This window comes from Pseudomonas syringae KCTC 12500 (assembly GCF_000507185.2).
Lineage (GTDB): Bacteria > Pseudomonadota > Gammaproteobacteria > Pseudomonadales > Pseudomonadaceae > Aquipseudomonas > Aquipseudomonas syringae.
Genome location: NZ_AYTM02000002.1, coordinates 2,707,672 through 2,765,342, shown reverse-complemented (window position 1 = coordinate 2,765,342; position 57,671 = coordinate 2,707,672). Strand labels below are relative to the sequence as shown.

Sequence of the window (57,671 nt, the reverse complement as noted above, 5' to 3'; positions counted from 1 at the left end):
CAGGCAGAAATCGGTTTCCTGGACCGCATCGCTCAGAAGCCAGGTCTGAGCAACCTTTCACGCCTTTCGCTGCAAGCCAGGAAGAATCAGGTAGGCGCGAGTCTTCGAGAGCCTGGTCGCGGCGCATTTTCACCCGCTAAAGCGGTGGTTACTTACCGTGGAACTCCAGTCAGAGGAGTACACGGGATGGGTGCTGAGTTCGGGGCCGCAGTAACCGCAAAATTTTCCGATGCCATATCGGCTATCGCAGCCTCTATAAGCGGCGTTCTGAATGACTTTGGGCCAATCCCAAACAAAGCTCAAAACCAGATACTGATCACAGGGACAGCACTGGGCTCATTTGGCTTTGAATTTGAGGAAGCGCCAAGTGTCGACGCGCAACTCACGCTGGAAGGAACTACGCCCGTCTCGCAAGCTTTCGAGCTGGTTGCAGAACTTCTTGAGGCATCCACCAAGGGTGATGAGGAGTTGTCGGAGCCAGCGTCGCGGCTTGGTACAAGGGCTATTGCCACGGTCTCAGAGTATCTGGACAAGCTGATAGCGTACGAAGCCTACTGCTCCGTAACAACCAGAAACCACGTATTTTCCTTCACCAGCGTTGATCAGGTTCGCATTAGCAGATCGCGCCTGAGCGTGGAAAACATCACTGAAACCGATATCGAGTTCAGTGGCGAATTTCTTGGCGCCTTTCCTGCCGAACGTCGTTTCGAGTTCAAAACCCAGGAAGGCACAATTATCCATGGACGGATTGCTGCCGCAATCGAGAACCCGGCAATAATTAACACCCGGCTAAATCAGACATTCACTATTGGCGTAAGCGCGAGAACAGTGGGAAATGGCAGGCCGAGATACACAATTTCCAAACTTCCTTGGTAAATACTGGCCCAGCCTGCAGCTGGGCTTTTCATTTCTCCCTCCCTGATCCGATCCTTGGATATCGACCTGCCGAGGTCATATACAGTCAATCTGCGAAGAAAGGTATCAATCCGAATCGCTTCCAGATAGCGCTCGGCCACAGGTGCGAAACGATGCTCCGAGCCTCTCAAGACCAGCCATCCAGAGCCCTGCCACCCCCATCCCATTGAACTAATTTTCCCTGCCCACCCTCGAAGCCTTACATTTGCTTCCACAAGGAAAATTCCGTGCTCAAGTTAACCGCCTCCGCCCTCATCCTCGCCGCCACTCTGGGTCTGGCTGCCTGCGACAGCAAATCCGAACAGAAGGCACAGGACGCTCAGGCGCATCAGGAGAAATCCCAGGAGAAGATGGAGTCTGCTCAGGACAAAGTGAACGAAGCGGCCAAAGAGAACACCGAAGCGGCCAAGGATAAAGCCGAGTCCAAGGAAGCGGCTGCTGAAGAGTCGAAGACCTTCGTGCCGACGTCCGAAGTGACCAACACCATTCAGCCTGAAAAAAAGTAAAACAGTGAAAACTCTTCACAAAGTTTTCACAGCGGCCGCGTCATTGTAGAGCTGCTCCCAAGTGTGAATCCTTAAGCCCGCTCCCCCATCGCGGGCTTTTCTTTGTCCGGAATTTGGCGGGCAAACCACCTCCGCATTAGCCCCGAACTCATTGCCGAATGCTTTTCCTGGCAAATCAGACCTGCGCGTCTTCTGGCGTCAAAAAAAATACTTGATTTATTTTTTCGATTGTAGCAACGCACATTCATGCTGCAGCCTTTCGAGTCGATAGCCTCATCACAGTAAGTCCGCAAATACACCAAGGGGCACGTTATGTTCGGAAATAAGAACAAAGCTGAGCTGACGGCCATGAAGGCCCAGGTAGATGGACTCAACGGACTGACAAGCGCGCTGGAAAAATCGATGGCGGTGGTCGAACTGAGCCTCGATGGCAAGATCCTGCGGGCCAACGATAACTTCCTCGCGGCGATGGGCTATCGGGCCGAAGAACTGACAACCAAGACGCATCGCGACTTCTGCGAACCGGAAATGCTCCGCAGCCGCGAGTACGCTGATCTCTGGGCGTCCTTGAAGGCCGGGAAATTCATCTCGGGCACCTTCAAGCGCGTCGGCAAGAATGGCCACAGCGTCTGGCTCGAAGCCAGCTACAACCCGGTAATCGATGCGCAGGGCAACGTAGTCAAGGTGGTCAAGTACGCCCTTGACGTCACCGCACGCGTGATGCTGGAGAACGAGACCAACAGCAAGCTCGCCGCTGTCGACCGGGCGATGGCTATCTGCGAATTCGAACCCAACGGCAATGTGATCACCGCCAACAACAACTTCCTGAACGTCATGGGTTATGCGCTGACCGAGATCAAGGGTAAGCACCATCGATCGTTCTGTGAGCCGACACTGGTCAACAGCCCGGAATACGCCGAGTTCTGGCGCAAACTGAACCACGGCGAGTTCATCGGTGACCAGTTCAAACGTATCGGCAAACATGGCCGGGTCGTCTGGCTGGAAGCAACCTATAACCCGGTTTTTGATGTCGACGGCAAACTCTACAAAATCGTCAAGTTCGCCAGCGACATTACCCAGCGCGTCGAAAAACAGGAAGCGGACGCGCACGGTGCGTCGCGCGCTTACCATATCTCGGCAGAAACCGAGAAAGTGGCCGAACAGGGAACCCTGGTCATTCAGGACACGGCGCGGGAGATGCGTCAGATCTCCGAAAACATCGGTGCATCGGCGAAGCTGGTGAGTCAGCTGGGCGATCGCTCCGAGCAGATCACCGCCATCGTCAACACCATTCGTGGCATTGCCGATCAGACCAACCTGCTGGCGCTCAACGCAGCCATCGAAGCGGCACGGGCGGGCGATCAGGGCCGCGGATTTGCCGTGGTGGCCGACGAAGTCAGGCAACTGGCGGGACGTACCAGTGGCTCGACCACCGAAATTGCCGAAATGATTGGCAAGATCCTCGCCGAAACACGCGAAGCCGTGGCGAGCATGGACGCCACGCAGGAAGGAGCCATTCGCGGTGTGACACTGGCAGATCAGGCTGGGCAGGTCATTGTGCAGATCCGCGATGGCGCAAGCGATGCGGTCGAAGCCGTTAGCATGTTCGCCAACCGCATGGATGAAGCCGAAGCGTTCGCAAAGCCGGGTAAGCGGTGACGCGCCGGTAATACCCCGCAAATCAAAAACCCGCACGTTGCGGGTTTTTTATCGACCGCTGATTACTGCACAAACCTTGGTTATCAGGCCCGTCTGCGCTTCAATAGCGGCCATTGCACCCCACGCCAGCCAAAGGACCGCTCATGGCCTCGCCAGACAAGCAGCAAAAACGTGCCAAGCGCGCAAAGATCAAGGCCAAGCAGAATCGCTCGGGCAAGGCTGCAACCAGCCTGGTTCATCCGGTGTTTGCCTCGGCGCTGGTCAACCAGCCGTTCGACGACGTCGAACTCGATCTCAATACCTTCGACTTCAGCGACATTGTCGAGAACGGTTTTGACCCGGCCGACTACGACGACCTTTTCACTACCATGAAGCAAGCGGAGGCCATCAGCCAGCTCGCGCTGTGCGTCGTCTTCCTGCAGTACCCGGTGCTGGCACTGGTGATTTCCGAAGAGGACGAAGACCCGGCCACGGACTTCATGATGGGCCTGCTCATCGTGTACCGCGCCATGTACCACGATGAAGACGAAGACAGCGCAATCGAGTGGATCGAAAGCCCTGCCTTCCAGAAGGATTACACCCTGGCGTCCGACCTGCTGACGAAGAGAGACACCAGAGCCGCACGCTGATGGAAGCTCGTGCCAATGCGTGGCATTGGCACGAACGTCACCCGATCAAGGGCGCGATCAACCCAGCGCAGCAGCGCCTACGCGACCGGCCTTGCGGCGACGCGATACGATCAGGCCAGCGCTGATCACCAACAGGCTGAGCACGCCGGTGGCGATGATTTCGAGGCGATGCTCTTCCTGCAGCAGCATGATGGTCAGCACCGCGACGATGAACGCGATCACGGCCCAGGTCAGCCATGGGAACAACCACATCTTGAAGTCGATGGCCTCGCGCGCAGCAATGCGCTTCTGGCGCATACGCAGTTGCGACACTGCGATTACCAAGTACACCAGCAGTGCGATGGCACCGGAGCTGGCGAGCAGGAAGTCAAACACGGCCGCAGGCGCAATGTAGTTGGCGAACACGGTCAGGAACGCCGCCGCAGTCGACATGATCACCGCCCAGTGAGGCGTACCGCCCTTGCTGGTGCGTTTGGACAGCGCCGGAGCATCGCCGCGCTTGCCCAGCGAGAACAACATGCGCGAAGCGGTGTACAGGGCCGAGTTCAGGCAACTGGTCACAGCGACCAGGACCACCAGGTCGACAATCAGCTTGGCGTTCGGAATGCCCATTGCATCGAGCACAGTCTGATACGAGCCCACTTCGGCCAGGCGCGGGTCGTTCCACGGCACCAGCGACACAACGATGAAGATCGAAACCAGATAGAACAGGAAGATCCGCCAGATCACCGAGTTGGTGGCCTTGGTGATCTGCTTGCCAGGGTTCTTGGACTCGGCCGCTGCGATGGTTACGATCTCGGTGCCCATGAACGAGAACATGGTGGTCAGCATTGCTGCCAGCACCGCACCCATACCGTTTGGCAGGAAGCCGCCGGAGTCGAACAGATGGCTGACACCGCTGACGTTGCTGGTGGGCAGCAGACCGAAGATCGCCGCAACACCCAGCACCACGAAGGCGATAATCGCCACGACCTTGATCAGCGCGAACCAGAACTCGAATTCACCGTAGTTCTTTACGCTGAACAGGTTGGTCGCCGTCAGCAGCAAAGTGATGACCAGCGTGAACATCCAGATCGCGATGTTGGGGAACCAGGCGTGAAGGATAGTTGCAGCAGCGTTGGCCTCCAGCGGGATGACCAGCACCCAGAACCACCAGTACAGCCAGCCGATGGTGAACCCGGCCCAGTGACCGATAGCGCGGTCGGCATAGGTTGAAAACGAACCGGTGTCCGGCGAGGCAACGGCCATTTCGGCCAGCATACGCATCACCAGCACCACCAGCGTACCCGCAGCGGCATACGCCAGCAGCACGGCAGGCCCGGCTTCGGCAATCGCGTGGCCGGAGCCGACGAACAACCCGGCGCCAATCACGCCAGCAATCGACAGCATCGTAATGTGTCGAGGTTTCAGCCCTTGTTCGAGCTCGGAAGAGTTAGCGGTACTGCTCATAAAACCACCTGTGCAAGACGAGCGAGGCACACCGGAGCGTTACGTAAAAAGAAACCTACGGTGCCGTTCTTTATATTTGACGCAAGAATTGCGCCAAAATATTTCGAAAACGACGTCGCTTAGAGAATACGAGGCCTGTGGCTTGACCCGTGAAGCATGCAAGACGATGGCTTTTATACGCAGTCTGTAGGATTTGTTACCAAACGCCTCAGATTCGTCTCTATGCACGCACCAAAAATGCCCCAAACCTTCTTCTAAGCGCGAACATGGTGCAGAAATCAGACCGCCGCTCAGCAAATGCTACTTCCAACACCCGGCCAAAGCTGGCAACATCGCGCCTTTTTCGCGCACGTCCCCGTTTTACAGGGCACCGTGCTTGCCTTCTTGCGACCGTCCGCTGCCCGGATGAGACAACCCGTCGAGCGCCTCCACGCTGGACACAATACGTCGATGGTTGTCCTTTAAACGCTGTGCTAGCTTGGCGTTCGCTGGCAGCCAGCGCGCACACTTCAATGAGGACCCCACATGGCCGAGGCCACGCCCGCCCTGGAAATCCGCAACCTGCACAAGCGCTACGATCAGCTGGAGGTGCTCAAAGGCATCTCGCTGACGGCTCGTGACGGCGACGTCATATCGATCCTCGGCTCCTCCGGTTCCGGCAAGTCCACTCTGCTGCGCTGCATCAACCTGCTGGAGAACCCGCATCAGGGCCAGATCCTGGTGGCCGGCGAAGAGTTGAAGCTCAAGGCTGCGCGCAACGGCGACCTGATTGCCGCCGATAACCGGCAGATCAATCGCCTGCGCAGCCAGATCGGCTTCGTGTTCCAGAATTTCAACCTGTGGCCGCACATGAGCGTGCTCGATAACATCATAGAAGCCCCGCGTCGCGTCCTCGGTCAGAGCAAGGCCGAAGCCATCGCGGTGGCTGAAGAGCTGCTGGCCAAGGTAGGTATCGCCGACAAGCGCCATGCCTACCCCGCACAACTTTCCGGCGGACAGCAGCAACGCGCCGCCATTGCGCGTACGCTGGCCATGCAGCCAAAGGTTATCCTGTTCGACGAGCCGACCTCGGCCCTCGACCCGGAGATGGTTCAGGAAGTACTCGGCGTCATCCGCGCACTGGCTGAAGAAGGTCGGACCATGCTGCTGGTGACCCACGAAATGAATTTTGCACGTCAGGTATCAAGTGAAGTGGTGTTTTTGCATCAGGGAATGGTCGAAGAACAGGGCACACCGCAGCAAGTATTCGAAAACCCGCTGTCGGCAAGGTGCAAACAATTCATGTCGAGTCACCGCTAACGGAGCAACACCCATGCAGTCGTACAAAAAGATCTTGCTGATCGCAGCGGCCACCCTTGCCTTCAGCGGCAGTGCCTTTGCTGAAAAAATGAAAATGGGCATCGAAGGTGCTTACCCGCCGTTCAACAACAAGGACGCGAGTGGCCAGGTGGTGGGCTTCGACTATGAAATCGGCCAGGCCCTGTGCGCCAAGATGAAGGTCGAGTGCGAAGCGGTGACGTCCGACTGGGACGGCATCATCCCGGCGTTGATGGCCAGCAAGTTCGACTTCCTGATCTCGTCGCTGTCGATCACCGAAGAGCGCCAGCAGGTGGTCGATTTCACCAACCCGTATTACTCGAACAAGCTGCAATTCATCGCGCCGAAAACCTCCTCGATTGACGTATCGAGCATTGAAAAGGCCAAAGAGAGCCTTGCCGGCAAGTCGGTGGGTGCACAACGCTCGACACTGGCCGCCACCTGGCTGGAAGACAAGCTCGAGATCATGGACCCCAAACTCTATGACACTCAGGAAAACGCCTTCCTCGACCTGTCCTCCGGTCGCGTCGACGCCATGCTGGCCGACAAATACGTCAGCTTCGAGTGGCTGAAAAGCGAAGCGGGTCAGAACTTCGAGTTCAAGGGCGAGCCTGTCGTGGAAAACGACAAGATCGGCATCGCCGTGCGCAAGGGTGACGATGCCTTGCGCGAACGCCTGAACGTTGCCCTGAAAGAAATCATCGCTGACGGCACCTACAAGAAGATCAACGACAAGTATTTCCCTTTCAGCATCCTCTGATTCACCGACCGCGTCGCCGCCGCTTCCTGTCGAAGCGCGGCGACCGGCCCTGACAAAGCCTGCCCATGAACATTGATCTCCACGGATTCGGCCCGGCCCTTGCGGCTGGCGCGCTGATGACGGTCCAGCTTGCACTCTCGGCCCTGTGCCTGGGGCTGATACTCGGACTGCTCGGCGCCTTGGCCAAGACCTCGCCCTACAAGCCGCTGCAATGGCTGGGCAGTACCTACTCGACCCTGGTGCGCGGCATTCCAGAACTGCTTTGGGTGCTGCTGATTTACTTCGGCACCGTCAACGGCATGCGCGCCTTGGGCAAACTGTTCGACATTCCCGACCTGGCCCTGAGCGCCTTCGCTGCCGGGGTCATCGCCCTGGGCATTTGCTTTGGCGCCTACGCGACCGAAGTGTTTCGCGGCGCGATTCTGGCCATCCCCAAAGGCCACCGCGAAGCCGGGCTGGCGCTGGGCATGTCACGCTCGCGCATCCTCTTCAAACTGGTCCTGCCGCAGATGTGGCGCATCGCCCTGCCCGGCCTGGGCAACCTGTTCATGATTCTGATGAAAGACACCGCGCTGGTCTCGGTGATCGGCCTGGAAGAAATCATGCGCCACGCGCAGATCGCCGTGGGCTTCACCAAGCAAGCGTTCACCTTCTACATGGTCGCGGCCTTCATGTACCTGGGCCTGACCGTGCTGGCCATGGCCGGCATGTACTTCCTTGAAAAACGCGCCAGTCGCGGCTTTCTGAGGAGTGCGTCATGAACTGGGAAGTCATCATCAAGTGGCTGCCACGCTTGGCACAGGGCGCGACCCTGACCCTGGAGCTGGTGGCGATTGCTGTCATCGCCGGGCTGATCCTTGCCATCCCGATGGGCATCGCCCGCGCATCGCGTCATTGGCCGGTGCGCGCCCTGCCCTACGCCTACATCTTTTTCTTCCGTGGCACACCGCTGCTGGTGCAACTGTTTCTGGTCTATTACGGGCTGGCGCAGTTCGAGTCGGTGCGCCAGAGTGCGTTGTGGCCGTACCTGCGTGACCCGTTCTGGTGTGCCGTGGTGACCATGACCCTGCACACCGCCGCCTACATCGCCGAGATCCTGCGTGGCGCCATGCAGGCGGTGCCGCCAGGCGAGGTCGAAGCGGCACGGGCGCTGGGCATGTCGAAATGGAAGGCGCTGTTCTACATCGTCCTGCCACGCGCGGCACGCATCGGTCTGCCGGCCTACAGCAACGAAGTCATTCTGATGCTCAAGGCCAGTGCGCTGGCCAGCACCGTCACCCTGCTGGAACTGACCGGCATGGCGCGCACGATCATCGCCCGCACCTACCTGCCGGTGGAAATCTTCTTCGCCGCCGGCATGTTCTACCTGGTCATGACCTTCGTGCTGGTGCAGGGCTTCCGGCTGCTGGAAAAACTATTGCGTGTAGACGCCAGCCAGGGTCGCTGATATGAAAGGTGCTGGCGTCGATCCAGCCAGCACCTTGCCCCACGAGGCCGCCACCATGCCCTCTGAACCTCCCTTGCAGGATGAACACCTCGACAGCCACTTCGGTGCGCTGGACAGCTTCCTGTTCGCGCATCAGGCCTTGTGGCGGCCCAAGCCGTTCACGCACCTGGCCCTGCCGTGGGAAGACAAATACCCGGACCTCGCGCACTGGCTGCGGCAACGCACGCTGGAACAGGGCGAGGCCGCGCACAACCACCCGGAACACCTCGACGCGCCCTTCCCGTTCAAGCAACTGGCCGCCGAAGCCGTCGCGCTGAGCCACGTCGCCGAACTGCCCGTGCATGCCCTGCAGCCGGTTGAAGCGCGCATGAGTGTCGATGTGCCAGGGCGCAAGTGGCAGCAGATCGAAGCCTTCGCCAGCCATCTGGACATGCGTGACAGCACAACTCACTGGCTGGACTGGTGCGCAGGCAAAGGCCATCTGGGGCGCCGCCTGACCGGGCCCGGCCAGCGTCTGACCTGTCTGGAGCACGACCCGGCGCTGATCGAAGCAGGCCTGGCCCTGAGCACGCGGCAAGGCATCGACGCCAGACATGTGCAGCATGATGTCATGGCCGACGACACGTGGCGCTACCTGCAACCCGAACACACGCCTGTGGCGCTGCATGCCTGCGGCGACCTGCACATTCAGTTGATGGAGCTGGCCAGCCAGACGGGCTGTCGGCGTATGGCGATTGCGCCGTGCTGCTATAACCGCACCCGGCACGACCTTTATCAGGCGCTATCCAGCGATGGCAAGGCGTCCGGCCTGAAGCTGTCGCGAGACGAGCTGGGTCTGCCGCTCAGTGAAACCGTGACGGCTGGCGCACGCGTACGCCGTCAACGCGACATCTCGATGGCCCGCCGCCTGGGCTTCGACCTGCTGCAGCGCCGCCTGCGCGGCATCAATGACTACTTGCCCACACCCTCACTGCCGACATCCTGGCTGGATGCGTCCTACGCGGACTACTGCAATCACCTGGCAAAACTCAAGCATCTGCCTGCACCGGGTCAACAGGACTGGGCCGCCCTGGAAACCGCTGGCTGGAAGAGACTCGCCGAAGTGCGCAATCTGGAACTGGTCCGCGATCTGTTTCGGCGTCCGCTGGAGATGTGGCTGGTGCTGGACAGGGCGATGTATGTGCGTGAGCAAGGTTACAGCGTGAGCGTTGGCACTTTCTGTGACAGCCGGATTACACCGCGCAACCTGCTGATTCTGGCTCGAAAATCGTGACCTAAATCGATTGAGCAACCTGTGGATAAGTCTGTTGATGAAAATGTGGATGAGTGCGTTAAAGCTTGGCGCGCCAGTTACTGAAGCCCCTTATTTTTTTCCGCAATCCTTCCCGTAACCCGCAAAAACAATGCCTTGCGGCTCAAGGCACCCGACTGCACATAATTACCCGGCTGCGCAAATCTTTATCAGCAAATTGTGCATAAAGATTTGGTAAAGGCTCTGGCGCAAGCGTTTTGCGTGGCTCAATCGTGCACATGCAGGCGCTTGTGCACGAGCTGTCCGACGGAAAGATTTCAGACCTCTTCGACACACTCCAGCGAGCGCTCGACCATGACTTTGGCCATTTCCAGCATGTGCATGGAGGCGAACGCCAGATCGCGCTGCGAACCGGTCAGTTCATCACCGAGTTCGTGAGCGGTGGCCGATGCGCAGCGCAGGAAATCCAGCGCGTGCACCAGGGTGGCTTCCAGGCTGATGAAGTCGAACTTGCTGTCGTGGGGTTCCTTGGCCGGTCGGGAGATTGGCAGGTAACACTCCATGGCGCGCTTGACCACAGCCTTGTCAAAGACCGGTGCGCTGCTGGACTGTTTGTTGGGCGGATCGGGGGTTACTTTGACCATGCTTAGCTCTCTCCTCAATGGAACTGCCACTGGGTCGCGACTAAACGAGTGAGGTGGCAGCTGTGCGAAGGTTAGTCGACCGGGAGCTAAGACCGGCGCACCCGAAGGTGCCCTCACGCACAGCCGCCATAGAGTGCAGGAAGAAGACCTGAACAAAACAGCGACGCGATACGCCTTAACTCAAATCCGGGCGACTAAACCCGATCGCTGATAGGCAGCGACGGGCGCAGAGTAGAAGCCCAGACAGAGGGGCGCAAGCGGCCGGGGATTCTCTCGGAAATGTCCTTCAAAAGAAAGAGACGGTGCCTGCAAAAACGCGCCTGAAAGCGTTGCAAAAGGTGAGTTCACAGTACAACGCTTTGGTTCTGGCCGAAGGCCGTAGGAGCGAACTTGTTCGCGAAGACTGAATACGCAGCGCCGCATTCCTGTCATGACTCACTACTAAAACTGATCATCCTTCAACCGCGCAAACGGCACACTGCGGTTCTGCAGCTTGCGCAACGTCAGCTTGTAGGCACTGGACTTGATCTGACTGCCCATCGGCGTCTCCTCCAGCAAAATCCGCCCCGAGGCAAAGGCGCAGCCGGTACTCATCATCTTGTACTTGAGCAGGTACAGCCCCGGGTCCATCTTGGCGAACGTAAACACCGCCCCGGCCGGCACAAACGCATGCCGAAACGCCCTGCGCCCCACCGCATCCGTGACCTTGGCATACACCGCCGACTCGCCCGCCGAGTTATCCACAGTGATCTGCGACCAACCGTTGTCCTTGAGCACCGGCATGTCCTTCACATAGCCCGCCTTGTCCGGCCACGGCGCGCCCATCGGATCAAGCGCCGGCACACCACACTCGGACGCCGCCGCATCCACCGATTTGGCCGGGCTAGCTACAGGCTCCTCGACCGGCGCGGCAGGCGTCGCAGGTGCGGGCTTGACCCACGTCTGCGCAACCGGTGCAGGCTCGGACGGCACAAACGACTTGCCTGCACCCGGGTCGTAGCCCATCCACGCGCCACCCGCGCAGAACACCACAAACAACAGCGCCCAACGCCACGCACTGCGACGACGCTTGTCACGGGAAGGAGATGCCGAAGCATAGGAAGAAGACTTGGGCGCCGGCCCGGAACGAGCCGCCTGAGACGGCGCAGCAGCGGTGGCTGCAGAAGTGGCTGCATACACATGCACCGCCTGCCCACGCGCTGCATGCGCCTGCTTGCGCCGCGCAGCGTCCATACGCGCCTTGTGCTCATTGGCAGCGAGCTGCGCATCATAAGCCGCACGCCGCGAAGGGTCAGCCAACACATCGTGAGACGCGTTGACGACGCCCATCATCTCCGAGGCGTAAGGATCTGGATTCCTGTCCGGGTGCAGCTTCTGCGCCAGCTTGCGATAAGCCTTCTTGATCTGCTCAGGAGAGGCATCGCGAGCGACACTCAGCAGCTCGTAATGCGTAGGCGTTCTCTGCATTGCACTTGCTGTCCATGGCTGACTGCCATTTTCGATACAGATGTATCGGCCAAAAAGCCGGTAGCTCCAGTGCAAATCCGACGCAACAGCAACCAGCCCACAAGAAAATGCCCGAATCCAGAGGATCCGGGCATTTCTTGAAACATCGATGAAGCCTTCGTTGGCATCCAGACGCACATTCATGCGATTCAGACAGCCATCCTCAGCCCCACCCTGCGCAAAGCCAACAGGCCAGGCGCACCTGCAAATATCCTTCAACAACTCTTCAGCGAATGACCAGCCTGCGGCAAACAAAACCCCAAACCCGGTTACGATCCATCGCATCACTCATCAGATAGTCCTTTATCTGCATGGCTGAAAAGCTAACGACCCGTGCTGCTGACTCAGTAGCCTGGGCCGTTGAGAACAAGCCTATGCAAAGCCCTCCTGCCCCGCAACTGCCCAAAAATGGCGGGGTCGGTTCAGCGTCTTCTTAAGCGCCAGATAGCCATCAAGGCTAGACGTATCGGTTTGCAAGGCCAGGTGAAAAATCCAGCGTTCTGTCAGGCACAAGCTCTGCGTGCCAAAGGCAAAATCAACGCCCAAATTCAATGCCATCCGCCCTACCACGCAGACCAATCCGTCCAAACCAACAGAAACGTCCTGCACCACCACCCGCCCACATCCGACCTGGAGCGCCAATGGTCGATTTTTTTCAACTGAATCAGACAGCTAGGCTTTACAAGCGCATCAGACTCTATATACTCGCAGCCCATTACGCCGGTATAGCTCAGTTGGTAGAGCAACTGACTTGTAATCAGTAGGTCCCGGGTTCGACTCCTGGTGCCGGCACCATACAGAACAAAGGCTTGCAGCGATGCAGGCCTTTTGTTTTTATCCAATGCGTAACAACGGACGTAACAAGCGCCTGAGCAGCCTCAAAGTGAGCGTGTCTGGCTAGGTGGAATTATGAAATGGACCTTCGATTGGAAATACTTGCTCGGTACTTTCATAGCAATCGTCCCGCTTGTATTCTCGTTCTACCAGTGGCGAAGTGATCAGCAAGGGCATGACATATCTCTGCGCCTCATCTCTTCATCATCGTTGCAGCCTCTTGCTAAATCCGAAATATATGACGTCAGAATGACCGTTAACGGATCTGAGCTCGTCAATCCGCACTTTTCAATTATTGAATTAACCAACATTGGGTCGAAGCCGATTCTCAGCGCCGACTTTGACACCCCTATCGAATTCACAGGCAAGGACGGGTTGGCATTCATTACAGCCCGAGTCGACCTTACCGATCCAAAAGACATGCCTGTCAAAATGACAGTGGACGCTCAACGCATCTCTATAGCCCCGTTCCTTTTCAATCCAGGCGATAGAGTCCTGGTCTCCACCATCACATCCGGCCCCGACCCCTTCATCAGTGTAAAGGCAAGGATCGCGGGGATACGAAACCTTGCAATCGACTCATCTATCGACTCAGGGAACAAATTCAAGGCTGCATTCGACCTAGGTACAGGCAGCCTATCCCTCGTTATCTACTTTACGTATCCGTGGATCCTTTCAAGACGGCGCGCTCTAGACCGTCGCTTCTTGATCGCATCGGCCCTGTGCTGTGGGGTCGCCGGCTCTCTGTCCATTAAGGTTGGACTGGATGAATTGGAGGTTATCTTCGCAGGAATTAAGGAGTACCGGATGTGGATAAATGGCGCCTTGATGATCGGCGGAATACTGGCTGGCTATCGAGTTGGCCAAATTCTTCGGCGGCGACCTTCTCATCCAGCTAATCAGCCCTAGTGACACACCTACCGAGCGCTAGTGGTCTTCTACGACACGGGCGAAGTAACAAGCGCATTCACGGCGCTCTGCATCAATGCTTATGCGTGGTCTTATAAAGGTGGTCGACCTTCGCAATCATCCGGCGGTAGCACTCCACCTCCAGCACCAAGCGACGGCATTCGGGATGCTGCACCCAAATTCCGCGCAGTTCGGCTTGGGTCTGTAGTCGTCACCCTCACAGACTCCAATGAGCTGGAAGGAGGGATTTTGACCAACAGACGCAAGGGCAGCAGGGACAACATCGTTCGTTGGACGCCGCGCCTGCGGCGCCATGTGGGACAGTGCAAAGGCTTACCAATCACGCACCTGGGAAAAACGCAGGACAACTATTCCGATAGCACCAGATCGACGACCTATCATCGTCGCGAGCCAAGGCGGTACTCTGCGCAAGTCGAGTCTTGATACCGCCTGTCAGCGTTTCATCACACTGGCACTCAAGGACGACGTAATCACGCCCGAGCAGTGTTTCGCGTTGCACGACTTGAAGCGAAGGGGCATCACAGACACCGCCGGCAACCTAGCGGACGAGCAGGAGGCGAGTGGCCACCGTTGCCCGAAGATGATGGACGTCTACGACCACAGCCTGCCCGTGGTTTCCCCTTCTGCGGACTGATTAATAATAGGAAGCAAGGCATGAACCTTGTGGAGCGTTATTTAGAAGGCGTTGTCGAGCCGAACGACATCGGCTGGTATGTCGAAGCATGGCATGCGGGGCTTGGCGGCACCGGCGCAGCTGCACGAGTATCTGGGCTTTTCCTGAGAAGAGTAAGTGGTGTGGTCCACAACTCCATCAGCGCTTCTATCAATCCTCAACGCCCGTGCCGGGACAGTTGACGCGTAACCCTCCCCCCAAGGATCAGGGGCCCCACTTCTCGCGGCCCCGCACACTAAGCAATCCTCGCGTAACAAGCGCACCTGGGTCCGCGTATTTAGCGGGTCCCGGCGCATAAGCACGTAACCCATTGATTCTATTGCTTTAACTACCTTACTTGTAATCAGTAGGTCCATGGGCGACTCTTGGTGCCGACGCCATAAGCAGTAGCAAGAAGGCTAACCAAAAGGTGGGCCTTTTTGTTTGCGCTGTCTCCCTCTGCGATTACCCCACTTAGACTAATTTTAAATCCCTCCTGCGGAGCGAACATCAGCCTCGATCAAGTCAGAGGACTCAGCACAGAATTATCAAACCTTCAAATTCCTCAGGCCGCGGATCTCAAAAATGCGATCCGCTAATTTGCGAAGGCTGCGCTTTTTCCAAACTGCGGGTTCCACCGAAGGACATCGAACCGCAAGACCCATACGAAATTATCGCTCAGACCAATCTGATAATTTTGTCTGGAATCGATCCATCATGCACCTATAGATCATTCATAATATTGATCATGTACAGATGTCTTTAGGCACGCCGCTATGCCACTATACCAACTACGAATAGACACAAAGGGGTCGGATGCATGGAAGGTTACGGAAACAAAGGTAAGGATTCTGAGGTAGTCGGATACGAAATCAGGCTAGGATCAATCGTCGCAGCCTTCAAAGATAGCCGAAATTATATCTATAATGAAATACGGCTTAGCATCGCAATTATTTTCCATTTTCAGCAGTTAGTCCGATGTGACCATGGGCTGAATAGCTATTTAAGTAAATAGAAAGTCTAAAAACTGAAATCAATTTAAAATTTGCAGTGCAACTTAATGACACTCACATCGATGCACACGGAGCTATAATGGTAAATCACAACCGGGAAGTGGTATCTTCACTATTCAAAGAACGTAGCAAATTTGTTGTGATCGGCCTGACAGGTCGCACTGGATCAGGTTGTACTACTGCAGCAAATATTTTAGAAAGCTCTAGCGTAAACTTTCCAGACTCCAATGCAGTCCAATATAAAGGAAAGCCTTTTTTTGAGCGCCTTAACGGAAAACGTTACGAAATCCTCAAAAACTATACAGAACGAAATATTGTTCAATTCTACTCAATAAAAGTTAGCGATTTGATATCAGCCTATTTATTATCAATGGAGTTTCAAGAGCTTTTTCTTTTTATATTGGATACATTAAAGCCTCCTATTGACAGTGCAAAAATTATCGAGACCCTTAATAATGGCATTTATGGAAAAAACAAAATAACAGCAAAGTTCGCACCCATCATGAGCAAGCTATTAGACCATGAAGAGAAATTTGTACTTTTGGATAAAGAAAAAGAAAAGTTTATCTCCTTTTTGAAACTCATGAGAAAATTTACAAACGACTTTAAGAATGATCTGAGAAAAATTGACAACGCACTTTATGTATCATTATATCAATCAGCAGGAAATTCAATAAGAAAAATCGGATGCATTGACAAAGATTACAAATCTGTCGATTTCATGCCCGCTAGCATTTTCCATCTTCCTGAAACTATAAACCGTGTAGTCAAAGGTATCAGAAGCATAAAAGACAAAGCGTTAATAGTTATAGATGCCATCAGAAACCCATATGAAGCTAGGTACTTCAAAGATAGATATTCTGCATTTTACCTAGTATCTATCAATGCGCCTGACTAGGATCGCGCAACTTATCTCCATAGTATTCATAAATTTTCCTCTGACAAGCTTCGTGAAATTGATGATCATGAGTCAGGAAAAACTAAAATAACACACGCAGATTTTATTAGTCAGAATGTTAAGCAATGCATAGAAATATCAGATATACATTTATTTAACCCCAGGGGTGAACTCGACAACAATAATGTATTAAAGGCCCAGTTAGCTTGGTATGTGGCACTAATGCTCCACCCTGGCCTCGTATCTCCGACCTCTATGGAGAGAGTTATGCAAATTGCTTACTCAGCAAAAAGCAATTCGGGATGCGTTTCTCGACAGGTTGGCGCAGTAGTCACCGATGCAAACTTTTCGGTTAAAGCGGTGGGATGGAACGACGTAGCAAAGGGACAAGTTCCATGCTCTTTAAGATCATTAAAAGGGTTGATGAACGATTTCGATGCTACTGCTTACAGTAAATACGAGCGAACCAACTCTGAATTCAGGCTAAGCGCTGGGAAAAAGCTTATCAAGCTAGCTGATGTTCTAGAATCAAGCGGCCAAAATTTATCTTATTGCTTCAAGGATATTAGAAACGGACTAGAGAGCAGCGAACGAACACGTGGCAATCAAGTTCATACCCGATCACTACATGCAGAAGAAAATGCCTTTTTGCAAATAGTTAAGTATGGAGGAGGAGCGATTGAAGGTGGAAAGCTATTCACTACCGCCAGTCCCTGTGAACTTTGCGCCAAGAAAGCCTACCAACTAGGATTGAAAGAGATTGTATTCATCGATCCTTATCCTGGGATCGCGAATGATCACATACTAGAAGTTGGAGAAAACCCTCCCGAACTTTTACAGTTTTACGGAGCTGTGGGCAAAGGCTACCATCAACTTTATGATTCAGTACTACCTTACAAAGACGAATTAGCATATATGGAATAGACTATTATTCAACAGCTCCAAGACTAAATCTGGATTCCACATGACCACTGGGTCAATTAATACATGATTTAAACGTATAACGGGAAGGGCATGACTTATCTAAAAGTCATATCCTTCTTTTTGAATGGATATGGGGCATTATAAAAACACCGCAAAAACTAATAACAAACTTATTATCTATAATTCAGATCTAAACCTGCTATCCGACTCACTCAGTTTTATGAGCGCACAGGATTGCATCCCACCCAAATCTTCGGTTGCTGGTGAATGAGCAATTAATTTACCAAGTCCTTCTCTGACGAGTAGCTCCAATGCAAACAGGCTTTATGATTGCCGACTAATAATGAATGGCACAAACCGTCAAGCGCGCTATGAAGTCAAATACGGAACCCGGCTTGTTGAGTTTGGTAATCTCGAACAGACATAGGTTAAGCAGCTAAAATTGTCTCTGCGTATTTCACTGAATAACCATACCTTACGTTCGACAACTGAAAGATTCATGGAATGCATCATTACCAAAGCTATCCTCAAAAAAACATGATGGCATTTGGCCGGATTTGTTGTATTGTCATACTAGAAAAAATGCCTCAAGGACTGATGAGCGATGGTTAAAACAAAAGATAGAAAAGAGAAGCTTTCAATATATTTGGCGAAAAATCCCAATAGTATTGATTTGGAAACACTCAAACTTGAAAATGCAAAGACTCCTATAACTATTGAAATTCCTGATACGGAAATAGCTACGCTTTACATCAAAAAAGAGCCACCGCGACATACCCCACCGTGGACTGAGCTATTCACTTCTAGACCAGAAGTTTCAGTTGAAGATTTTGGAAACAGCAGTAGTGTAGGTGCAGCTTTAGTTGTAATTGCTTTTCAGAATAAATTTATATTGACTTTCGGCACAGGCTTCCACCTTTTAAAGGACGAAGCTATAGAGCGTGATTTTGGTTTGAGAGTTACTCTAAACTCTGTAGACCCAGAAAAACTAAGAAGCCTAGACAAGTCTAGTTACGATCACAATCCATTAAACTCAAGAACGCAAAGCACAAGAGAGGTTGACATATTTGATCTTCATATAGACTCAGACATAGAAATGTTATATGCAGTTACAGGAAGCTCCGCTGTAGAGATTTTCGGCTCGCATATTACTGGTAGAGATGCTTTTACAGTAATTTCAAGCATAGATCTGAACCAAATAAGTCTTTTACTAAAAGAAGCATTAACCAGATACAACCAAAAACTACCCGAAGTATTTGAGTGGGTCGAAAACATAAATAGGGTAAGAGACGCAGACGATATCCAAATCCTTGACCTAGAATTGGAAAGTGCTATCAAAAGCCCTACACTAGATAACCTCTGGCTCGGAGAACCGGAAATTGTCGACTGGGAAAGCCAACTAGGATACTCATTTGATTTATACGGCAGAACAGAGCGATATGTCGTCTTAGACGTAAATAGCTTACTTGCACATCTTAAATCCAAGTCAATTAAACTCTCAGTTGAAGCACTGAAGCAAACACAGGTTCATATTAATGACTATCAGTACAATTCTATAAAAAGCTGGTCAGCTTATAAATGTCTTTACGCAGAGATCAAATACGGCGGAGAAACTTATATCTTAAGAAATGCTCTATGGTACAAAATCAACTCAGACTTCCTATTAATTATCGACGAGCAACTTTCTTCTATACCGACCTATAAAACACCTCTGCCCCGCTATGAGGAAGATAGGGAAGATGATTACAACATGAAGTTAACCATCGACCCCAGCTTTGAATTACTCGACAAGAAAAACATAAAGATTGGGGCCGCTTATGACAAATTAGAGTTTTGCGATATAATAAGAAACGGAACTGAATTAATTCATGTTAAGTACTACCGCAGCTCTAGCACACTTAGCCATCTTTTTTCGCAAGGATGTGTCGCAGCGGAAGCGTTTATACGAGACACTATTTTTAGAGAGAAACTCAATTCGAAGCTTCCAGCCTCTATAAAACTATCTGATCCTACAGCTAGGCCTGATCCGAGCAACTACAAAATAGTTTACGCCATCGCTACGAAAAAAAAATTACCTTCCGAGCTTCCTTTTTTTTCTAAGGTGACTTTAAAAAACGCCTTGAAAGTTTTGCGCGGTCTCAACTACCAGGTCGAGATAGCCACAATAGATGTTGACCCCAACCTATTATTAAGAAAGAAATACAGACCTAAATGACTAGCCAATTCCCCTAGATCTCTTTTTGTAAAAAGAGTTTCTATTTAAGATAACTTACAACATTATTAAATAGACCAAAGCCTTATCATGATAAAAAATTACTTTACTAAACCCCCGTCTCTGTAAGGGAAGTTAACTCGCGGTAGTTAATTAACGAAAAATCAGGCGAGGAAGCGGGGCTCTTTGAGTGTTAAAACTTTATATGCTGCATAACGCAGCATTACCGTTCGTAACCAACGTTCGAACATAGCATAGAGACAGCAACTTCAAAGGCGTGATGTTCTTTTAAAATCCCTTTCTAATTTTAGCTATATCTCAGACCGGGACCTCTTCAGCATAATTTTTCATGACAGCAACGCCAAGACTACCAAAAAGTCAAAGAAACAATGAGCACCACACCAACTATCAAATCCTCAGCCTCTTCGATACCACTAACATCAAAATATGATGCAGCTTTATATAAACAGCATTACCCAATGATATATCCAATACGGCTTTAACCAGTCCGCTGGCCGCTGACAATCGCAACTCGTGCCAGAAAGCAAGCGACCGCTAATACAGCAAGCGCTTTCAAAATACTTCTAATCACCCGCATCTCACTTCCTCAAATCCATCGTATAAAGACTTCCATGGTATTTCCACTCGCCCCGAAGTGAGTGAGACCAATGATTCCCGCCGTCAAGATTGCTCCACAGACCCCATATCAATCTATGTGTCGAGCTCAGGTATATCGTACAAAATCGTTAAGCACAGCAGAGTGCTTAGGATAGCTGCTGCTTCTCACATGGAAAATACTCACGAACACCTAGGCACCGACACAACCTGAAAACCTTCGTCCTCCCCAAACTCCTCAAGCTTCCCACCCACCCCGTCGATACCCTCCATACAACCCCGCAATCATGGATCGATGAAATGGTTATCTCACTCACCCCCGGCGGCAACACGTCTCCCACCATCACCCTGCCCAATTCCGGCATCACGCTCACCCCAAAGCCGCTCACCGATGCGCAGAAAGAAGCGTTTAAGAACGCTGCTGCCAGTACACCCGCTGTCGTCTATCACCCGAGTACCGAAGTACCTGCGACCACTGAGCCGATGGAAGCGGTTGATACCTGGATAGGTCGCTCGCAGTCGCCTGATTTCCCGAAGATGGCGGCGCAGCACAGTAACTCGACGGAGGCGCTGAAGACGTCGTATGAAGCGTTCACGTCGACGCTGGCGTCGGTGTATCCGGATCTGGCCAGCAAGAAGTTCGGCTTCACGATCGAGGCGGACGGTAATCTGAAGGCGATCAACAGTTCCGGTGAGTTGAGCGAGGCGGATACCAAGCAACTCAATACATTGTTGAATGCGTCCAGCGGGCTGAAAGCCGCTGCGGCTACCTATCGGGAGACGGCCATTGATCTGGTCGACGCCGATTCGCCCTGGAGCGGCAGTTATCTGGGTCGCTACAACCTGAACAAGGAGAACTTCGCCAATTCTCTGGACTTGGGCGCGCTGTTTATTCCCAAGACGTCGACGCCATCGAAAGATCAGATCGACGGCATGTTCTTCAATCAGTTGGCGTACAAAGGTGAGCTGCACACCCAGGAATCGGAGGCGGCCATGCTCGCTGCACGTGCGGCGGAGAAAGCTGCCTCGGCGGGTTGATCCCAAACCCGTCAGCACATCGGCAGACGTTGCGAGCGGAGGTAGTAGTTGTCGAACTCGCCGCTCTCAACGAGCTGAAACCCGTGGCGGACGTAGAACCGGTTGGAGTCGCTTTCTTTCAGGGCGCCCACTCGTACTGTGGATGCGGTTGCGTCCGCGTGTGCGAGCACTTGCCGAAGCACGGCAGCACCAATGCCCTGCCCTTGAACAGCCGGCTTGATGTACAGGTGATCCAGCAACAGGCCGTCGCTGGTTGGTTTAACGACCACGAAGCCGACCTTGCTGCCGGCAACCTGAATGTAGTGTGTGCATGATGCAGAAAACCCTTCACGAAAACGCTCTCGGGCGCGCACCGGATCGAACCGGCCAACGCGCTTGAGGCTTTCGCGCATGGCTTCGATACGTATGGCCACCAAGGTTTCGAAGTCTTCGGGCCGGACCGTTACCAGGGTGATGTCGGGCTCGGTGTTGCGGGTCAACGGCATTCGGGTCGCTCCCTGTTTATTGAGCAATATCACTTGGGCTGGTGGTGATGGGCAACAGGTTAATGCCAGGTCGGCCTCTACGTCAGACGTTCGAAGTGCCTGCTTGCAGCGCTCGCGCCAACCACTCCTCCCGCGTCATCTCCCAAATTTCCACCTCGAACCGTCCGCCAACAAACTCTCCGTCCTGCGTGCTTACCTTGCGCATGCCTTCGCTGATCGAGATGCGCCGCGAGGCTTCATTGGGGGCGGCTTTGGGCACTTGCATCAGGGGCATGCCCATCACGTCGAACCACTGTCGATTGATCACACGGCAGGCCTCTTTCATGTAACCGTGGCCTTGCCAGTCCGGGTGCAGCCAGAAGCCGCGGTTGTTGCCGGGATGGGTCATCAGGGTGATGCTGCCGATGATGTCGTTGGGCGCGATCTGCAGGCGGATCATCCAGTGCCATTCGGCGCCGTTTGCTATGGCGGGCAGTGCGACGTCCTGAATGTAGCGCAGCGCACCGTCCTGTGGATAAGGCCACGGAACGCGGTTGTTCAGGTAGCGCACGATGTCCCAGAGCGGAAAGCGGTGCTGAACCGCAGGCGCATCCTCGAGCTGCAGTGGCGTCAGCAGCAGACGGTCGGTGTGCAGCGTGGGGGTGATGGTCATGACGATTTCTCGGTTCGTCGAAACGTGCTCACTGGATGAACGGTCCCGTATGCCGGGGATTTAAGTCGAACTGCCGGCGGCAGGCGTGGGTCTATCCAGCACCTTTTATACATCGGTAACACCAGTGCCCAGAATCATAACGGATGAAACACCCGCGAAAGTGGTGGATGAGCAGCAGGTCAAATTGTTTGGCTCGCCCAAGGAACGGCTGGACTTTTATCGACGCGAAATTCATTACGAAACCACCAACCTTTCCAACCGCACCAACGCCTATTTGTCTGCGCAGTCATTTCTGGTGATTGCTTACGCGTCGTCGATGGCCAACATGAACACGGCCTGGGGCGCGATGTTCACGCTGGTGGTGCCGCCGATGCTGGCTTTGCTGGGGCTGCTCAGTACGCTGTTCGCCTGGCCGGGTATTCGGGCGGCGTGCGACATCATCCAGCACTGGCATCACAAACAGGCGCAACTGCTGCTCAGCGAGCCGGTCATCGGGCTGACCTATGACGATTCACCATTGTTCAGCGATTGGGAATCCAGCGAAACCGGGCCGAAAAAGTCCTTGCTGTTCTCCAAGCGCAGTCCTTGGCTGTTCAGCTTTTTCTGGGTATTCCTCGGCGGGTTCGCAGTGTTTGTTCAGTTGGTCGCGGACTGAGTCGGGCGACGGCCTTTGCCAGGCCGCCGCACTCAGATCAGAAAACGTTGATCGGGTAGTCCACGAAGATGCGTGTCTCGTTGCCTTCGCTGTTGTAGGCCTGTGCGTCGTCTGAGACCCGCAGGAACGAGTTGCGCAGGCGGATCGAGAGGTCTTTGGCCGGCCCGCTCTGGACCACGTAGGTCAGCTGGCTGAATATCTCGCGCTCAGTACCGTCGCCACTGCCTGCGGTGCCATCGTCGATGTTGTCGCCGCGTACGTAGGCAGCCTTGTAGCTCAGGCCAGGCAGGACCAGCCCGGACAGGTCCACGCCATAAGCCGCCTGCCACGAGCGTTCGTCCTTGCCGTTGAAGTCGGACCAGTAGGAGTTGGCGAGGTAGATGGTGTTACCGCCATCACCAAAACCGCCATCGTTGCGATAGCCTCCGTAGGCGTAACCCATGTCACCGGTGCTGCGCTGATGCGCCAGGGTGAAGGAGTGGATGCCCACGGCCCAGGTTGCGGCCAGGCTCCAGATCTTGTTGTCACGCGCATCGCTGGCAGTGAAGTCTTTATCCAGTCGGGTCTTGTAGCCGTTGAAGTCGAAGGTCAGCGACTGGTCTTGCGGCAGGGCGAAGACGTAGTTCAGGTTCAGGTACTGCTTCTTGAACACGTCTTCGTTGTCGGAGGCGTAGAAAGCGGCGCTGAACTCATCGGTGAATTTGTAGCTGGCGCCGTAGACGTTGATGCTCTTCAGGTCACCACTGTCGCGACCTTCGGCGCTCTTGCGCGCTTCCTGAGTGAAACGCCCGGCGACCACTTCCAGCCCATCGATCTCTTTGGAGGTGATCAGGGTGCCGGTGTAGCTTTCCGGCAACAGACGGGAGTTGTCGTAGTTCAGCACCGGCAATTGCGGCATCTGATCGCCGTACTTGATGACGGTATTCGAGAAGCGTGCTTTTACCGCAGCGCCGGCACGAGACAGGTCATCGGCAGCCGCGCCGCTGTCGCCCTGCTTGAAGAAGTCAATGCCGCCGTTGCCACTGCGGCCCTTTCCGCCATCGAGGCGAATGCCGTACAGCGCAAAGGCGTCGACGCCCACGCCAACCGTGCCTTGAGTGAAACCGGACGCGAAGGTGCCCATGAAGGCCTGGCCCCATTCGGATTTGTCTTCACGGTCGTTTTTATAGTCGCGATTGATGTAGGCGTTACGCAGGTTGACGTTCAGGCTGCTGTCTTCAACGAAGCCCTTCGAATCGGCTTGGCCCTGAGCCACGGCCTGACCGGCGCTGATGATGCCCAAAGCGAGCATGCCCATACGTGTGTTAAGCATTTTGTCTTCCTTGTTCTGCAAAATGACATGCGCTGTGGCGGCGGCCAATGGCCGTCCTGGCTTCCCGCCTCTGATCAGGCGGTGGAGAGCCGCACGAGGTCATCGCAGCGGACTACGAAGCACGTACAGGGAGTGGAGCCACAGGCAGTGGGGCGCGAATCCTAGTTCGGGTGCCTGGGGGTGTCAAACGTGTGGATGGTCGGGGCCAGGTCTGGTGTATTGCTTAATCTGTCAGCACACGCGCCAACGCTTCGAATTCGGCATCGTTGAACAGGCCTGCCGGATAGCGCTTCAGCAGCATGGCGCGTACGTCCGGCCTGGCTTTCACGGGCCTGGTCGTCCTCAACCAATCCGCCACTCGCTGGCGTGCCTCATTACTGAGCGAAGCAGAAAAACCACGAACTCGCTGTTGGTTCATACCTGCATTCATAACCAAAACCTCTTGATTCGTGAGGGGCTAAATCTACTGGTGCCATGTGACAGTCAAGCTAAGGAAACGGAGTTTCGCCAGTGGAATTTAGGAAAACTGCCGATAAATCTGATGAACTTAGTTATAAAGTAACGCATAAAAAAGCCCATCTGATGATGGGCTTAATACAGCAAAAACGGGACCAACTATCCAGTTGTTAGATACAACTAGTTACTAAGCGCTAGTGCTTGTGAGGCGCTGGCTGTTGCTGTGTCAGGCAGTGGATATTGCCCCCACCCAGCAGCAACTCACGGCCCGGTGCCATCACCACCTCATGCTCCGGAAACAGCTTTTGCAGGATCTCGCGAGCCTTTCCGTCCATCGGATCGTCGAAACTCGGCGCAATGATGCCGCCGTTGACGATCAGAAAGTTCACATACGACCCCGCCAGACGCACCGAAGGATTGCGCTCCTGGCTGCCATGCACCTGATCGACGCCTGCGCATTCTTCTTCTGTTGCGAACAATGGGGCCGGAATCGGCATTTTATGCACGATAAACGCACGACCCTTGGCATCCAGGGTGTTTTCCAAAATACTCAATGCCGCGTGGCAGCGTGAGTAGTTGGGGTCTTCGGGATCATCGGTCCAGGCCAGTAACACCTCGCCCGGACGGATGTAGCAGCAGAAGTTATCCACATGCCCGTCGGTTTCATCGTTGAACAGGCCGTCCGGCAACCAGATGACTTTATCCACAGCCAGGTAATCGCCGAGGATCGTTTCGATCTGTTCGCGGGTCAGGTGCGGGTTGCGGTTGCGATTGAGCAGGCACTCTTCGGTGGTGATCAGCGTGCCCTCGCCATCCACATGGATCGAGCCGCCTTCGAGCACGAAGCCTTCGGTGACATAACGCGGGCAGCGCTCGATTTCGAGTACCTTGCTGCCCAGCTGGGAATCGAGGTTCCACGGCGCATACAGGCCGCCATCGAAGCCGCCCCAGGCATTGAATTCCCAGTTCACGCCACGCACTTCGCCACGGTCGTTGATGACGAAGGTCGGCCCGCTGTCGCGCACCCAGGCGTCGTTGCTGCTCATTTCCACCACGCGGATGTTCGGCATGTCCAGCCGCGCACGGGCGTTGTCGTATTGTGCAGCGGACACCGCCACCGTGACCGGCTCAAAGCGGGCGATGGCCTTGGCGATGGCGACGTGGGCAGCCTGGGCGGGCTTGCCACCCAGGCGCCAGTTATCCGGGCGCTCGGGCCAGACCATCCAGACCTGGGTTTGCGGTGCCCATTCGGCCGGCATATGAAAACCGTCGGCGCGTGGCGTGCTATTGAGCGTGGTCATGGCGATCAGGACTCCAGCGAACCGTCGAGGGTCTTCACCGCGCCATACAGATTAGGGCGGCGATCACGGAACGTACCCCAGGCACTGCGGATGTGCTCCAGCTCGTCCAGGTCGAAGCTGTGGACCAGCACGCCTTCTTCGGTTTCGTTGAGCTCGGCGACTTTTTCACCGAACTGGTTGGCGATGAACGACGAGCCGTAGAAGGTGATGTCGTAGCCGTCCTGCTCTTCGTTGCCGATGCGGTTGCTGGCGATCAGCGGCATCAGGTTCGCACCGGCGTGACCTTGCTGCACGCGCTGCCAGTGGTCGCGCGAGCTGATGGTCTTGTCGTGCGGCTCGCTGCCGATGGCAGTCGGGTAGAACAGAATTTCCGCGCCCTGCAACGCCATGCTGCGCGCGCACTCCGGGAACCACTGATCCCAGCAGATACCGACGCCGATTTTCGCGTAACGGGTCTGCCAGACCTTGAAGCCGGTATCGCCCGGGTTGAAGTAGTACTTTTCGTGGTAGCCAGGGCCGTCCGGGATGTGGCTCTTGCGGTAGATGCCCAGGTTGCTGCCGTCTGCGTCGATGATCGCGATGCTGTTGAAACGCGCACGCCCTGCCAGCTCGAAGAAGCTGATCGGCAGTACGACCTGCAGTTCTTTGGCGATTTTCTGGAAGTGCTTGATCGCGACGTTGGAGTCGAGGGTAGTCGCCAACTGCAGATAGTCCGGGTTCGGCTTCTGGCAGAAGTACGGGGTTTCGAACAGTTCCTGAATCAGGATGATCTGGGCGCCCTTGGCGGCAGCTTCACGTACCAGCTTTTCAGCGGTCTCGATGTTGGCTTCCAGATCCCAGGAGCAGGCCATCTGGGTAGCAGCGACAGAAACGATACGGCTCATGAAAATATCTCCAGGGGCGGTTGCAAAGGACTTATCACCATAGCAGACGAGCGATGACGATTATGAACGCCTTTATAACGGATATAAATCGGCATTAAAAGCTAAAAAAATGTTTCCATCGCATTAAATTTTGAATTTTGCCGATATTAATCTGCTTAAGGCTCATGACGGCGCTCGTTGCTACGAGCTGGGTGTGACGCGGAGGCCCCTTTCGCGAACAAGCGAAGCGTCGCCCGGTTCGCTCCTACGGCCTTCGGCCAGAATCAAAAGCAGATCCGGGTATGACGATAATGTCCGGCCAACCCCCATCGTACCCATGCTCCGCGTGGGTATGCCGTTCTGGACGCTCTGCGTCCTCTATTCCAGTTCGTGGAGCACCTTCGATACGTTGTCGACGAAAAAGTCCACGCTTCGCCGGGTGGTGCACATCGGGGGTTTGATTTTAAGGATGTTCAGGTAGTCGCCGGTCGGCTGCATAAAGATGCCCAGTTCACGCAGGCGCTCGCACAGGCGGGCGGTTTCTTCTGTAGCGGGTTCCAGGGTGTGGCGGTCGCGGACCAGTTCCATGCCCAGATAAAACCCCATGCCGTGCACCGCGCCCACCAGCGGATGTTTGTCGGCCAGGGCCTGCAGCCGTGCCTTGAAGTGGTCACCCACGATTCGGGCGTTGTCCCAGAGCTTTTCTTCCTCCATGACATCCAGCACCGCCATGCCGATTCGGCAACTGACGGGGCTGCCACCGGATGACGAGAAGAAATAGCCCTCGGCCTCCAGCGCCTCGGCAATCTCGCGGCGGGTGATCACCGCGCCCAGCGGATGGCCGTTGCCCATGCCTTTGGCCATGCTGATGATGTCCGGCACCACGCCCTGCTCTTCGAAGCCCCAAAAGTAATGACCCAGCCGGCCATAACCCACCTGCACCTCATCGGCAATGCACACGCCGCCCACCGCGCGGACCTTCTGATACACCTGTTGCAGATACCCCGGCGGCAGGGAGATCCCGCCCGCATTGCCATACACCGGCTCGCAGATGAAGCCCGCCACCTGCCGTTGCTGCTCCGCCAGCGTGGCAAGGGCCTGATCGACACTGCGCAGGTACTCCGGCGCACTGTCCGCGCCCCTGAAAGTCCCGCGATAGGTGTTGGGCGCGGTGACCGGATGCACCCAGTCAGGGCGGGTGCTGAGTGCCTGCGGGTTGTCGGCGATCGAGGTTGAAATAGCATCGGTCGCCACCGACCAGCCGTGATACGCCTCCAGCACACTGAGCATATCGCGGCCACCGCTGTAAGCCCACGCCAGCCTGATCGCGAGGTCGTTGGCCTCGGTGCCGCTGTTGACCAGAAACACGCGGTCCATGCCCTCGGGCGCCAGCTTGAGCAGGCGCTCGGAAAACTCGGCGATCGCTGCATAGTGAAAGCGCGAGTTGGTGTTGAGCAGCGACCACTGCCGCGCCGCCTCGTGGGCCATGCGCGGATGGCCATGACCGAGAACGGCGACGTTATTGAGCATGTCCAGATAGGAGCGGCCCTGCATGTCGATCAGGTGGTTGCGCCAGCCCCGCTCGATCTGCGGCGGGGCCTGGTAGTAATGCTTTTGCGAGCGGGCAAAGCTGGCATCACGGCGCGCCAGCAATTGCGCGGCGTCTTGCAAGGCTGGCGCGTCACAATCAAAACCCAGCAGCGCCGACGGCGACGGGCACACTGCGCGCCAGACATCTGCCCAGGCCGGTGTAGTAAACAGCGGCGGGCTGAGGTCTGGCTCGGTGCACAATTGCAGCAACAGCGAACCACCGCCCTGCCCGATCAACGAGCCCGCCGCCACCTGACCCGCTAGCGAAGCCTCCGGCAATACACCCCACAGCTTCAAACTGATGCGCTCGCCGACCAACAGCACCGCAGCATCGGCCGTCAGCCGCAAGGTGCCATCGAACGGCGCATGCAGCGGCGTTGCTGCGGGCACGTGTAATTCGACGTGCAGCGCAAAGGTCTCCGGCTCGCTGGCGCAATCAGGCAAGGTGCGTGACAGACGGTATTCACCGAACCGACTGGCCGCCAGCCCATTGTCCCCGGCCGCTTGCGACAGCAGATATTCATCGATGCCGCTCTGCTCCCAGTTGCCTGCCACGAAGTGTTCGCTGAGCACGCCCAGATCCACCAGCACCGGCTGAAACCCCGCCAGGCTGGGCAACAACGGCGAATAGGCAGGTTGTTCGACAGGCGGCAGGTCCAGACCCACCGCGCGCAGAATGGCAGCTTCCATCAGCGCCATCGGCACCGAAGTGGCGACATCGAAGATGTTCCATTCGCCGGCAAGGTTGGCCTGGATATACGCATTGCCAGGCTCGACGCTGGCCTGTTGTTCGCTGCTGAGCACAAGCACTGCGGATCGAGCGACGATCAGCGGCCAGAGCGCCTGCAATTCCTCGATCTTCAGCGGATTGAGGACGTGATAGGCGGCAATGGCCGGGAGGATGTACAGCGGATCGCCCTCGGCATGGTGCAGCAGCGCCGCGCAGGTCACCGACAGATCGGCCACTCGCCAGGTACTGAGCAGATCGCCGAAATCAATCAGCCCCTGCAAGTGCCACGGATGCCCCGCCTCGCGCCGCCAGACCGCGTTGTGCTCGGAGATGTCCAGATGCACCGCCTGTATCGGCAGTGCCGCAATCAATGGCAACAGACGGCGATGAGCCCGCTCGCCCGCTTCGATCAGACAAGCGCGGGCGTCGGCATCCTTGATCACCGGCAGCAGGTGCTTGATCAATGCATGGGCGTGGCGCGGGTCCCACTGCAGGATGCGCTGCAGACCTGGGTGGTCGAAATCGGCCAGCGCGATATCCACATGGGCACACAGCTCGCCCAACTCGACCACGATGTCACGCCCCAGATGCTCGACATGCCCCAGCGATTGCCCGTCGATGAACTCCAGCAGGCGCACATGCACCGCCTGCCCGTCGATGTCGACCGACAGTAACTGTTCGGTGTCATTGGCGCGGATCACGCCCGGCACCTTGAATGCACTGTGGCCGGCCAGATGATGCAGCGCAGCGTGCTGGGCGTTCAGCTCGGTGGTCGAATACGCGCCGTGGCAGATTTTCAGCACATAACGCCGCGTGCCGGTATCCAGCAGAAAGTTGCGATCCTGCTGGCTACCCAACGCTTTCAGCGTACCGCTCAGCCCGTAGTGCTCAGAGAGCAATTGCAAAGCCTGGTCCACGCTGACCTCGGGGCAAGGCAGACTGGATCGGCGGATAAGCGTGGCAAGCGGCATGGAGAACCTCGTTCTTGTTGTCAGGCCCAGGCTCGTCGAGCAAGGCGTGATGGGCAGTCGCGCAACTATAGGGGCATTGACTATAGGGGGATTGTGCTGCGCGACCAATCGCACCTGCACCCCGGCGCGTAAACTACCCGGAGTTTTATTCGACCTGCTGCTCGGGTTTAATGGTCCGATCATGCCATACGCCCTCAAGCGCTATGCTGCATTACTCCAGAACACACAAGAAGGTCAGTTCATGCGAATACTCGTTACCGGAGGCGCAGGTTTCATCGGCTCTGCACTGATCCGCCACCTGATAAACAACACCGAACACGAAGTGCTGAACTTCGACAAATTGACCTACGCGGGCAACCTTGAATCGCTGCAGTCGATTGCGACCGACACGCGCTATGAGTTCGTGCAGGCGGATATCTGCGATCAGGCCCGCGTCAGTGCAGTGCTTGAGCGCTTTGCGCCTCAGGCGATCATGCACCTGGCGGCTGAATCCCACGTCGACCGCTCTATCGATGGCCCGGCCGAGTTCATCCAGACCAACATCGTCGGCACTTACAGCCTGCTGGAAGCCACACGCGCCTGGTGGCTAAAACTGCCGGAAGCGCAGCGCCAGGCGTTCCGTTTTCACCATATTTCCACTGATGAAGTGTATGGCGACCTGCACGGTGTCGATGATCTGTTTACCGAAACCACACCGTATGCGCCCAGCTCACCCTACTCGGCGAGCAAGGCTGCGTCCGACCATCTGGTGCGCGCCTGGTACCGCACCTATGGCCTGCCGGTGGTGGTGACCAACTGCTCCAACAACTACGGGCCGTTCCACTTCCCGGAAAAGCTCATCCCGCTGGTGATTCTCAACGCCCTGGCGGGCAAGCCGCTGCCGGTATATGGCAATGGCCTGCAGGTGCGCGACTGGCTGTACGTCGAGGACCACGCGCGGGCCCTGCTCAAGGTCGTGACCGAAGGTGAGGTCGGCGAGACCTACAACATCGGTGGCCACAACGAGCAGAAAAACATCGACGTTGTGCGCGGTATCTGCGCGCTGCTCGATGAGCTCGCCCCGCAGCACCCGGCAGGCGTCGCTCAGTACAGCGACCTGATCACCTACGTGGTCGACCGTCCGGGCCACGATCAGCGTTACGCCATCGACGCCAGCAAGATCGACAAGGAGCTCGACTGGACGCCCGAAGAAACCTTCGAGTCCGGGCTGCGCAAGACTGTGCAGTGGTACCTGGATAACCTGGACTGGTGCCGCAGGGTTCAGGACGGCAGTTATCAGGGCGAACGACTGGGCTTTACCGAGCCTAAAGACCTGATTGCCTGATCAGCACCCTTCTCGGCAGGCGCGCCTCAGGGCAGACTGTCGAGTCGCCACGACTTATTCAACATTGCAGGGGAAGCCACGTGAACGTAGTCGCAACAAAGTTGCCGGAAGTCCTGATTCTCGAACCCAAGGTATTCGGTGATGAGCGAGGCTTTTTCTATGAAAGTTTCAACGCCAAGGCTTTTCAGGCGGCCACCGGTCTGACCCGTGAATTCGTGCAGGACAACCACTCCCGCTCGCAGCGCGGCGTCCTGCGCGGGCTGCATTATCAGATCGAAAATGCCCAAGGCAAACTGGTGCGCGTCACGGTCGGCAAGGTGCTGGATGTGGCCGTGGACATTCGCCGCAGCTCGCCGAATTTCGGCCAGTGGGTCGGCGTCGAGCTGTCCGCTGAAAACGCCCGTCAGCTGTGGGTTCCGGAAGGCTTTGCCCATGGCTTCGTGGTACTCAGCGAACACGCCGAGTTCCTGTACAAGACCACCGACTACTACACGCCTTCGGCTGAACGCTGCATCGCCTGGGACGATGCGGATCTGGCCATCGACTGGCAGTTCGACGGCCAGCCCAACCTGTCGGCCAAGGATCAACAAGGCAAGCGCCTGAAAGAAGCCGACCTGTTTCCCTGAGCCCGCGCCCCAAGGCCGCCCGGCGCAATGTCCGGGTGCCTGACAAGCCGGCGGCGGGCATAATACGCGCCTGATGCCCACGTCAGGATCGACCGGGTGTTTCTGTTGCCTGCCACGGCGTGATCGCCAGCAGGCATCGTCAACCCTTCGGCGACGGCCAATCGATGACCATGACTCCCGCACTGCCGCGCCGCCCTCGCTGGCGCAGCCTCGCCCTTCTGGCACTCTGCCTGGCGCCGTTGCTGTGGCCGCTGGAACACCTGGCCGAACGTTATTACCGCAACGTGCTGGCCAACCAGAACCGTCAGACCCTGGACCTGTACGTCGCCAACCTGCTCGGCACCCTGCACCGTTACGAAACCCTGCCGCAGATCCTCGGCGACCTGCCGGCCTTGCGCGCCGCACTGGCGGCGCCGGGCGACACACCGACCCTGGTAAACGCCAACCGTCTGCTCAGCGAAATCACGCGCCAGACCGGTGCCGATGTCATGTACCTGATGGACGCAAATGGACTGACCCTGGCGGCTTCGAACTCGGATCAGAAGGACAGCTTCATTGGCCGCAACTTCTCTTTCAGGCCCTATTTCATCGATGCGCGGGCGGGCAGAACCGGGCGGTTCTTCGGCCTCGGCACGACCTCTGCCAAACGTGGCTACTTTTTCGCCGGCCCGGTGCGTGACGGTGAGCGAATCATCGGCGTGCTGGTGGTCAAGGTCGATCTGGACCACACCGAAACCCTGTGGGGCAAGACGCCCGAACAACTGCTGCTGACCGACCAGAACGGCGTGGTGATTCTGACTTCCAACCCCGAATGGCGCTTTCGGGCGACCCGCGACCTGACCGATGACGAGAAAAAAGCCATCGTCGCGATCCAGTCCTATCCGACCCGCGATCCGCGTCCGTTGAGGATCGATGAACACGCCTGGCTGACTCAGACCCAGGCCATCGAAGAAACCGGCTGGAACGTCAACATCCTCGCGCCCCGCGCCCTTGTCGACCGCCAGGTGCGCACAGTGGTAGCGATTGGCGGCGCCGCGCTGCTGGTGCTGATGTTGTTGCTGGGCCTGATGATGCAGCGTCGTCGTCATTATCTGGACCGCATCGCTTTCGAGGCCAAGGCGCGCCGCGAGCTGGAGATGCGGGTTATCGAACGGACCAGCGATCTGGAGGGGCTCAACAGCCGTCTGCGTCAGGAAGTGCTGGAGCGCGAACAGGCGCAACAGGAGCTGGTGCAGGCTCAGGATGAACTGGTGCAGACCAGCAAACTGACGGCGCTGGGCACCATGTCGGCGAGTATCAGCCATGAGCTGAATCAGCCGTTGGCCGCCATCCGCAGTTACGCCGAAAACGCCGAAGTGCTGCTCGATCATCAGCGCACCGAGGATGCACGCGGCAACCTCAAGCTGATCAGCGAACTGACCGGGCGCATGGCCTCGATCATCGCGCACTTGCGCGCCTTCGCCCGTCGCGACCGCCACGCCCCTGAAAGCGTGGCACTGCAACCGGCGCTGGAAGATGCGCTGGCGCTGCTGGCCAAGCGGCGGCGCGCCATGGAAGTCGAGCTGATCCGTGACCTGCCGGACGCCACGATCTGGGTGCAGGCCGGTGAAACCCGTCTGCGTCAGGTGCTCGGCAATCTGATCGCCAACGCGCTGGACGCCCTCACTGAAAAAGGCCCGCCGCGCAGGCTGTGGATAAGTGTCGAGCAGACCGCCGAGGGCGTTAACCTGTACATTCGTGACAACGGCCCCGGCTTTTCCCAGGAAGCACTGGCGCGGGCCCGCGAGCCCTTCTTTACGACCAAGACCCGCACCCAGGGCCTTGGCCTCGGTCTGGCCATCTGCGATACGCTGATGCGCGCGCTGGGCGGCGAGTTGCTGTTCGCCAACCATCCCAGCGGCGGTGCGCTGCTGACCCTGCGCCTGCGGGCCGGTGCTTCCGGAGCCAATCTTCAACCGCCAGAGGACCTTTCTGCATGAGTTCGGACACAGCCATCGACAGCCAGATTCAGGTGGTGCTGATCGACGACGATTCGCACCTGCGTCAGGCCCTGCGCCAGACGCTGGACCTGGCTGGCCTGAACGTTCTGTCGCTGCCCGAAGCGACCGGGCTGGCCGAACGCATCGGCCGCGACTGGCCGGGCGTGGTGGTCAGCGATATTCGCATGCAGGGCATGGATGGCCTGGAACTGCTCGATCAGCTTCACGCGCAGGACCCTGACCTGCCGGTGCTGCTGATCACCGGGCATGGCGATGTACCGTTGGCGGTGAAAGCCATGCGCGCCGGGGCCTACGACTTTCTGGAAAAGCCCTTCGCCAGCGACGCCATGCTCGACAGTGTGCGCCGTGCCCTGGCGCTCCGCCGTCTGGTGCTGGATAACCGCAGCCTGCGCCTGGCCCTGAGTGATCGCCAACAACTGAGCACACGCCTGATCGGTCAGTCGCCGCCGATCCTGCGTCTGCGCGAACAAATCGGCGCATTGGCCGGGACGCGAGCCGACGTGCTGATCCTCGGCGAAACCGGCGCAGGCAAAGAAGTGGTCGCCCGCGCGCTGCACGATCTGTCCAACCGCCGCAGCGGCCCGTTCGTGGCGATCAACGCCGGCGCGCTGGCTGAGTCGGTGGTGGAAAGCGAGCTGTTCGGCCACGAGCCAGGGGCCTTTACAGGCGCGCAGAAGCGGCGTATCGGCAAGTTCGAGTTTGCCAACGGCGGCACGCTGTTCCTCGATGAAATCGAAAGCATGAGCCTGGACGTGCAGGTCAAACTGCTGCGCCTGCTGCAGGAACGCGTGGTCGAGCGAATGGGCAGCAATCAGCAGATCCCGCTGGACATCCGCATCATCGCCGCGACCAAGGAAGACCTGCGGCACGCGGCCGATCAGGGCCGCTTCCGGGCAGACTTGTATTACCGACTGAACGTGGCCTCGCTGCGCATCCCGCCGTTGCGCGAACGGGGTGAAGATGCGCTGATGCTGTTCGAACATTACGCCGATGCCGCGAGCATGCGCCACGGCATCCCCAAGCACGAACTCAAGCCGGGCCAGCGCGCGCTGCTGTTGCGGCATAACTGGCCGGGCAATGTGCGGGAACTGCAAAACGCTGCCGAGCGTTTTGCGCTGGGTCTGGAACTGGAGCTGGAAGGCGCTGATGCAGAACAGGCGCCACCGCCGGGCGGCGGGCTGAGCGATCAGGTGGAAAGCTTCGAGCGCGCGTTGATCGCCGCCGAATTGGCGCGCCCGCACAGCTCGGTGCGCAGCCTGGCGGAAGCGCTGGGTGTGCCGCGCAAGACCCTGCACGACAAACTGCGCAAGCACGGCCTGACGTTTGGCGACAGCAGCGGAGCTTCCGATGACAACGATTGAGCCTGAACATGACGCCGCCCACGCACTGGAGCAGGTGCTGCACCACGACATTCCGCTGACCCGCGAGATGGGCATGCGCGTGATCGACTGGCACAACCAGACCCTGCGCCTGCACCTGCCGCTGGCACCCAACGTCAACCACAAGAGCACGCTGTTCGGCGGCAGCCTGTATTGCGGCGCAGTACTGGCGGGCTGGGGCTGGCTGCACCTGCGACTGCGTGAGGCCGGGATCACCGATGGGCATATCGTGATTCAGGACGGACAGATCAGTTATCCACTGCCGGTACGCAGCGACGCCATCGCCCACTGCGACGCGCCCGAGCTGGCGCAGTGGGACAAATTCATCGCCACCTACCAACGCCGAGGCCGCGCCCGCCTGACCCTGCACACCTGCATCAGCGAGCAGGACAGCGAAGAACAGGCCGTGCGCTTTGTCGGGCAGTTTGTGTTGCACCGGTGAGGCTGCGCGTAGTTGATGCACTGGACGCAGACCTGTGGGAGCGAGCCGGGCGACGTTTCGCTTGCTCGCGAAGAGGCCGGTGCAATCGGCAAAAACTCATCGCTTGAACAATCGCCTTCGCGAGCAAGCTCGCTCCCACAAGAGCCCGCTCGCCACTGCATACCTGTATCAAGCGAAGAACACGCCGTGCGCTTTGTCGGGCAGTTTGTGTTGCACCGGTGAGGCTGCGCGTAGTTGATGCACTGGACGCAGACCTGTGGGAGCGAGCCGGGCGACGCTTCGCTTGCTCGCGATGAGGCCGGTGCAATCGGCAAGAATTCATCGCCTGAATTATCGCCTTCGCGAGCAAGCTCGCTCCCACAAGAACGCGCTCGCCCCTGCATACCTGTATCAAGCGAAGAACACGCCGTGCGCTTTGTCGGGCAGTTCGTGTTGCGCCAGTGAGGCTGCGCGTAGTGGATGAACTGGACGCAGACCTGTGGGAGCGAGCCGGGCGACGCTTCGCTTGCTCGCGAAGAGGCCGGTGCAATCGGCAAATATTCATCGCCTGAACAATCGCTTTCGCGAGCAAGCTCGCTCCCACAAGAACGCGGCCGCCCCTGCATCAGCGAAGAACAGGCCATGCGCTTTTGCACTGGTGAAGCTGTCTCAGCCAAGCGTCTCAGCGCTTTTGTAGGAGCGAACTCGTTCGCGAAGGCGTCGTTTCAAGCACTGGATTTGCTGTGGATGCACCAGCCCTCTCGCGAGCAAGCGAAGCGTCGCCCGGTTCGCTCCTACGCCCGCAGGGCAGAGGCCTTGAAGCCAGCCTCAAGACTGCGCCAGCACCAGCAGTTTGTCGCGCCATTCGGCGTTGGCTGGCAGGGCCAGGAAGAACGGGTTGAGCAGCGATTCGCGGGCCGGGTAGCTGAACGGCTGGCCGTCCAGTTGCAACACTTCGCCTCCTGCACCCTCAAGCACGCCCTGCGCCGCAGCGGTGTCCCATTGCGAGGTCGGGGCCAGGCGTGGGTAGCAGTCGGCGGCGCCCTCGGCCAGCAGGCAGAATTTCAGTGAGCTGCCGATGTTGGTCAGTTGCAAATGACCCAGCCCGTTCGACAGGCCAGCGAGCAAATGCTCCTGCTCCGGGCTGGAGTGGCGGCGGCTGGCGACCACGGTAAAGGTCTGCCCTTCGCCAAGCTGGTTGCGCACGGCGATCGGCTGGATGTGGTCGACGCTATCACTGCGCCAGGCACCCAGCCCGGCGCCGCCGAAGTAGCAGCGGTTATTGGTGGGCATCGAGACCACGCCGAATACAACGCGGCCACGCTCGATCAGCGCGACATTGACGGTGAACTCTTCACTGCCGGAGATGAACTCCTTGGTGCCGTCCAGCGGATCCACCAGCCACCAGCGCTCCCAGCCTGCACGCTCGCTGAGAGGGATGTCAGCGTCCTCTTCGGAGAGCACATGAATGTCCGGATCAAGCGCCTGCAAACCCTCGACCAGCACCTGATGGGCGGCCAGATCAGCGGCGGTCACCGGCGAGTCGTCGGTCTTGGTGGTCACGGTGACATTGGCGCGCCAGAAGGGCAGGATCACTTCGCCCGCCAGTCGCGTCAGTTCAATCACCGGGGCGAGCAGCGGATGTGGCAGGTTGTGCAGAGAATCGGTCATGGCTGAAACAATCCACGCTGGGTCAGCAGGTCACGTGTGAGGTACAGCGCGGCCAGCGCCCGGCCTTCGCTGAACTGGGCATTCTGGGCAAGGCTCGACAACTCGCGCAGGTTGATCCGGTCGACCCGGATCGGCTCGGGCTCGTCGCCTTCCAGCCGCTCTTCGTACAGGTCGGTGGCCAGCACCACCTGAATTTTCTGGCTCATGTAGCCCGGGGACAGCGACAGTTCGGTCAACAGTTCCAGCTCCCGCGCACCGAAACCGGCCTCCTCCTTGAGTTCACGGTTGGCAGCCGCCAGTACGTCTTCGCCCGGCTCGATCAGGCCCTTGGGCAGGGACAGCTCGTAGGCATCGGTGCCGCCGCAATATTCTTCGATCAGCACAGCGTGATCGGCATCGAGCATGGCCACGATCATCACCGCACCGGGGCCCGTGCCTTTGCTGGCCAGACGCTCATAGGTCCGCTCGACGCCATTGGCAAAGCGCAATTGCAGCTCTTCAACGCGGAACAGACGACTACTGGCGACGATTGCGCGGGCAAGTACGGTAGGTTTCTGACGCATGACAGGCTCCTTTACATGAACGAGGTACTATACCGAGCTTTTCCCGATGTCTGTGTCGGATATGCTTACCCGCTATCAACCCCTTGACGAGGCCAGAATGCTTTCCATGCCCTGGAGCGAAATCGATACCGTCCTGCTGGATATGGACGGCACGTTGCTCGACCTGCATTACGACGAACACTTCTGGATGCAGCACCTGCCGCAGCGCTACGCCGAACTGCATGGCGTCAGTTTCGCCATGGCCTGGCTGGAATTGAAACCGCTGTTCGAAAACAACGCGGGCACGCTCAACTGGTACTGCCTGGATTTCTGGAGCACCGAGCTTAACCTGTCGGTCCGCGACCTGAAACGCGAAATCGCTCACATGATTGCACTGCGCCCGGACGCCGAGACGTTTCTCGCGGCCCTGCAAAAAGCCGGCAAGCGGGTGATCATGATCACCAATGCGCACCGTGATTCGTTGTCGCTGAAGATGGAGCGAATCGAGCTGGCGCCTTATTTCGAACGCCTTATCAGCTCTCACGATTACGGCTTTCCCAAAGAAAGCCAGCATTTCTGGGACGCCTTGAAGGCCGAAACAGCGTTTGACCCGGCACGCAGTCTGTTCATCGACGACACCCTGCCGATCCTGCGCAGCGCTCGACACTTCGGTGTAGCCCATTTGCTGGCGGTCAGCCAGCCCAACAGCCAGAAAGGCCCGAAAGACACCGAAGAGTTCGCCGCTGTGGACGACTATCGGGAGCTGAGCAAGGGATTGTAAGCAAGGCCGTATGCCCGCCTGAAAAGGCGGGCAGCGTCTTCAGATCACTTCGGAATGCGCAGCTTCTGACCCGGATAGATCTTGTCCGCGCTCTTGAGCATCGGCTTGTTGGCTTCAAAGATTTTCTGGTACTGGTTGGCATCGTGATACACGCGCTTGGAAATAGCGCTGAGGGTGTCGCCCGGCATCACTTCGACGTATTCGGACTCAGAAGTCTCGCCGCCCGCAACAGTCATCTGGTCGTCGACTTTATCTACGCCATGAATATTACCCAGCGTCACGACAATCTTTTCCCTCTCCTCCTGATTGGCGACCTGGCCTTTCACGGTGACAGTGCTGCCGTTGACTTCGGTCTGCACATTGGGGTTGCCCAGACCGACTTCGGAGATATGCTTTCTCAGCAACTCATCGGCGTTGGCTTTATCTGGCAGAAGTGCATCCAGAATTTTCTCGCCTGCTTCCCTGATGAAACTGATCAGACTCATTCTCTGGTTCTCCGTAAGTAGGTTTGAGGAATAGCGTGATGAGTGTAGCCCTTGTAAATAAAGGGCTGCAGGCTTCCGACCAACGTAGCCCGACCATCGTTCAGCCTGAGCGCGTAGAATCGGCTGTCTGGACGGATCATCGGAGTGAACATGGACATCAAGCAACTTAAATTTCTGATCGCCCTCGACGAGACGAGGCACTTCGGCCAGGCGGCTGCGCGCTGCAACATCACCCAGCCGACGCTGTCGATGCGCCTGCGCAATCTGGAAGAAGAACTTGGCTTGCCACTGGTCAATCGCGGACAGCGCTTCGAAGGTTTCACCGCACCAGGCGAACGCGTATTGGCCTGGGCACGCACGGTACTGGCTGCCTACGACGGTCTGCAGGCTGAAGCGGCCGCCTGCCGCGGTCATCTGGTCGGGACGTTGCGCCTGGGCGTGGTGCCGCTGTCGAGCTTCGATCCGCTGCCATTGCTGCACCGACTGCACCAACTGCACCCCAATCTGCGTTTCGAGCTGTCGTCACTCAGCTCCGAGCAAGTGCTGGAGCAACTGGCAAGCAATCGTATCGACCTGGGCGTCTCGTACCTGGAGCGGCTGGACAACGAGCGTTTCGATTCGCTGACCCTGGACGACACGCGCATGGGCCTGCTGTACGACCGTCGGCACTTTTCGTTTGGCGACGATCCCTTGAGCTGGGCCGATCTGGTCGAGCTTCCATTGGGCATGCTGACCAGCGGTATGCATTTTCGCCAGTCGATCGATCACAACTTCCATAGCCGCGGCCTGCAACCCAACCCGCTGATACAAACCGATGCCGTTCATCAGTTGCTGCAAGCCGTACATGGCGGTTTTTGCTGCGCGATCATGCCGCTGGATGGCGGACTGGAAACGCTCACCGAACATTTGCGCCTGCATCCGATTGCCGACTCCCGGACTTTGGCCCGGCTGGGGTTGATCATGCGCCGCAGTGCGCCGCGCTCGGCGCTGGCTGAAGCCTGTTTTGCGCTGGTAGCCGAAATACCGCGCTAGGGCGTTGATCGACGTCATCTATCGGGGCATCAGCACTAGCGATTAGACGATTTCACATAACGGGCCTAGTCTTGCAGATGTCATTCTGCCGGTATTTCAGCCCATGCCCGTTACGCGCAAGGTCAGCTCGGCGTCCTTTGCTACGCCAGCCCCCGAAGCAAGCCAGTCCTACAGCTACTCGAATCTCGAGGGCACGGCCTCTGCACGTAACGAACTTGCCGAAGAAGTGGCACTGGCGATTGCCTACAACGGCATCAGCCAGGCGGTCATGCTGGTCAGCCCGACCGATCTGGAAGACTTTATCGTCGGCTTCAGCCTGGGCAGCGGCATCATTGCCTCGCATGACGAAATCTACGACTTCAAACTCAGCGGTTGCGGCTCGGCGATGCAGGCCGAGGTCGAGATCGCCAGCCGCGCGTTCTGGGAACTCAAACAGCAGCGTCGGCAACTGGCAGGTACCAGCGGCTGCGGACTGTGTGGCGTTGAAGCCGTCGAGCAAGCATTGCCTGATCTGAAGGCCCTGCCCGGCGCGCCCCTGCCACCGATCGAGTGGCTGGAAGGCCTGCGTCAGCGCATCGGCGAGTTTCAGCCGCTTGGCCGCCATTGCGGCGCTGTGCACGCGGCGGTGTTCATGGACGGCAACGGCCAGTTGCTGCTGGGCCGTGAAGACATCGGCCGCCACAACGCGCTGGACAAACTGATCGGCGCCTTGATCCGCCAGGACATCCCCCTGGCCGGCGGCGTCGCCATCGTGACCAGCCGCTGCAGCCTGGAACTGATTCAGAAAGTATTGCGCGCCGGCATCCAGACGCTGGTCAGCCTGTCGTCGCCCACCGGCCTGGCCCTGCAATGGGCCCGCCGTCATAACCTCAATTTAATTCACCTGCCGCAGCACAGTGCGCCGCGGGTCTATAGCCCTGCGATGGAGATTCAAGCGTGAGCACTCATCATCAAGCCGACAAGACACCAACCCCTCGCTACAAGCCGTACAAAGGTGCGGCAGGCGGATGGGGCGCACTGATCAGCGTGACGCAACACTGGCTGGGCAGTGACAACGCGCTGAAGAACCTGCGCATGATGCTCAAGACCAACCAGAACGGCGGTTTCGACTGCCCGGGCTGCGCCTGGGGTGATTCGCCGGAAAGCGGCATGGTCAAGTTCTGCGAGAACGGCGCCAAGGCGGTGAACTGGGAAGCGACCAAGCGCCGTGTCGACCCGGCTTTCTTCGCCCGTTACAGCGTCAGCTCGTTGATGGAGCAGAGCGATTACTGGCTCGAGTATCAGGGCCGTCTGACCGAGCCGATGACTTATGACGCGGAAACCGACCGTTACAAGCCGATCAGCTGGGACAACGCGTTTGCGCTGATCGCCAAGCACCTGAAGAACCTGCCCAGCCCGAACATGGCCGAGTTCTACACCTCGGGTCGCGCCAGCAACGAAGCGGCATACCTGTATCAGCTGTTCGTGCGCGCCTACGGCACCAACAACTTCCCGGACTGCTCGAACATGTGCCACGAGGCCAGCGGCGTAGCGCTGTCACAAAGCGTCGGCGTCGGCAAGGGCACCGTGACCTTCGAGGATTTCGAACACGCCGATGCCATCTTCGTCCTCGGTCAGAACCCCGGCACCAATCACCCGCGCATGCTCGAGCCTTTGCGTGAAGCGGTCCAGCGCGGTGCCCAGGTAGTGTGCGTGAACCCGCTCAAAGAGCGTGGCCTGGAGCGCTTCCAGCATCCGCAACACCCGGTCGAGATGCTCACCAACGGCGACCGCCCGACCAACACCGCCTACTTCCGCCCCGCCCTGGGTGGCGACATGGCGCTGTTGCGCGGCATGGCCAAGTTCCTGCTGCAATGGGAGCGCGAGGCGCAGGCCAACAACGCCCCTTCGGTGTTCGATCACGCGTTCCTCAACGAACACACCGAAGGCGTACTCGAATACCTGGCCGCCATCGATGACACGTCCTGGGACGCCATCGTCGAGCAGTCCGGCCTGCCGCTGAGCGACATCGAACAATCGGCACGCATGTACGCCAAAGGCAAGAACGTGATCATGTGCTGGGCGATGGGGATTACCCAGCACCGCCACTCGGTGCCGACCATCCAGGAAATCGCCAACCTGATGCTGCTGCGCGGCAACATCGGTCGTCCGGGTGCCGGTCTGTGCCCGGTGCGCGGTCACAGTAACGTGCAGGGTGACCGCACCATGGGCATCAACGAGCGCCCACCGGTGTTCCTGCTCGATGCTCTGGAAAAACGCTTCCAGTTCAAAGTACCGCGCGAAAATGGTCACAACGTCGTCGAAGCCATTCACGCCATGGCCGAAGGTCGCGCCAAGGTGTTCATCGCGCTGGGCGGCAACTTCGCTCAAGCCACCCCGGACAGCCATCGCACTGCCGAAGCCCTGAGCAATTGCGACCTGACCGTACAGATCAGCACCAAGCTGAACCGCAGCCACCTGTTCCACGGCAAGGACGCGCTGATCCTGCCGTGCTTCGGCCGTACCGACATCGATATCCAGGCCAACGGCCCGCAAGCGGTCACCGTGGAAGATTCGTTCAGCATGGTTCACGCTTCCAACGGTCAGTTGAAGCCGTCGTCGAAGCAAATGCGTTCCGAGCCTGCGATCATCGCCGGTATCGCCAACGCAACGCTGGGCAAGGCGCCTGTGGACTGGTTGTGGCTGGTCGAGGACTACAACCGTATTCGTGACCTGATCGCCGACACCATCCCCGGCTTCAAGGATTTCAACGAGCGCGTCAAGCACCCGGGCGGCTTCTACCTGGGTAACGCTGCTGGCGCACGTCGTTGGAACACTGCGTCGACCCGCGCCAACTTCAAGTCCAACGCGCTGCCGTTGACTCTGATCAATGAACACGTCAGCTCGACCGGGCAGATCCCGGACCTGATCATGCAGTCGATGCGCTCGCACGATCAGTACAACACCACCATCTATGGCCTGGACGACCGTTATCGCGGCGTTAAAGGTCAGCGTGACGTGCTGTTCGTCAACGAAGCCGACATCATCCGTCTGGGCTTCCAGCCGGGGCAGAAGGCAGACCTGATTTCGATCTGGAGTGATAACCGCGAGCGCCGCGTCAAAGGCTTCACGTTGTTGCCGTTCGATATCCCGGCCGGTCAGGCTGCCGCCTACTACCCAGAGGTCAACCCGCTGGTGCCGCTGGAAAGCGTGGGTGATGGCAGCAGCACGCCGACATCGAAGTTCGTTGCCATTCGCCTCGAGCGCTCGGCAGAGTCGGCACGCATCCTCTGACGTCCCTGAAAGACGCCCACAAAAAAGGCCCGCTTCACTGGAAGCGGGCCTTTTGCAAGTAACCTGAGACTGTCTTTTTCGACTTAAGTTCCTTAGCCAAAACAATAACTTAGCAGTTTGTGTGGCAATCGTGTTACTCGTCGGAATTGCATTGCTACATTCTTCACTTGACACCAAGATCGCGGCGTCATCCCTATGAGATTCCATACATGAAGTATTCCTCGATACTGTTGTTGTCTCTTACCTTGATCGGCGGTGCAGCGTCTGCAGGCAACCTCGAGTCAGGCGTAGGCGGAGCATTGGGTGGGGTACTCGGTTCGGTCGTCGGCCAGCAGGTCGGCGGCAGCACTGGTTCAGCAATTGGCGCGGGTGTCGGCGGCGCAGCCGGTGGCGCTGTAGGCGCAGATCGTCGCAACCGTACAGAAGCAGCCATTGGCGGCGGTCTGGGCGCAGCGGGCGGTAACGTGCTGGGTCGCAGCGTCGGCGGCAATACCGGCAGCCTGGTCGGCTCGGCGGTAGGTGGCGGCGGCGGTGCTGCACTCGGCAACTACATGGGCAACGAAAGCCGCAGCGACGATCGTCGTTATCGTGGTGGCCGTGACCATGGCCATCGCCCGAAGCACCATCGTCGTCATCGTGACTGATACCACCGTCAGTCGCTGAAGCATAAAAACCGGCCGCTCTTGAGCGGCCGGTTTTCATTTTGTCTGTCGCAACGCAGGCTCTGGACTGGATGCAGAGCATCGCCACCCTGGTCAGATCACTTTGTGCGCGTAGTCAGTTACCAGCCATGGCCTGCACCCACGTCCTGACCTGTGCGTACGGATAATCCTCCAACACGGCAAACCCGGCAGTGGCGCGGGCTTTGAGCTTGGTGAACAGCGGCACGCTGATACCGCATAGAAAACGCGTCAGGCAGTCGGCGCTGGGCCGCTGGCCGGTGTAGTCCTGGTGCTTGTGGATAAACTCGCTGCACAGCTGCTGAAAGTCCCGATTCGCCAATGGCTCCAACGCGGGTGGCTCGGGCAGGTGGGCGACTTCACCGAGGCATACCGAGCAATGCCCACAGCGCTCAGGCGCATTGTGATCACCGAAGTACCGCGCCAGCCGATGGGTCAGGCACTGGTCACTGGCGAACACGTCCAGCATGGTGTGAATGCGCGCAACTTCAGTGGCTTCGTGATGAGCGAAATAATCGTGCAATTCGACGCTTAGGGCCTGTGCATCAAAGTCGCTGCGCAACAGGCTGTAGACCTCGGTCATCTGTTTGCTTTCAAGCTCGATCCAGCCTTTTTCCTGAAAGTAATCCAGCGCCTTGACCACTCGCCCGCGCTCGGCGCCGTATTGCTGGTACATCGCCTCGAAATCGACGGTGGCCCAGGTGCGTGCCCGGTTTGAGGTGTCGATCAGGGCCTGAACGAACTCGCGTCGCTCCCCTTCGAAACGCGCCATCAGGTCTTGCGGCTGAAGCAGAAACTTGAAGCGGTACTCGGCAAAATATGCGTAACGCGGCGCAATGATCCCGCGCAGCTCCAGTTGCACCAGCAGGGTCTTCAACGGCAATTGACGAATATTGCTGAGGTCGGCGAGCGGCCCCAACAGAAATTCCCACTGCCCGTCATGACGCGCCCCGAGCAGGTCTTCCAGCACACGGGCAATCCCCTCGCGCTCCGGCGTATCGCCGTACACGAAGTTTTCCAGCACGTTGAGGCTGTCGCGGTTGGCCAGCACCAGACAATCCGAAGCAGCACCATCACGCCCTGCCCGACCGATTTCCTGGCTGTAGTTCTCGATGGATTTGGGCAGGTCGAAATGCACCACGTTGCGGATATCGCTCTTGTCGATGCCCATCCCGAACGCGATGGTTGCCACGATGCAGTTCAAATGGCCGCCCATGAACTGCTTCTGGATCGACTCGCGCTGATCGTTGGGCAGCCCGGCATGGTAGGCGCTGGCGGGCAGGCCATGCTGTTCCAGGTGCGCGGCGATATGTTCGGCTGTCTTTTGCAGGGTCACGTAAACGATGGTCGGTTGCCCGCGACGCTCGTTGAGCCACTCCACCAGCCGGCGTCGTTTGTCTCGTCCGCTGACCGGCTTGACCCACAGGTGCAGGTTGGCGCGGTAGAAACCGGTGGTGATGACATCCTCGGGGGCGATGGCGAATTTGTCCTGCATGTCGATGATGACTTGCGGGGTCGCCGTGGCGGTCAGCAGCAATGTCTGAGGAATGTTGAATTCGCGCTGGTAGTCCGGCAACTTCAGGTAGTCGGGGCGGAAGTTATGTCCCCACTCCGAGATGCAGTGCGCTTCGTCGACCACCAGCAGGGAAATCGGTACTTGAGCGATGAAATTGCGGAAGCGCTCGTTCTTCAGGCGCTCGACCGAGATCATCAGAATCTTCAGCTCGCCGGAACGTGCGCGCGCCATCACGTCAGCGATCTCGTCGCGGCTCTGCGCCGAATCAATGCTCGCCGCCGAAATGCCATGGCGGTGCAGGAAGGCAAGCTGATCCTGAATCAGCGCCAGCAACGGCGACACCACCAGCGTCAAATGCGGCAACATCAGGGCAGGCAATTGGTAACATAGCGACTTGCCCGAGCCAGTCGGAAAGATCGCCGCAGCCGAGCGTCCGGCCAGTACCGCACTGATGGCAGCCTCCTGCCCCGGCCGGAACTGTGTGTAGCCGAATACCTGTTCGAGACGCTGGTGCATTCGCGGTCCATCCATCAGTCAAAAAACGGCCTCAACCTTAACGCGCCAGGCCGGATGCACATAGCACCAAAGCGTTGCAGAAACTCTACCCACCGGCCGATATCATTGTAATATCACACCAGAATATCGCTTGATCAGGAGCAGGAATGGATTCCCTACAGCAACCCGAGGACGACGGGATCATCCGCATTCAGCGCCTCGTGCCCGGTCAGGTCGATGTGGTGCTGGGCTCGCATCCACGCCGCAAGCGCGTCGATGCGCCTCGCCGCTCACGCCCTTATGGCATGTGGCTGGCGTGCCTTATTGCTGCAGCCTGCGTGGCCGGACTGATCACCTCACACGCGAAAGCTCCCAAGCCGCTGGCAGAACCGCCTGTTGTGCAGTCTATACCTGAAACCCGGACAGTCGAGGCCGAGGCGCAACCCGTAGCCGCCGCCGATCCTGCGCCCGCACACATTCGAAAAACCGCAGAGCTTGTGCCGATCGCGGCCACTGTAGCGCCGCCCGCCCCTGTGCAGCCCTTGGATGACTGCATGAAAAAAGGCAACGTCATCGATGAGGCGGTGGCGAACTGTCGATTCGGCCAGGCTCCACGCCCCGCTCAGTCAGAACCGGCAACAGGCATGGTGTCTGCCGACTACATGGCCGATTTCAAGGCCAATGCTTCACGCAACTCTGCGCGTTCTTCCAGGCCTTACAGCTTAGCGACGGCCTCCATCCGCGAAGCGGACGGCAGAAACCGCTACCGCGCGCAGTGGCGGGTGTACGGCAACACGATCGATGGCGACAGCGTCTGCGAAAACTTCGCTATTCGTTCATTCGAACGGCGCGAGTGTCGCAAGGCGGCAGCGGTCAATTTCAGAGAAGAGTGCCGTGAGTGGACCAAACGTGCGGCCAGAAACCGCGACCAGGACAGTAAAAACGCCCAACAGCGCTATTGTGAAGTGACCGCGAATTTCTCACCCTGAAAACGAGCCTGCAACCCTCTGGCACAGCAGTTTCACCGGTTTTTTCTACGTTCCCGATGCATGGCCGTGCACCTGAGAATCCGCAAAAACGGACACATGTATAGCCAAAGGCTTACACGCAATGAAGCGAATGGCTATTTTGCACCTGCCGTCAGAGCCGTAGTATTGGATCCAACAACTGGCGAACAAGGAGTTCGCCAGGATCAGGGACGATCGACCATCGCCGGGAAGGCAGCCGACAGGGAGTTGGAATGGTCTTGGTACAAACCCGCTTCGGCGGGTTTTTTATTGCCTGCGATTTTTGCCGTCAGCGCCATACCGCCTCAAGATTTTTCCTGACGCCAGATTTCCCGCTCTTCAAAGGGCCGTTCGAAGCTGAGCCCGCGAGGTATAGCGAAAGGCTTACACGCGCTGGAGGAACTTGGCTATTTCCGGCCGGACTCGCGCTCCGTAGTATTGGATCCATCAAGGGGTGAACAGGAGTTCACTCGGATCAAGGATGATCGACCATCGCCTCGGAGGCGTCCGACAGGAAGTCGGGATGGTCTTGGGAAAACCCGCTTCGGCGGGTTTTTTGTTGCCTGCAGGAAAGCTGCGCGCCTTACGCTGCCCCGTTCACAGCCATCCGCTTAGCGCTTGTCCTGCTCGAAGCGCTCTTGCAGCAAGTGTCGTGCATTACCCGCATTGACGTAATCCGCAATCAACTCACCAAGCTCGTCTGGCTTGAGCTTTTTGCCGTCGCGGCTGAACCGCGCCAGCGCCAGGAGTACCCGGCGTTTTTTCCTGAACACCTTTGCGTTCGGTGCAGAGAACGAGCGTGAGACTCGCTCGGGCAAAGGCGCATCGTCTTGCAGATGCAGGGTCAGAAACGTGCCATAGGCTACATTCAGCTCAAAATCAGCGATGTGCTGGATCGGGACGGGGGACTTCAGGTTTGCGAAGACAAAGTGATCGGGCGTGAGCAGCAGAGCGGTCTTGTCAGCACGCAGACACATGCGCAGCGCAAATGGCAGCAGCACCAGCATGAACGCCGTCAAGATACCGCCCGCTATCAGCATAGAGTTGCGCTTCTCGGCCAGCCCTTGGGGAAATGACAGCGCTTCGGCTATCAGATAAATACCCAGCCCCAGCAGAGGGGCGAGGCATAGGGTTAGCAACAGCCCCCGCAGGCGAGCGCCCTCATGCAGAACGACATCACCGCTTACCGTTTTCGCGCGGGCACGCAGTTCGGTCACCACCTCAGCATCATTTGCGACATGATGCTTGATGAAGTCCTCGGTCAGACGAATGCGCAGTGCCTGGGGATTGCTGAAGTAATGGTCCATCGCCGCGCGGGCCTGGGCCGCCACTACCGGCCGGGTGCCGCTGCGGATCGCCTCGTCGGCAGCAACCTGCAGCGCGGCGATACGTTCGCCGTTTGAAGGGTGCGTATCCGAGGGGTGCGGCAGCTGGACGGCCATTTCTTCGTCAGGCAGCGTGAATGTCTTGCCGGCCAGTTCGTGCAGCACGCTGTTCGGCAGATCCTTGGTGAACACCTCCCCGCGCCTTGGGTTGGTGGCCCGCGTGATGTGCGTGTAGATCCGCTCCTGCAAAAGCGGATCAATGGCCGAGATGCGCACCAGCGCCGAGGCCGCCGACGCGTTGCCAGCCAGGCTCGCCCCCGCGGCATCGGCGGCCAGCTCGCGCACGCGGCTCCAGTGATTGACCGCGTGATCGAAGCTTTCCATGAAATACACGCCCAGCATGAACGCCGGACGCAGAATGGTGCGCTGCAGCCACCCGCTGACCATCATGTTTTCAGCGATCACCCCCAGGCTGCGACCGATGCCGTCGTAGATCGGCAGAAAGCGCAGGCTGTACTCGGTGTCCTCACCGGCAAAATGCGACAGTTCATGACCAATCACTGCGCTGGTTTCAGCCGCATCGATCAGCCCCAGGTACAGGATGGGCACATGCAGAGTTCGACCCTTGAGCACGGCGTCGGACGGCAGAAGGGAAACGTCGCTGGAGGTGACGTAGAAGCCTTCGGTCATGCCCAGCACGATGTGATCAGGTGACAGCGCGCCGAGCCGTTCGGCAAGATCGCGCACATAGGCCCAGAGCACCGGGGCCTCTTCAGGCGTGACCTGCTGCCCCAGAACCTCCATCGCGGTGGGCTCGAACATGTGCAGCATGACGCCCAGTTGCTTGCCCATCCGCCAGATCGAATACAGGCATGCAGCGACCAGCATCAGCACGACGATGATCAACTTGAGCTCGCCCGCGGACATGCGCCCCACATGCCACAGGCCCAGGGCTTCGAAACAGAGGATTGCCGACACCGCCGCGCCCATGGCGACGATGTGCCCCACCAGGACGAAGGGCAGAATCCGCCTGACCCTGCTGAAGGTGTGCAGCAATCGCTCGCGGGATTGACGTGCACGCGCGGCGGCCCAGTTGAGCCCTGCCAGCCCGATGCCGCCGACCAGAGCAGCCAGCAGGCACAGCGCGATGACGGCGCGTGCCAGCCATGTGGTGACACTGCCCAGCACCACTACGAAGTCGAGACCCTGTTCTGCCTCATGAAGACGCGACAGCGCCTCCTTGAGGGTGATGTTTTCTCCGTCTATATCCATCGTTCGCGTGAGGGCGTCGGGCGACCTGGCGAGCCTTTCGAAATAGGGACGTGCGTGCGCAAGGTCGGCCTGGATCTCGACCAGGCGCTCAGTGTTTTCGACACTGCGCTGCAACTGCCACGCACCGATGAGGTTCAGGCCCAAAGGGAGCAGGATGAGTACAGCAATAAGCTTGTAGATTTTCATGAGGCAAGGCTCATAGAGGTGCGTCGCCGGCTGTCCTTAGCGCGCACAAGGTCCGTCAGGTAAAACGCCTCTGGCGTCTGCGTGCATGCGCCCTACCGTTGCTCAAGTACAAGCGTGAGGGCGCTGGCGGCGTTATACCCTGATTTGCAAACTGATGTAACAAAGCTGCCCGCCTGACCTGCGTCGACCCACCTGAATCCGTCCGCCTGAGCGCTCGCAGTGCCATCACTCCTCATCAAAGAAAAATCGCCTGATAAGGCGAGTCTGTACATTTACCCGCTTCAGAAACCTGAAAACCTGCAAATAAGTTCATCTTTCTAAGCTTAATTTACGCCCGTTATCGGATCCAAATACACCCGCAAAGCCCTTTAAAATCAATACTTACAGCTATATTAAGGGTACAATCAAATACAGTGATGGCTCATAGGCATCATTGCTTACTGTAACGAAACCGAGAAAATATCTACCGTCTGTAGGAACTTTCCTACTAAAAATAGTGCCATAGACCACACTGCTGGCTAGACGACATCTATATGCCAGCACGAACTCCTCCCTCATTGTGGCGGTGTGTCTCGCAGTGACACACATGGCAAAACCACTTCATGAGCAGGTGTGCAGTCGAGAAATTCGCAACTTTTCCCCGTCCCCGGCCTGATCCGGGAAACGGTCGTGAAGGGTTCAAGGACGATGTACCGATGACTCAGACGTTCGATATAGAAGCATTGATCAAGCTGCGCAAGCAGACGCGCGCTATCTCCGACGCGCTCAAGGTGCAGGCGTCCGACTATCTGTCGACCCTCGCGCTGTTGATACGCCCGCAGACATTCTTCGGTGAATACCTGCAGGGCGCGCAGCGCAGCAGCGGCCGCGAGACTCAGCACCATTTCAAAGAGCTCAAGGAGCTCTATGACCGCATTGCTTCGGCAGAGCCGTTCAAGCTGGTCAATGAACTGGAAGTGCCCCTGAACCTGATCAGCACGACACCCGAGCTGTTCCCGCTCGAATACGACATGGTGTTGTCACAAAGCGGGCAGACCATTCGCATCACCAGTCCGGTGCGTTGGGTGGTGGGCTTCAACTCGTTCGATCTGGCGCAGTTTCGCAAGGTCATCAAAGACCCGAATCGCAGCAGCGCCGAGCTGTATCGTTATGTAGTGCATTATCTGGTGCTGTTCTACTGCCTGAGCAAGTCGCCGGGCATGAGCCGCCTGTTCGAAGGGCTGCGCTTCCCGGTCAGTTTCGAGCGATTGAAAGACTTCGGCGACCTGCCGTTCTGTGTGATCAGCTCGCCAGTGCGCTCAGAATTACCGGATGAATCGGTGATTCGCAACAGCACGCAGATCGCAGGCAATACCAGTTTCGAAGAATTGGTCGGACACGAAAACATTCTGGAAATGAACGATGAAATCCGTCAGCGTCTGCTGCTGACGATTGAAGGACTCTAATCGCGCCCGGCCCGCCACAGGCCCGGTACGCAAACGACTTGCAGCGAGTTGCTCGCACAGGAGATGACGATGGCGAAGAAGGAAAGTACCCAGCACAAACTTGACCGCGTTCGCGCGCCTCGGGTCCACATCACTTACGACGTGGAGATTGGCGATGCTCAGGAAAAGAAAGAGCTGCCATTCGTTGTGGGCGTTATGGGCGATTTCTCCGGCAACCCGCTGGAGCCGCTGCCCAAGCTCAAGGATCGCAAGTTCATCTTCATCGACCGCGACAATTTCAACGGCGTCCTGAAAGGCATCAAGCCGCGCCTGGCGTATCGCGTCGACAACACCCTGGCAAAAGACGGCACCCAACTCGGTGTCGAGCTGAACTTCAATGCGCTGGAAGACTTCGAGCCGCAGAACGTTGTGCGTCAGGTCGAGCCGCTCCGCAAGCTGCTGGAAGTGCGTAACAAGCTGGCTGACCTGCGTAACAAGATGGGTGGCAACGACAAGCTTGAAGAGCTGCTGATGGACGTGTTGCAGAACACTGAAAAGCTGAAAACCCTGGGCAAGGAATTCGGCCGTGAAGCCGCCGTCCCCGCCACCGACAGCAAAGAGTAAGGAGGAGCCTGACGATGACCGATAAGCAACCCGTGACTCAGCAGGACAGCGCTCTGGTTGAAGTTGAAAACTTCGCCCCGCAATCTTCCTTGCTCGACAGCATCATTTCCGAAAGCCGCGTTGCACGCTCCGAAACCGAGCGCACCCGTACCCGCGATCTGATCGGCGAACTGGTGGCCCAGGTACTTGAAGGCGAGATGACGCCAAGCAAGGACCTGATTGCCGTGCTCGACGCGCGCATCGCCGAGATCGATTCGATGCTCTCCGAGCAAATGAACGAAATCATGCACGCCCGTGAGTTCCAGCAACTGGAAGCGTCCTGGCGCGGCCTGAAATATCAGGTTGACCAGACCGAGACCAGCACCACGCTGAAGATTCACCTGCTCAACGCGTCGAAAAAAGACCTCGTGCGTGACCTCAAGGCGTCGTCCGAATTCGACCAGAGCGCACTGTTCAAGAAGATCTACGAAGAAGAGTACGGCACCTTCGGTGGCGCGCCGTTCGGCATGCTGCTGGGTGACTACGAGTTCAACCGCAGCCCGGAAGACATGTACCTGCTGGAAGAGATCTCCCACGTGGCAGCCGCCGCCCACGCGCCGTTCATTTCGGCTGCATCGGCCGAGCTGTTCGGCTGGGACTCGTTCACCGACATGGCCGGCCCTCGCGACCTGGCGAAGATCTTCGACACCGTCGAATACGCCAAGTGGAAGTCGTTCCGCGCCTCTGAAGACTCCCGCTACGTCGGCCTGACTCTGCCGCACGTGCTGGGTCGTCTGCCGTATGGCCCGGATACCACGCCTGTCGAAGAATTCAACTTCGTCGAAAGCGTCGATGGCCGTGACCACAACAAATACCTGTGGATGAACGCTGCCTACGCGCTGGGCACCCGCGTGACCGATGCGTTTTCCCGCTACGGCTGGTGCGTGGCGATCCGTGGTGTGGAAGGCGGTGGTCTGGTCGAAGGCCTGCCGACGCACACCTTCAAGACCGATGACGGTGAAATCGCGCTCAAATGCCCGACTGAAATCGCCATCACCGACCGTCGCGAAAAAGAGCTCTCGGACCTCGGTTTCATTCCGCTGGTGCACTGCAAAGGTACCGACTACGCCGCGTTCTTCGGCACCCAGTCGACCCAGAAGCAGAAGCAGTACAACACCGATATTGCCAACGCCAACGCGCGTCTGTCGGCGCAACTGCAATACATCTTCGCGACCTCGCGTATCGCTCACTACATGAAAGCGATCATGCGCGACAAGATCGGCAGTTTTGCATCGCGTAAGGATGTCGAGTCGTTCCTCAACGAATGGCTGTCCGACTACGTCCTGCTTGATGACACCGCGAGCCAGGAAGCGAAAGCCAAGTTTCCACTTCGTGAGGCAAGCGTAGAGGTTGTTGAAGTGCCAGGTAAACCAGGCGCTTATAAAGCGGTTGCTTTCCTGCGCCCGCACTATCAGCTGGATGAACTGACAGCATCCCTACGCCTCGTGGCAGAGCTGCCTCAGTCGACGCGCAGCTGACCTACTTCATCAGCCAGGGAGGCATAGTTGAATGAGTCGTTCTCCTCAATTAGTACCTACGCTACTTGATCGCCTGCTTGATGATGCTCCTCATCAAGCGAGCGAGGCGGTTTCCAAACGCCTCTGCTCGTTAGGCGAATACAAGGCCAGCCTGATCAGAGATCTCGAGACACTGGTTAATACACGTCAGTGCCTCGTTGCATCGAGACTCGATGACTATCCGGAGTTGGCGGGAACGATTCTTGAATATGGCATGCCCGACTTTACCAGCAAAGGCGTGCTCAACCCTGAAGACCGACGCCTTATACAGGCTCAACTGGAGCGCGCTATCACAGTCGGTGACCCACGTTTTCGCGCTGTAAAAGTGCAATTGCTTAACCAGCAGATTGGTCACCGCATGCTTACTTTTCGGGTTGACGCAGTGCTGCATCTTCAGGATGCGACGCGTCAGGTTTCCTTCGACGCGGTGTTGCAAGTCAATACCCAGGAATACAAAGTGCAGAACCTCAATTGATTCTCGACGATCTGCTACCTTATTACGAAAAGGAGCTCTCGCACCTGCGCTTTCTTGGGCAGGAGTTTGCGCGTGAGTACCCGAAAATTGCGTCGCGGTTACTCATCGAAGGTGACAACTGCGAGGATCCCCATGCCGAGCGCTTGATTGAGGGCTTCTCGTTTCTGGCGGCTCGCATACACAAGAAGCTTGATGACGAGTTTCCCGAAATTGTCGAAGCCTTTCTTGAAGTACTTTACCCACACTACCTACGCCCGACGCCCGCGTTATCCATCGCGGAATTCAGTAGTGGGACAACCTCTACGCTGACTGCCTGCTACACCATCGAGCGGCATACGGAGATAAGTTCCAAGACCGTAGAGGGCGTGGCTTGCAAGTTCAGAACCTGCTACCCGGTTGACCTGTGGCCTATCGCGGTGCGCGATGCATCGTTTGTCGAACTGGAACGCTCTGCTTTCAATGGGCACAGTGCGGATCTGGTGGCCTGCCTGAAAATTGGCCTGACCGCCACTACCCATCTCCATTTCGGCCAACTGGACATTGAGACCCTGCGCTTTTTCCTCGACGGCGAAAGCACGCTGATGCTGCAATTGTACGAGCTGCTATTCAACAATTTGGCCAAGGCCACTGTGAGTTTTACAGAACAGGGAAAACGCCGGGAAATCGGTTTGCCACAAGGTGCGTTGAAAGCGGTTGGTTTTGAGCGCGATGAAGGCCTGGTGGATTACTCGGAGCGCTCGTTTCTCGGGTACAGGCTGCTGCACGACTACTTTACGTTTCCGGACAAATTCATGTTCGTCGATATTGGAGGGCTCAAGAGAAGCCTGGCTGATCGAGACCTCAAAGATATCGAGATCAACTTCTATTTTGCCCATTACGAAATGGGCGATCGGCTTGCGCGGCTTGCACAAAATCTGGGGCGCAATAATTTCAAACTCGGCTGCACCCCGATTATCAACCTGTTCAAACAACAGGCCGAGCCGGTCAAGCTTACTCATACACGGCACGAATACGCCGTTACCCCCGATGTCAGGCTGCAGGGACATGCAGAAGTAGTCTCCATCGACCGCGTACAGCGGGTCAAAAAAATAGCCGGTACTGACACCGTCAGCGAGTGCAACCCGTTTTTCGAGCCTAGAGGTGACCTGGGGCCAGACGCCTGCTATTGGATCGGCCGGCGACGCCCCTCCAGACACGGCAAGCAGGGCGGCACAGAAATGGTTATACGAGTCGTGGATCGCGAACTCGATCTGATCGACGCAGGTAGTGATTCGTTGAGCATATCCCTGACTTGCAGTAACCGGGACTTACCGCAGTTGCTCAGTTACGGAGGCAGCCAGAGCGACTTCATATTTGAAAATGATGGTGTGGTCGACGGTATCCGGCTATTGCGCAAACCTACAGTGACAGCGCGCGTGCCCTTGGGCGACGGCTTGATCTGGCGGCTGATTTCTCACTTGTCCCTGAACCACATGTCGCTGGTGTCACAGGGCAAGGAAGTGCTTCAGGAAATGCTGAGCCTCTACAACTATCGACGCGGACTGGCAGTTAGAAAGCAAATCAGCGGAATCCTGTCGATCAAGAGTGAGGCTGTTGTCGTGCGTATCGGCCACCCCCGTCCTAACTTCGTGCGTGGGGTAGGCATCACCCTGGAACTAGACGAAAGCCAATACATCGGCAGCGGCGTATTTCTGTTCGGCAAAGTCCTTGATCACTTTTTCGGACAGTACTGCACCGTCAACAGTTTTACCCAACTTACCCTTCGTACCCGCCAGCGGGAAAAGAGAATTGTGCAATGGCCACCCAGAACGGGCGATCAACCTCTGGTCTGATCGATCAGGCACGCGCAGAGCCTTACCGGTTTGAGTTTTTCCAACTGGTCAGGTTGCTGCGTCTGCATTACAGCAGAGCAGGACGTATTGATCCCGAAGCGCGCCCGCATGAGGACCCGCTGCGTTTTCGTACTCAGCTGTCGCTGAACTTTCCCGTGAGCGAAGTCAGCGATCTCAAATTCGAGCGCTTCGAGGATTCGACTGCTGCTGAACAGGCATTGACCGAAGTGCAGGTAACGTTTATGGGGTTGATAGGGCCCTCAGGAGTACTGCCCCGTCCTTACACTGAAATGCTCATGAACCGGCATATTCAGCAGAGGGACGATGGTGCCCATGCGTTTCTGGATGTGTTCTCTCATCGCATGATCGCTCTCTTCTATCAGTCATGGCAGAAATACAAGTTTCACATCGAACATGAGCGCAAGGGTTCATCGGATTTTGAGCGCTATATGCTCAATCTGGTGGGTTTTGGCAAGCAAAGCCAGAAGCGAAAATTTGGCGCGAGCGGCTCACCTGTTCGACAGGAGTTATTCACCTACTTCTCGGGATTGTTCACCCAGCGGCCTCGTAATCCGCACAACCTGGAAGTGATGTTGAGCTTCTACTTCGGTCAACCCTTTTCACTACGCCCCTTTGCCGGACGCTGGCTGAAACTTGAACCGGAGCAGTGCTCGCAACTGGGACGTACCAATGCAACGCTCGGTGAAAGCGCGGTGGCTGGCAATCGCGTATGGGACTACCAATCCTGCGTGCGTATCGACATCGGTCCGTTGGACCTCGCTGAATACAAGCGTTTTCAACCAGGTAATGACGACTATAGAAAACTGGTTGATGTGGTGCGTTTCTATCTCGGTCCCACCCTTGACTTTGAACTTGCTCCGCAGCTCAAGCCAGAGGCGATCCCTCTGGCGCGTCTAGGCCGTAACACCAACACAGCGCTGGGCTGGCTTGGCTGGCTAAAACGGCCTGGCGAGAAAGTAAATCCGTCACGTTGCGCTGTTTTCCGTATTCCTTTTGATGGGGTCGCCCTGTGAACCTTAAGTCACTCTTTGCCAAGCTCAATGATACCTGCCGCAACGCAACCGAAAGCGCTGCTGCGCTATGCCTCGCGGAACGTCACTACGAAGTCGATATCGAGCATGTATTGCTGCAGCTTCTCGAAGGCGACGATAACGACCTGCTGCCGATCTTGCGTCATTACGATGTAGTGATGGAGCGTTTGCAGTCGCAGTTGGCGAGTGCCATGAGTGACTTCAAGACCGGAAATACTCGCACCCCCGCCCTGTCCCCGCACATAACCCAACTGATCGAGCGGGCCTGGGTATTGGCTTCGATCGAATATGGCCAAAGCCTTATCCGAAGCGGCTTTTTGCTACAGGCCTTGCTCGACGATAAAGAACTGCGTCGGGTCATAGCCGCGTCAGCTCCTGAACTGGAAAAGATCAATGTTGACGATTTGAAAGCCAATCTCGAGGACTTCATTTCAGCCAGCAGCGAGTCACAGCAAAGCGCTTCTTTGCCAGCCGGAAA

Annotated in this window: 50 protein-coding genes, 1 tRNA gene and 2 pseudogenes (2 of these 53 only partly in view); 38 read left to right on the top strand and 15 right to left on the bottom strand. The window is 57.4% G+C overall.

What is annotated here, in order from left to right:
* From V476_RS12650 to V476_RS12635, 5 genes and pseudogenes are all read left to right on the top strand, one after another.
* Positions 1-876: the 3' portion of a hypothetical protein gene (locus V476_RS12650; RefSeq protein WP_024959104.1), read on the top strand. Its footprint begins 27 nt before the window's first position; 876 of the gene's 903 nt are visible here — the last part of the coding sequence; its start codon lies off the left edge, out of view; it ends in the stop codon at positions 874-876.
* 266 nt (positions 877-1,142) lie between these two features.
* Positions 1,143-1,421, top strand: coding sequence for a lipoprotein (locus tag V476_RS12645; protein ID WP_003318312.1), 279 nt, complete (start codon positions 1,143-1,145; stop codon positions 1,419-1,421).
* A gap of 312 nt (positions 1,422-1,733) precedes the next feature.
* Positions 1,734-2,510: pseudogene (locus tag V476_RS29340) on the top strand (PAS domain-containing protein); the annotation flags it as partial.
* Between the two features lie 63 nt (positions 2,511-2,573).
* Positions 2,574-3,080, top strand: a complete 507-nt coding sequence (locus V476_RS29335) for a methyl-accepting chemotaxis protein (protein WP_229636542.1) — start codon at positions 2,574-2,576, stop codon at positions 3,078-3,080.
* Between the two features lie 143 nt (positions 3,081-3,223).
* The gene (locus V476_RS12635) at positions 3,224-3,709 is read left to right on the top strand and encodes a hypothetical protein (RefSeq protein WP_024959102.1); all 486 of its coding nucleotides are present in this window, start codon (positions 3,224-3,226) and stop codon (positions 3,707-3,709) included.
* 57 nt (positions 3,710-3,766) lie between these two features.
* Here the strand turns inward: V476_RS12635 and gabP are convergent, their stop codons facing one another.
* A complete protein-coding gene (gene gabP / locus V476_RS12630; protein WP_003427300.1) occupies positions 3,767-5,158 on the bottom strand; it encodes a GABA permease in 1,392 nt (463 codons plus the stop codon).
* Positions 5,159-5,683: 525 nt separating this feature from the next.
* On the opposite strand from gabP, the gene V476_RS12625 reads away from it, so the two are divergent.
* The 5 genes from V476_RS12625 to V476_RS12605 all read left to right on the top strand — a co-directional run bounded on the left by V476_RS12625 (position 5,684) and on the right by V476_RS12605 (position 9,955).
* The gene (locus V476_RS12625; RefSeq protein WP_003318317.1) at positions 5,684-6,457 is read left to right on the top strand and encodes an ABC transporter ATP-binding protein; all 774 of its coding nucleotides are present in this window, start codon (positions 5,684-5,686) and stop codon (positions 6,455-6,457) included.
* Between the two features lie 13 nt (positions 6,458-6,470).
* Positions 6,471-7,235: an ABC transporter substrate-binding protein gene (locus tag V476_RS12620; RefSeq protein WP_003394333.1), complete on the top strand. Its 765-nt coding sequence runs from the start codon at positions 6,471-6,473 to the stop codon at positions 7,233-7,235.
* Between the two features lie 65 nt (positions 7,236-7,300).
* Complete coding sequence (locus V476_RS12615) at positions 7,301-7,996, top strand: ABC transporter permease (RefSeq protein ID WP_003318319.1); 696 nt, start codon at positions 7,301-7,303, stop codon at positions 7,994-7,996.
* Positions 7,993-8,682, top strand: coding sequence for an ABC transporter permease (locus tag V476_RS12610; protein WP_003318320.1), 690 nt, complete (start codon positions 7,993-7,995; stop codon positions 8,680-8,682). The genes V476_RS12615 and V476_RS12610 overlap by 4 nt, the downstream gene beginning before the upstream one ends.
* Position 8,683: 1 nt before the next feature.
* Complete coding sequence (locus tag V476_RS12605) at positions 8,684-9,955, top strand: methyltransferase (RefSeq protein ID WP_024959101.1); 1,272 nt, start codon at positions 8,684-8,686, stop codon at positions 9,953-9,955.
* Positions 9,956-10,251: 296 nt separating this feature from the next.
* On the opposite strand, the gene V476_RS12600 is transcribed toward V476_RS12605, so the two are convergent.
* From V476_RS12600 to V476_RS12590, 3 genes are all read right to left on the bottom strand, one after another.
* Positions 10,252-10,578 carry a DUF6124 family protein gene (locus tag V476_RS12600; RefSeq protein WP_003318323.1) on the bottom strand — a complete coding sequence of 109 codons (327 nt, stop codon included), beginning with the start codon at positions 10,576-10,578 and terminating at the stop codon, positions 10,252-10,254.
* Between the two features lie 441 nt (positions 10,579-11,019).
* Positions 11,020-12,045, bottom strand: coding sequence for a J domain-containing protein (locus V476_RS12595; protein ID WP_024959100.1), 1,026 nt, complete (start codon positions 12,043-12,045; stop codon positions 11,020-11,022).
* A gap of 411 nt (positions 12,046-12,456) precedes the next feature.
* Positions 12,457-12,642, bottom strand: a complete 186-nt coding sequence (locus tag V476_RS12590; RefSeq protein WP_080278403.1) for a hypothetical protein — start codon at positions 12,640-12,642, stop codon at positions 12,457-12,459.
* Between the two features lie 161 nt (positions 12,643-12,803).
* On the opposite strand from V476_RS12590, the gene V476_RS12585 reads away from it, so the two are divergent.
* From V476_RS12585 to V476_RS12555, 8 genes and pseudogenes are all read left to right on the top strand, one after another.
* A tRNA-Thr gene (locus V476_RS12585) sits at positions 12,804-12,879 on the top strand.
* Between the two features lie 114 nt (positions 12,880-12,993).
* On the top strand, positions 12,994-13,827 hold the full coding sequence (locus tag V476_RS12580) for a hypothetical protein (protein WP_024959098.1): 834 nt from the start codon (positions 12,994-12,996) through the stop codon (positions 13,825-13,827).
* Positions 13,828-14,025: 198 nt separating this feature from the next.
* Positions 14,026-14,482, top strand: a pseudogene (locus tag V476_RS28895) (integrase); the annotation flags it as partial.
* 20 nt (positions 14,483-14,502) lie between these two features.
* The gene (locus V476_RS28185; protein WP_146050761.1) at positions 14,503-14,703 is read left to right on the top strand and encodes a hypothetical protein; all 201 of its coding nucleotides are present in this window, start codon (positions 14,503-14,505) and stop codon (positions 14,701-14,703) included.
* A gap of 889 nt (positions 14,704-15,592) precedes the next feature.
* Complete coding sequence (locus V476_RS28890) at positions 15,593-16,411, top strand: nucleoside/nucleotide kinase family protein (protein ID WP_235810979.1); 819 nt, start codon at positions 15,593-15,595, stop codon at positions 16,409-16,411.
* Between the two features lie 222 nt (positions 16,412-16,633).
* Complete coding sequence (locus V476_RS28885) at positions 16,634-17,335, top strand: hypothetical protein (RefSeq protein WP_345940298.1); 702 nt, start codon at positions 16,634-16,636, stop codon at positions 17,333-17,335.
* A 604-nt stretch (positions 17,336-17,939) separates the two neighbouring features.
* A complete protein-coding gene (locus V476_RS12560) occupies positions 17,940-19,550 on the top strand; it encodes a TIGR04141 family sporadically distributed protein (protein ID WP_024959095.1) in 1,611 nt (536 codons plus the stop codon).
* A 912-nt stretch (positions 19,551-20,462) separates the two neighbouring features.
* Positions 20,463-21,200 carry a hypothetical protein gene (locus V476_RS12555; protein WP_024959094.1) on the top strand — a complete coding sequence of 246 codons (738 nt, stop codon included), beginning with the start codon at positions 20,463-20,465 and terminating at the stop codon, positions 21,198-21,200.
* An 11-nt stretch (positions 21,201-21,211) separates the two neighbouring features.
* Here V476_RS12555 and V476_RS12550 read toward each other — a convergent pair whose 3' ends face one another.
* Both V476_RS12550 and V476_RS12545 read right to left on the bottom strand, forming a co-directional pair.
* Positions 21,212-21,685: a GNAT family N-acetyltransferase gene (locus V476_RS12550; protein WP_024959093.1), complete on the bottom strand. Its 474-nt coding sequence runs from the start codon at positions 21,683-21,685 to the stop codon at positions 21,212-21,214.
* An 82-nt stretch (positions 21,686-21,767) separates the two neighbouring features.
* On the bottom strand, positions 21,768-22,337 hold the full coding sequence (locus V476_RS12545; RefSeq protein WP_024959092.1) for a GNAT family N-acetyltransferase: 570 nt from the start codon (positions 22,335-22,337) through the stop codon (positions 21,768-21,770).
* Between the two features lie 160 nt (positions 22,338-22,497).
* On the opposite strand from V476_RS12545, the gene V476_RS12540 reads away from it, so the two are divergent.
* Entirely contained in the window at positions 22,498-22,992 is a 495-nt protein-coding gene (locus V476_RS12540) for a hypothetical protein (RefSeq protein ID WP_024959091.1), read from the top strand.
* Positions 22,993-23,029: 37 nt separating this feature from the next.
* Here the strand turns inward: V476_RS12540 and V476_RS12535 are convergent, their stop codons facing one another.
* The 4 genes from V476_RS12535 to V476_RS12515 form a co-directional block, all read right to left on the bottom strand.
* Positions 23,030-24,304, bottom strand: coding sequence for an OprD family porin (locus V476_RS12535; RefSeq protein WP_003420302.1), 1,275 nt, complete (start codon positions 24,302-24,304; stop codon positions 23,030-23,032).
* A gap of 650 nt (positions 24,305-24,954) precedes the next feature.
* Positions 24,955-26,061 carry an agmatine deiminase gene (gene aguA / locus V476_RS12525; protein WP_024959090.1) on the bottom strand — a complete coding sequence of 369 codons (1,107 nt, stop codon included), beginning with the start codon at positions 26,059-26,061 and terminating at the stop codon, positions 24,955-24,957.
* Between the two features lie 5 nt (positions 26,062-26,066).
* Positions 26,067-26,945, bottom strand: a complete 879-nt coding sequence (aguB, locus tag V476_RS12520; RefSeq protein WP_024959089.1) for an N-carbamoylputrescine amidase — start codon at positions 26,943-26,945, stop codon at positions 26,067-26,069.
* Positions 26,946-27,302: 357 nt separating this feature from the next.
* Positions 27,303-30,215 carry an aminotransferase gene (locus tag V476_RS12515; RefSeq protein ID WP_024959088.1) on the bottom strand — a complete coding sequence of 971 codons (2,913 nt, stop codon included), beginning with the start codon at positions 30,213-30,215 and terminating at the stop codon, positions 27,303-27,305.
* Positions 30,216-30,456: 241 nt separating this feature from the next.
* Between V476_RS12515 and rfbB the strand changes: the two genes are divergently transcribed.
* From rfbB to V476_RS12490, 5 genes are all read left to right on the top strand, one after another.
* Positions 30,457-31,539, top strand: a complete 1,083-nt coding sequence (gene rfbB, locus V476_RS12510; protein ID WP_024959087.1) for a dTDP-glucose 4,6-dehydratase — start codon at positions 30,457-30,459, stop codon at positions 31,537-31,539.
* Positions 31,540-31,619: 80 nt separating this feature from the next.
* A complete protein-coding gene (gene rfbC / locus V476_RS12505; RefSeq protein ID WP_003318259.1) occupies positions 31,620-32,165 on the top strand; it encodes a dTDP-4-dehydrorhamnose 3,5-epimerase in 546 nt (181 codons plus the stop codon).
* A gap of 170 nt (positions 32,166-32,335) precedes the next feature.
* Positions 32,336-34,144 carry a sensor histidine kinase gene (locus tag V476_RS12500; protein ID WP_032623468.1) on the top strand — a complete coding sequence of 603 codons (1,809 nt, stop codon included), beginning with the start codon at positions 32,336-32,338 and terminating at the stop codon, positions 34,142-34,144.
* A complete protein-coding gene (locus tag V476_RS12495; RefSeq protein WP_003394281.1) occupies positions 34,141-35,526 on the top strand; it encodes a sigma-54-dependent transcriptional regulator in 1,386 nt (461 codons plus the stop codon). The genes V476_RS12500 and V476_RS12495 overlap by 4 nt, the downstream gene beginning before the upstream one ends.
* Positions 35,513-35,986, top strand: coding sequence for a YiiD C-terminal domain-containing protein (locus tag V476_RS12490; protein ID WP_024692876.1), 474 nt, complete (start codon positions 35,513-35,515; stop codon positions 35,984-35,986). Before V476_RS12495 ends, V476_RS12490 begins: the two co-directional genes overlap by 14 nt.
* Positions 35,987-36,793: 807 nt before the next feature.
* On the opposite strand, the gene cysQ is transcribed toward V476_RS12490, so the two are convergent.
* Complete coding sequence (cysQ, locus tag V476_RS12485) at positions 36,794-37,636, bottom strand: 3'(2'),5'-bisphosphate nucleotidase CysQ (RefSeq protein ID WP_003318255.1); 843 nt, start codon at positions 37,634-37,636, stop codon at positions 36,794-36,796.
* Positions 37,633-38,199, bottom strand: a complete 567-nt coding sequence (gene nudE / locus V476_RS12480) for an ADP compounds hydrolase NudE (RefSeq protein WP_003372295.1) — start codon at positions 38,197-38,199, stop codon at positions 37,633-37,635. The genes cysQ and nudE overlap by 4 nt, the downstream gene beginning before the upstream one ends.
* A gap of 97 nt (positions 38,200-38,296) precedes the next feature.
* Here nudE and yrfG point away from each other — a divergent pair, with 97 nt between their 5' ends.
* Positions 38,297-38,959 carry a GMP/IMP nucleotidase gene (gene yrfG / locus V476_RS12475; protein WP_003384128.1) on the top strand — a complete coding sequence of 221 codons (663 nt, stop codon included), beginning with the start codon at positions 38,297-38,299 and terminating at the stop codon, positions 38,957-38,959.
* A 44-nt stretch (positions 38,960-39,003) separates the two neighbouring features.
* Here yrfG and lysM read toward each other — a convergent pair whose 3' ends face one another.
* Positions 39,004-39,444 (bottom strand): peptidoglycan-binding protein LysM, encoded by a 441-nt coding sequence (gene lysM / locus V476_RS12470; protein ID WP_024959086.1) that lies wholly within the window; start codon positions 39,442-39,444, stop codon positions 39,004-39,006.
* Positions 39,445-39,594: 150 nt separating this feature from the next.
* Here lysM and V476_RS12465 point away from each other — a divergent pair, with 150 nt between their 5' ends.
* The 4 genes from V476_RS12465 (at position 39,595) to V476_RS12450 (ending at position 44,393) form a co-directional block, all read left to right on the top strand.
* Positions 39,595-40,476, top strand: a complete 882-nt coding sequence (locus V476_RS12465) for a LysR family transcriptional regulator (protein ID WP_003420318.1) — start codon at positions 39,595-39,597, stop codon at positions 40,474-40,476.
* A 103-nt stretch (positions 40,477-40,579) separates the two neighbouring features.
* Positions 40,580-41,416 (top strand): formate dehydrogenase accessory sulfurtransferase FdhD, encoded by an 837-nt coding sequence (fdhD, locus tag V476_RS12460; RefSeq protein ID WP_003420321.1) that lies wholly within the window; start codon positions 40,580-40,582, stop codon positions 41,414-41,416.
* Entirely contained in the window at positions 41,413-43,749 is a 2,337-nt protein-coding gene (locus V476_RS12455) for an FdhF/YdeP family oxidoreductase (protein WP_003413652.1), read from the top strand. The genes fdhD and V476_RS12455 overlap by 4 nt, the downstream gene beginning before the upstream one ends.
* A gap of 209 nt (positions 43,750-43,958) precedes the next feature.
* On the top strand, positions 43,959-44,393 hold the full coding sequence (locus V476_RS12450; protein WP_024959085.1) for a glycine zipper domain-containing protein: 435 nt from the start codon (positions 43,959-43,961) through the stop codon (positions 44,391-44,393).
* A 133-nt stretch (positions 44,394-44,526) separates the two neighbouring features.
* Here V476_RS12450 and V476_RS12445 read toward each other — a convergent pair whose 3' ends face one another.
* The gene (locus V476_RS12445; RefSeq protein ID WP_024959084.1) at positions 44,527-46,461 is read right to left on the bottom strand and encodes a RecQ family ATP-dependent DNA helicase; all 1,935 of its coding nucleotides are present in this window, start codon (positions 46,459-46,461) and stop codon (positions 44,527-44,529) included.
* 146 nt (positions 46,462-46,607) lie between these two features.
* Between V476_RS12445 and V476_RS12440 the strand changes: the two genes are divergently transcribed.
* Positions 46,608-47,429, top strand: a complete 822-nt coding sequence (locus V476_RS12440; protein ID WP_024959083.1) for a hypothetical protein — start codon at positions 46,608-46,610, stop codon at positions 47,427-47,429.
* A gap of 60 nt (positions 47,430-47,489) precedes the next feature.
* A complete protein-coding gene (locus tag V476_RS28180; RefSeq protein ID WP_154232053.1) occupies positions 47,490-47,768 on the top strand; it encodes a hypothetical protein in 279 nt (92 codons plus the stop codon).
* A gap of 290 nt (positions 47,769-48,058) precedes the next feature.
* Here V476_RS28180 and V476_RS12435 read toward each other — a convergent pair whose 3' ends face one another.
* Positions 48,059-50,230 carry a M48 family metallopeptidase gene (locus tag V476_RS12435; RefSeq protein ID WP_024959082.1) on the bottom strand — a complete coding sequence of 724 codons (2,172 nt, stop codon included), beginning with the start codon at positions 50,228-50,230 and terminating at the stop codon, positions 48,059-48,061.
* Positions 50,231-50,925: 695 nt separating this feature from the next.
* Here V476_RS12435 and V476_RS12430 point away from each other — a divergent pair.
* The 7 genes from V476_RS12430 to tssH all read left to right on the top strand — a co-directional run.
* On the top strand, positions 50,926-51,675 hold the full coding sequence (locus V476_RS12430; protein WP_002551426.1) for a hypothetical protein: 750 nt from the start codon (positions 50,926-50,928) through the stop codon (positions 51,673-51,675).
* A 69-nt stretch (positions 51,676-51,744) separates the two neighbouring features.
* Complete coding sequence (gene tssB, locus V476_RS12425) at positions 51,745-52,278, top strand: type VI secretion system contractile sheath small subunit (RefSeq protein WP_005734097.1); 534 nt, start codon at positions 51,745-51,747, stop codon at positions 52,276-52,278.
* Between the two features lie 14 nt (positions 52,279-52,292).
* Entirely contained in the window at positions 52,293-53,795 is a 1,503-nt protein-coding gene (tssC, locus tag V476_RS12420) for a type VI secretion system contractile sheath large subunit (RefSeq protein WP_010406272.1), read from the top strand.
* A 31-nt stretch (positions 53,796-53,826) separates the two neighbouring features.
* Positions 53,827-54,309 (top strand): type VI secretion system baseplate subunit TssE, encoded by a 483-nt coding sequence (gene tssE, locus V476_RS12415; protein WP_010406269.1) that lies wholly within the window; start codon positions 53,827-53,829, stop codon positions 54,307-54,309.
* A complete protein-coding gene (gene tssF, locus V476_RS12410; protein WP_024684250.1) occupies positions 54,309-56,141 on the top strand; it encodes a type VI secretion system baseplate subunit TssF in 1,833 nt (610 codons plus the stop codon). Before tssE ends, tssF begins: the two co-directional genes overlap by 1 nt.
* Positions 56,105-57,175, top strand: coding sequence for a type VI secretion system baseplate subunit TssG (tssG, locus tag V476_RS12405; RefSeq protein ID WP_024959081.1), 1,071 nt, complete (start codon positions 56,105-56,107; stop codon positions 57,173-57,175). Before tssF ends, tssG begins: the two co-directional genes overlap by 37 nt.
* Positions 57,172-57,671: the start of a type VI secretion system ATPase TssH gene (tssH, locus tag V476_RS12400; protein WP_024959080.1), read on the top strand. It continues 2,104 nt past the right edge of the window; only the first 500 of its 2,604 coding nucleotides appear in the window; its start codon is at positions 57,172-57,174; its stop codon lies off the right edge, out of view. The genes tssG and tssH overlap by 4 nt, the downstream gene beginning before the upstream one ends.

Bases quoted from the DNA above. Each gene is read 5' to 3' on its own strand.
- V476_RS12635 (WP_024959102.1), top strand. From the start codon at position 3,224: ATGGCCTCGCCAGACAAGCAGCAAAAACGTGCCAAGCGCGCAAAGATC.
- gabP (WP_003427300.1), bottom strand. From the start codon at position 5,158: ATGAGCAGTACCGCTAACTCTTCCGAGCTCGAACAAGGGCTGAAACCT.
- V476_RS12625 (WP_003318317.1), top strand. From the start codon at position 5,684: ATGGCCGAGGCCACGCCCGCCCTGGAAATCCGCAACCTGCACAAGCGC.
- V476_RS12620 (WP_003394333.1), top strand. From the start codon at position 6,471: ATGCAGTCGTACAAAAAGATCTTGCTGATCGCAGCGGCCACCCTTGCC.
- V476_RS12615 (WP_003318319.1), top strand. From the start codon at position 7,301: ATGAACATTGATCTCCACGGATTCGGCCCGGCCCTTGCGGCTGGCGCG.
- V476_RS12610 (WP_003318320.1), top strand. From the start codon at position 7,993: ATGAACTGGGAAGTCATCATCAAGTGGCTGCCACGCTTGGCACAGGGC.
- V476_RS12605 (WP_024959101.1), top strand. From the start codon at position 8,684: ATGAAAGGTGCTGGCGTCGATCCAGCCAGCACCTTGCCCCACGAGGCC.
- V476_RS12600 (WP_003318323.1), bottom strand. From the start codon at position 10,578: ATGGTCAAAGTAACCCCCGATCCGCCCAACAAACAGTCCAGCAGCGCA.
- V476_RS12595 (WP_024959100.1), bottom strand. From the start codon at position 12,045: ATGCAGAGAACGCCTACGCATTACGAGCTGCTGAGTGTCGCTCGCGAT.
- V476_RS12590 (WP_080278403.1), bottom strand. From the start codon at position 12,642: ATGGCATTGAATTTGGGCGTTGATTTTGCCTTTGGCACGCAGAGCTTG.
- V476_RS12580 (WP_024959098.1), top strand. From the start codon at position 12,994: ATGAAATGGACCTTCGATTGGAAATACTTGCTCGGTACTTTCATAGCA.
- V476_RS28185 (WP_146050761.1), top strand. From the start codon at position 14,503: ATGAACCTTGTGGAGCGTTATTTAGAAGGCGTTGTCGAGCCGAACGAC.
- V476_RS28890 (WP_235810979.1), top strand. From the start codon at position 15,593: ATGGTAAATCACAACCGGGAAGTGGTATCTTCACTATTCAAAGAACGT.
- V476_RS28885 (WP_345940298.1), top strand. From the start codon at position 16,634: ATGCTCCACCCTGGCCTCGTATCTCCGACCTCTATGGAGAGAGTTATG.
- V476_RS12560 (WP_024959095.1), top strand. From the start codon at position 17,940: ATGGTTAAAACAAAAGATAGAAAAGAGAAGCTTTCAATATATTTGGCG.
- V476_RS12555 (WP_024959094.1), top strand. From the start codon at position 20,463: ATGGTTATCTCACTCACCCCCGGCGGCAACACGTCTCCCACCATCACC.
- V476_RS12550 (WP_024959093.1), bottom strand. From the start codon at position 21,685: ATGCCGTTGACCCGCAACACCGAGCCCGACATCACCCTGGTAACGGTC.
- V476_RS12545 (WP_024959092.1), bottom strand. From the start codon at position 22,337: ATGACCATCACCCCCACGCTGCACACCGACCGTCTGCTGCTGACGCCA.
- V476_RS12535 (WP_003420302.1), bottom strand. From the start codon at position 24,304: ATGCTTAACACACGTATGGGCATGCTCGCTTTGGGCATCATCAGCGCC.
- aguA (WP_024959090.1), bottom strand. From the start codon at position 26,061: ATGACCACGCTCAATAGCACGCCACGCGCCGACGGTTTTCATATGCCG.
- aguB (WP_024959089.1), bottom strand. From the start codon at position 26,945: ATGAGCCGTATCGTTTCTGTCGCTGCTACCCAGATGGCCTGCTCCTGG.
- V476_RS12515 (WP_024959088.1), bottom strand. From the start codon at position 30,215: ATGCCGCTTGCCACGCTTATCCGCCGATCCAGTCTGCCTTGCCCCGAG.
- rfbB (WP_024959087.1), top strand. From the start codon at position 30,457: ATGCGAATACTCGTTACCGGAGGCGCAGGTTTCATCGGCTCTGCACTG.
- V476_RS12500 (WP_032623468.1), top strand. From the start codon at position 32,336: ATGACTCCCGCACTGCCGCGCCGCCCTCGCTGGCGCAGCCTCGCCCTT.
- V476_RS12495 (WP_003394281.1), top strand. From the start codon at position 34,141: ATGAGTTCGGACACAGCCATCGACAGCCAGATTCAGGTGGTGCTGATC.
- V476_RS12490 (WP_024692876.1), top strand. From the start codon at position 35,513: ATGACAACGATTGAGCCTGAACATGACGCCGCCCACGCACTGGAGCAG.
- cysQ (WP_003318255.1), bottom strand. From the start codon at position 37,636: ATGACCGATTCTCTGCACAACCTGCCACATCCGCTGCTCGCCCCGGTG.
- nudE (WP_003372295.1), bottom strand. From the start codon at position 38,199: ATGCGTCAGAAACCTACCGTACTTGCCCGCGCAATCGTCGCCAGTAGT.
- yrfG (WP_003384128.1), top strand. From the start codon at position 38,297: ATGCTTTCCATGCCCTGGAGCGAAATCGATACCGTCCTGCTGGATATG.
- lysM (WP_024959086.1), bottom strand. From the start codon at position 39,444: ATGAGTCTGATCAGTTTCATCAGGGAAGCAGGCGAGAAAATTCTGGAT.
- V476_RS12465 (WP_003420318.1), top strand. From the start codon at position 39,595: ATGGACATCAAGCAACTTAAATTTCTGATCGCCCTCGACGAGACGAGG.
- fdhD (WP_003420321.1), top strand. From the start codon at position 40,580: ATGCCCGTTACGCGCAAGGTCAGCTCGGCGTCCTTTGCTACGCCAGCC.
- V476_RS12450 (WP_024959085.1), top strand. From the start codon at position 43,959: ATGAAGTATTCCTCGATACTGTTGTTGTCTCTTACCTTGATCGGCGGT.
- V476_RS12445 (WP_024959084.1), bottom strand. From the start codon at position 46,461: ATGCACCAGCGTCTCGAACAGGTATTCGGCTACACACAGTTCCGGCCG.
- V476_RS12440 (WP_024959083.1), top strand. From the start codon at position 46,608: ATGGATTCCCTACAGCAACCCGAGGACGACGGGATCATCCGCATTCAG.
- V476_RS28180 (WP_154232053.1), top strand. From the start codon at position 47,490: ATGGCCGTGCACCTGAGAATCCGCAAAAACGGACACATGTATAGCCAA.
- V476_RS12435 (WP_024959082.1), bottom strand. From the start codon at position 50,230: ATGAAAATCTACAAGCTTATTGCTGTACTCATCCTGCTCCCTTTGGGC.
- V476_RS12430 (WP_002551426.1), top strand. From the start codon at position 50,926: ATGACTCAGACGTTCGATATAGAAGCATTGATCAAGCTGCGCAAGCAG.
- tssB (WP_005734097.1), top strand. From the start codon at position 51,745: ATGGCGAAGAAGGAAAGTACCCAGCACAAACTTGACCGCGTTCGCGCG.
- tssC (WP_010406272.1), top strand. From the start codon at position 52,293: ATGACCGATAAGCAACCCGTGACTCAGCAGGACAGCGCTCTGGTTGAA.
- tssE (WP_010406269.1), top strand. From the start codon at position 53,827: ATGAGTCGTTCTCCTCAATTAGTACCTACGCTACTTGATCGCCTGCTT.
- tssG (WP_024959081.1), top strand. From the start codon at position 56,105: ATGGCCACCCAGAACGGGCGATCAACCTCTGGTCTGATCGATCAGGCA.